We start from the raw sequence: 47,795 nt of genomic DNA on the forward strand, positions 1-47,795 counted from the left end.
AATACCGAAGACTATGCTTACGGCTGGTGCTTGAAAGGCGAACGATTCGCGGCTGAACGTCGGGGCAATCGTACCGAACGAGTGAGCTTTATAGCGGCTTGGCATCACCATCAGCTCGTTGCCCCACTTACCTATCAGGGGTACTGCAATCGCCTGGTGTTTGAAACATGGTTAGAGGAGAAACTTTTGCCCGTACTCGAAGCTGGCAGTGTGATCATCTGTGACAACGCCTCGTTTCACAAAGGTGGACGCATTGAAGCATTGATTCGTCAGGGGGGCTGTCATCTCTTATATCTGCCGCCTTACTCCCCGGATTTGAACCCAATTGAACATCAATGGTTTGTTCTGAAAAACCGGATGCGAAAACAGATTCAATCCGGCCAACCCTTTCGCCAAGTCGTTGACCAAGCCTTCGTTGACTGACCGAATCTATCCACGGATTGCTATATAACAAAGCTACAGATGTTGCATCGGGCGCAAAACCTTGCGCCCCTACCAGTTGCGACTAATTGACTTGCTTGCCGTGGATGCCTACTCCATCCGCTCCGCTAGTTCCATCCAGCGTTCGGTGGAGGAATCGATGGTGGCAGTGAGTTCGCCCAGTCGCTCTGAGAGCTTTGTCACCTCGCTATAGTCGCTGGGCGGGTTGCCGTAGAGCTGCTTTTCTAGCGCCGCTTTTTCGGCCTCCATAGCAGGAATTTGAGTTTCTAGCTGCTCGTATTCTCGCTTTTCTTTGTAGGAGAGCTTTTTGGTCTTGGCATCGGCGCTTGAGTCCACCTTTGCTACAGTCTGAGTAGATGCAGCCTGAGATTTGTTGGCCGCTGCCTGCTTTTCATTCTGTTTATCAGTGTCTGAGGCTGCTTTTTTGTAGTCTAAATAGACTGAGTAGTTGCCCGGATAATTTCGCAGTACACCGTTGCCCTCAAAGGCAAAGATGGTGTTGACGCTGCGGTCTAAGAAGTAGCGATCGTGGGAAACCACAATCACGCAGCCGTTAAACTCCTCCAAGTATTCTTCCAATACGCCGAGGGTTTGCACATCGAGATCGTTAGTGGGCTCGTCGAGAATCAGCAGGTTGGGGGCCGAGAGCAGCACCCGCAGCAAAAACAGTCGCCGCCGCTCGCCACCAGAAAGCTTCTCTAAAGGAGAATACTGCTGGTTAGAAGTGAACAAAAACCGCTCCAGCATTTGGGAGGCGGTGATTACGCTGCCGTCGTTGGTGGTGACCAGCTCGGCGGTTTCTTTCAAGTATTCGATTACCCGCTGACTGGGGTTGGCGAACAGATCTTCGGAGTGCTGGTCGAAGTAGCCGACGTGGATGGTGGTGCCGATATCGACGGTACCGGTGTCGGGCTCTAGGCGTCCGGTGATTACGTTCATCAGGGTTGATTTGCCAACCCCGTTGGGGCCGATGATGCCGATGCGATCGTCGGGGGCGAAATCGTAGGTGAAGTCTTTGAATAAAAGGCGGTCTTCGTAGCTTTTAGAGACATTCTCCAGCTCGATCACTTTTTTGCCAATGCGGCGACCGACGGTTGAGATATCTACCTTGCCGAGGGATTCTTTGAACTCGCGGTTTTGCATATCGCCGATGCGATCGATGCGGGCCTTTTGCTTGGTGCTGCGGGCCTTAGGGCCGCGCTTCAGCCATTCCAGCTCGCGGCGCAGTACGCCAGCGTGCTTCTTTTGGGTGCTCTGGTCAGCCGCTTCAGACAGGGCTTTTTTCTCCAGGTAGTAGGCGTAGTTGCCTGCGTAGCCGTAGAGGTCGCCCCGGTCAATTTCGAGAATGCGGTTGGTGACCTGGTCGAGAAAGTAGCGATCGTGGGTGATGAGCAGCAGCGCACCGCGAAAGCCGCTGAGGTAGCTTTGTAACCACTCCACCGATTCGGCATCGAGGTGGTTGGTGGGCTCGTCCATCAGCAGGGCATCGGGGTCAGCAAGCAGGGCAGCGGCGATCGCTACCCGCTTTCGATATCCCCCCGACAAATCGCCCACTTTGGCGTCAAAGTCATCAATGCCCAGGCGGCTAAGAATTGCCTTGGCGTTGGTCTCTAAATCCCAGCCATCGGCAGCGGCAATTTTTTCGGATACCGTCGAGAGCTTGGCCATTAGGGCATCGGCGTTGCCTGAGCCCTGAGCCATGTGGTGCGAGATGTCTTCGTACTCGCGAATCAGCGCCATCTGCTCGCCCGCGTCGGCAAAGACCTGCTCTAAAACGGTGCGATCGGCCTCAAAGTCGGGCTGCTGGGGCAGGTAGACAATCTTGGCCCCAGGGTTAACCCAAAAGTCGCCACCGTCGAAGGGCTCTAGCCCGGCAATCATTTTCAGCAGGGTTGATTTGCCTGAGCCGTTGGTGCCAATTAGGCCCACCTTGTCGCCCTCATCTAGGCTAAAGCTGGCATCGCGGAGAATTTCCTTAATGCCAAAGTCTTTGGTGGCAGAGCGCAAAGTAAACAGAGTCATGGGCAGCTGGGTCATGAACCCTTAGATCATAGACCCTAGGGTATGCTGGCGGGGCGAAGTCAATTAGTTAGGCATTTCACCAGCGGTGGTTTGAGAACTAGCCGCATAAGTGCCGAAAAGCCGAGGCAGCAGCAACCCCGATCGCGCCTTATAGTCTGCAAACTCAGGATAGCGCGATAGAGACTGGTCTTTTTTGCGCATGTTGGGCACAAACAGCATAGCGGCAACCAAACCCAAAATGGCAAAGGGCAACCAGTGCATCGCCAGCAGGGCAAAGGAGAGATAGATCAAGATCTCGCCTAAGTAGTTGGTATTGCGGCAGCGGGCAAAAAGGCCTTCGGTAATTAGCCCCGGTTGATATTTGAGGGTGAAGTATTTTTGAGCATCGCTGGCATAGTGCAGAAATATGCCGAGGATGTTGAGAGCGATCGCCCCTGCGACCAAAGGCAACGGCGGCTCTACCCCCCGGCTAACCAGCAAAAAGGGAGCCACCCAGTAGAGGCTAATGAACCCAAAGCTAAAAATTCCGGTGGCTGGGGGAATGGTTTGCTCCCACTGCTTGTCGGGATACAGGCGGTCTTTGAGCAGCCACAGCAGGCCGTAGGTGCCGTGGAGAGCCAGGTAAACCCACGGCCCCAGGCCAAAGTTTTGGTAAGCCACCATCAGGGCCACAACGAAAAGAGCTGTAGTGCCTTTGTGGAGGTTAATGACGTGCTTTATTTTCATTGCAGTGTCCCTAGATGGCTTCACTATCGTAGCGATGACGAAAATATATCGCTAGACGGAACAGGGCATACCCCTCGCGCCGATAGGCTAAAGCCACCGCGGGGATGACCCAAAGAGGTCCATTTTCCAGCGAAGATTCTCTCCGCCAAGACTACGAGATTTTCCTATGACGTTATTTTCCTTGTTCCGCTGCGATCGCATGGGACGACGCTTGCTGATGGTTGGGTTGGCCTGTTTCCTCAGCTTGACCAGTTTTTTAACTATTGCTGTACAGCCGAGTTTGGCCCAAATTCCCTTCGATTCAAAAGAGGCCCACGGTCAAACTAAAGACCAACTCACGGGTCGCACCGAGGGCAAACCGCTGAGTGCCGAAGAACGGTTAAACCGGGCCTATGACATGAGCGAAGCGACAGGCATACGGGAAGAAATGCGCCAGGCTGAGGGCAAAGTTGACCCTGAAGAGGACAATGAAAGCTTGGTTGAAAAGGCCACAGATGCCGTTAAGCGAGTTACGGGGGCATCGGGTAAATCGAACTGAAAGTTGGGATCAACTAACCGCTGATGCCCAAGCATCAGCGGTTATAGCCCCTAGCCTGCTTTTGGGTCGGGCATGGCGTTGCTGACGGAATAAGGATTGCAACGAAAATTTGGTGGCACATCCTGGTGCTCTGTCAATGCTGAAATTTAGGATGTGCCTATCTTTTGGCATGGTTTTTTAGTGGTGCATTGCTTCGCATTGGCGGGGGCTCGCCTTAGCGTTATGCACCCTACGGACCTATCGTGGTGATGAAGTTGGTGTAGGGGCTAGAACCAGGCACATCAGCGCATCTCCTGCACCCATCGGGTGAGCACTCGCATGAGTTTGCCTGAGCTGTGGGGCATGACGATGCTCCACTCGCTAACGTGGGCAAAGCCCCGCAGGTGCAACGTTTGCACAATAGTTTCGATGCCCTGAGCACTGCCGATCACCATCAGCTGCACAGGCTCACGACCTTCAACAGGCAAATCGGTGGATTGTGGCATGGCAGCAGCAGCAAGAAAGGCAGAGTGGCGGAGGTGGGAAGTTGCATTGGCAAGCGAACGGTTAGCTTGTGACATGGCAAAAATAATGTTGACATTTTGGCAGCATAAACGAACGCTGACACATTGGCAACATGGACGAGCCTAGCCCCCTCTGCCAAAATTTGGCTATGGGAAGGGCAGGCAGCGCACTACGGCAGGTTTTGGAGACTTACGGCATTAGCCAAAACAAGTTGGCAGTGACAATGGGTACAGACCGCGCCAACGTGAACCGCTGGGTGAAAGAACTCCGCGACCCAGCTGGCGAGGTAATTTTCGAGATTAAGGAAGCCTTGAAGCAGATCAACCAAGATGCTGCTGATGAATTTGTTCGTTTATATTTATGCAACTAGAAAACGCGCTTTAGCAATTCAAGATAAAACGCTTAAAGTTTTGATTTATAAGAGCTGAGAGATGGGTGTGGCCGAGTCTTAGAACTTATCCATCAGCTTCAATTACCTGATTTGCAAGATAGCCAAAAAGCTGAGGTCCTACCTGAGCTTTTTAGCTATCTGTTCATTTAAGCGATCGCTGCGGTAAAAAAATCAGAATCTTTTGCAAATGAGCCAGAGCAAACTTCAGACAACGAGACACAGAAGCAGTAGGAGTTTTTCCGTTACTCTGTAAAATAATCAAAATCTATTTTTTTGAGTTCGTATACTTTTCGGGTGTTTACTCCTACACCAAATTCAATCATGTGTTGGGCTAGAGATTGCCCATCAATAAGAATAATTTTGCTTTCAATTCGGGAAACAAAATCTTTGGCCTCAGCGGTGAAAGAGGAGGATGTTATAAAAATTCCCTTTCTAGCTCTAAAACCTTGTAAAGCACCTGCGAATTTTTGAATCTCAGGTCGACCAACAGGGTTTTCCCAACGCTTAGCTTGAATATAGATAATGTCCAATCCTAACCGATCTTCATTAATGATTCCATCTATTCCACCGTCACCGCTACGACCAACGGTTTTGCCAGCATCTTGACGAGTTCCCCCATAACCCATGCTAACCAGTACATCAACTACAAGTGTCTCAAAGAAACTAGGAGAACAGCTCTTAATGTTATCTAAAAGCTCAGATGCCAGATCTTGAGCTAGCCCCTGAATAATAGACTCCAAGTTTTCTTCTGGAGTCTTTTCCAGAACAGTGGCACCTAAATTTTCTATTTCTGATTGATCTCGCTTGCTTTTCTTAAACTCAAGAAAATCAGGAAATTGCTCTAAAAACTTGACGTCAATGCTAGATGGTTGTTTTTGGAAAACTGACTTACCTCTAGGAGTAATTTGAAAGTACCCTCGACGAGTTGACTGCAAAAGTCCAGCTTTTTTTAGGTAAGTTCTTGCCCACCCAACTCGGTTGTCAAAAGTAGCTTGGCGACCACTCGGCAACATTTCCTGACGTTCTTCATCATTAAGCCTAAAATGCTGAGCAAGCTTCTCAATAGCTTCTCTCAGTGAATACTCCTGCCCATCAGCAGCCATCTGTATAAGCGGAAGCATTACGGATTGATAATCAGGTATAAGCACAAAAAACTACTGAAGTGGAAAGCTTCTGCCTCTATTTGTTCTTTATATTACCTGCTTAGCAAGCTTGTATAACTACTGCCTAAGTGGCAAGTACTTTGGCTGCCCAGCGAGAAATCAGCGTCAGCGCTGAGCACCAGCCCTGAAAATATCGCAGACTTTAGCGCTTCCCCTGACCTAAACAGGTTCGCTTAGTACTCACCCTCTACCAACATGCTGAATTCAAATATTTGCAATGGGGGACGCTTAAGCCTGCCCGTTGGCCACCAGCCACACGTAGGCCAGTACACCTAATGCGGCCACCCCAGCTAGGGCCTCACCCTGCTGATTGACAAAGGTTTGCGCGATCGCCCAAGAGTCGCGCAGCAGCTGTCGCCGGGTTTGGCCCAGCTCAACCATCAGCGCCTTAACTTCGGCGTTGACCTCTTCAATGGTCAACTCGTCGCGCTGGTAGGCGGCTTGGACCTCGTCTAGCTTGCGCCAGTAGTCTCGGGTGGCACCCATCAAATCGGGAAGCATTGGTTAACTTTTGTAACTGCGTTATTGACAGTTTAACGCTGCTCCGATTTGGGAGGGCTCTGTAGAAAGGGGTAGGGTGAGGTTAGGCCTTTGTTGCTTCGATCGTTTTTTCTGCTACCTTCTCTTGTGCTTTCGCGGGTATCTGCTCAGTGACGGCTACAGCCACCTCATCGCCGTGGGCCTGATAGAAGACTAGGGCCGCCTTCACCTGAGCTTCAGAAAGACCATACTCTTCGGCAATCTGCTCCGTTGACCAGTCCCACTCAGTCGCCGCCATCACCACGGTTCGCACATGAATGCTAGTGCCATGCACCACAGGTACCCAGCTATTCTCGGCATCGGAGCGAAAGGCAATATCTGGAAAGGCAGGGTCGGGTTCCATCAGAGCGCAGTGGGTTTCTTTTTGCAGCGAGGCTAAAACCGTATTCACGAGCTGCCAACGGTCCTCGACAGAGAGTTGCAGAACCTGATCTTGTAATTCCTGGAGCGTCATAGATGTGAGCATAGGTGCGGGTTGAACACCTCCTATTAAACTGCAAATGCTGGGCCGGGTCTTGTCTGCGGCAGCCCCAGGGGGCCAAGGCGACTGGTTTATGCTGATAGAAGTGCCTCTCGCCCGCAGGAGAGGTTTGATAAACCCCATTTCTCTCTTGTTGCGCTATGTTTGCCACCACTGCCCCGCCGCTGCCCGTCAACCGCGATCGCATTCGCCCCGCCATTCAATCTTTGCAAGACCAGTTGGTCACTTGGCGACGTGGCCTGCACCAGCGGCCTGAGCTGGGGTTTAAAGAGTGGCTGACCGCCGACTTTATCTGCGAGAAGCTCAGCGAGTGGGGCATTGACTACCAGCGCAACATTGCTCAAACCGGTGTGGCAGCAGTGATTGAGGGCACCCGGCCTGGCCCTGTGCTGGGCATTCGCGCCGATATGGATGCCCTACCCATTCAAGAAGAAAACACCGTGCCCTACTGCTCACAGCACGACGGAGTGATGCACGCCTGCGGACACGATGGCCACGTGGCGATCGCCCTGGGCACCGCCTACTACCTGGCCCACCACCGGGACTTTGCGGGCACTGTCAAAATTATCTTTCAGCCCGCCGAAGAGGGGCCGGGGGGTGCCAAACCCATGATTGAAGCTGGGGTGCTGAAGAACCCCGACGTGGAGGCCATGATTGGCCTGCACCTGTGGAATAACCTGCCCCTAGGTACCGTAGGCGTGCGCACTGGGGCGTTGATGGCGGCGTCAGAATTTTTTACCTGCACCGTGCAGGGCAAAGGGGGCCACGGCGCGCTGCCCCACCAAACAGTCGATTCCATCGTGGTCGGATCGCAGATTGTTAACGCGCTGCAAACTATTGTGGCCCGCAACATCGACCCCACCAAGTCGGCGGTGGTTACCGTGGGTCAGTTTCATGCAGGCAAGGCTCAAAACGTGATCGCCGACACTGCCACTTTTGGCGGCACTGTGCGCTACTTTGACCCTGACTATGCCGACTACTTCGCTCCCCGCATGGAGCAGATTATTGCGGGCGTTTGCCAGGCCCATGGGGCCAGCTATAGCTTCGACTACAGAGCTCTATACCCCCCCGTGATCAACGATGCGGGCATGGCGGATCTGGTGCGATCGGTGGCTTTAGCGGTGGTAGAAACCCCGGCAGGAGTGGTGCCCGACTGCCACACCATGGGCGGCGAAGACATGGCTTTTTTCTTGCAGGAAGTGCCGGGGTGCTACTTCTTTTTAGGCTCGGCCAATGCCGACAAGGCACTGGCCTACCCCCACCATCACCCCCGCTTCGATTTTGATGAAACGGCTCTCGGGTTGGGGGTGGAGATGTTTGTGCGCTGTGTAGAGGCTTACTTTGAGGAGTAGATGGGTGGATGGGTAGGGGGTTAGGTGTTCCCTTTCTCCTCTGGGGACGCTCCGCGTTGACAATGCTTGTCCATTAGGGCAAACGACTTTGCCCAGGGAACGCTCGAAGTTAACTTCTTTAATGGGGAGGGTTCTCAGCCAGCAGAGTTGCTATGCTTGGCGGTTAAATAACGAGGATTCCACCATGGGGCAGCTGTTTCGGCGGTTTAGGGGGCTGGCGATCGCGGCGATCGCCCTAGTCGTGAGTATCTTGTTAACCCAGGGGATGCACCTAAGCGGCGGGATTAGTAATCGGGATGCGATTGCTCAAACCAATGCCCCACCGCCAGCCCTGGCTCCGGCCTTGCCCATGGTCAGCGGCAGTTTTGAAGACCCCCAGGGCCGATTTCAGATTGGCATTTTAGACGGCTACAGCGTTAGTTCGGCGGGTGGCAGTCCTCTATTTCAGGCGGAGGATGGCAGTTTAGCCTACACCGTAGCGGTAGCGCCCTTACCTTCAGCCCAGACACCCGAAGCAGCCCTGGTGGCGGCAGCAGAGAGCACCTTTGGCGCGGGGGAGGGCTTTGCCGCAGGCGACGACGTGCAGCCCATCCCCGGCGGCGGCATCCGCATCAACTGGACGGGTCGCCTCAGCCAGGGAGCCGCCCCGCCCCAGCCCATTACCGGCAAAATCTTTGCCCGCCAGCGCGGCGAAGAAGCGTTTTTGCTGCTGGTAGCCGCTACCAATGCCGCCGAACCCCAGTTGTCTGATGCCATCAACGCCCTGGGGGGGACGCTAACCGTGCCATAGGCTACAGTAGCGTTAATTAAAGGGGCTAAGCAGGCTATGGGTATACGCCGATCGACCTTGTGGGGGCAGCCTCAGACCTATCTACTGCTGGGGGGCACCGCCCTGGGCTATGCCCTGATGATAGTTTTGGCGGGGCCAAAGCCCGTAGCCGTGCTGGCGGGCTCTGGAGTCGCAGCAGCCATGGTGAGCAGCTGGGCGGCGGGCTTTCGCCCCAGCGAAGCGACAGCGAATAGCGGCGACCTGCTCGACGCCCAAACCTTTGCCAGCCAGCTGGGTACTCTGGAGAAACGGGTGCCGCCCAAGGCCCAAAAAACTTGGCGCGAAGTGCAGGATTGGTCTACTGAATCGCAACGCTTTGCAGCCCGCATCTACGATCGCGACCCCCTTCTGCAAGTGGAACTGCTCGAAGCCCTGCACACCGTGCTCGATCTCTCGGGCCAGGTGGCCGATGGCCTAGCCGTGCTTGACCAGATCGAAACCCCTGCTTACCAACAGATGGCCCAGCAGCGCTTGGCCGCTAGCCGCGATCGCCTCCAGGCCACTCACTCCCAGCTGCAACAGCTCCAAGACCAGGTCGCCCTCTCCACCCTCGACACCGTTGGCGACAGCACCCTACCCCACAGCCTCCAATCCCTGATTGAGGCCAACAAAACCATCCTCCAAGACAACCAAGATTCTGCGTAGCCCTTAACCTACTGAAACCTTCGGGAAAACACGCCATTCATCGTGTATCTACTTCCCCATCCCCTCATCTTCCTCATCCCCACCTACCCCCCGACATGCGCCGCCTTCCCCTCATTCCGTTTCTCATCAGCCTCTGCGCCGTGCTGCTGTGGAACTGTACGCCGGACGTTTTTAATAGCGCTCCCCAAGTCGACTCCGTGGAGAGCGCTCAGCAGGCTCTAGAGCAGTCGGTATTGCCCAAGATCACCGTTGGCGAAGACCTGATTGCCGATGCGGTGGCCAGCCGCTACACCACCGACCAGATCGTCGATCCGCTGCCTGATGTCAACACCTTCCCGCTACACGCGGCCCAGCCTGGTGGCAGCAATACCGCATATATAGAGATTTATAGTTCCTCTGAAAAGGCCAACGTCAATCGCCAAAACGAGCGCTGGCTGGTGGAAGTTGCCGAAGCCTTTAACCAACGGCAAGAGACTCTGCCCTCTGGGGAAGTGATTCAGGTGGGGGTGCGCCAGGTGGCCTCGGGCACCGCTGCTCGGTTGCTAGGGGCCGGGGCCGTCAAGCCCCAAGGTTATAGCCCATCTAACGATCTCTGGGTGGCCATTGTACAGAGCCAGGGGGTAAGCACCGTGCCTGTGGCCGCGCGCCTGGTGCCCAACACCGCCGGGTGGGTGCTGCCTAAGCCCGTCTACGACAAATTAGCCGAAAACGGCACTGTCAGCTTTGACCGGCTGCTGAATGCGATCGCCTCGGGCGAAGTCACCGTAGCCTACCCCAACCCCTACAGCAGCGCCACCGCACTCAACCTGCTCTACACGCTCTACTGGCGGGCCGCCGGGCACCAGGAAAATGGCGGGCCGCTCACTGTGGCCGAGCTGCAAACCCCTCAGGTCAACTCGGTCTTTGACCAGTTTCAGCAGCAGGTGCTGATCACCACGCCCACCACCCTCGACTTGCAGGAGCTATTCCTGCGCGACCAGAGCAACCTGCAAGCCTTTCCGCTGGAATACCAAAACTATCTGGCCCTGCGCGAGGTGCCCGGTTTTAACGACACCGAGTTTGTGCCCTTTGGCGTGCCCCACAACAACCCCCTGGTCGGCTTTAACTGGAACACGCCCCAGCAGGCGGCGGCCCTACAGCGGTTTGCCCAGTTTGCTCAGTCGACCGAAATGCAGACCCTGGCCCAGCAGCAGGGCTTTGTCGAAACCGACTACCTGAAGGCCAACCAGGTGCCCCCCTTTCCCAACGGCGAGACCCTGCTGGCCGCCCAGTCAAACTGGAAGCTGCGCAAAGACGGGGGCCGCACCGTCTACATGGCTCTAGTGATCGACACCAGCGGTTCCATGGAAGGGGAGCGCATCCAGGCTCTCAAGGACGGGCTGCGGGTCGCCGCCGGGCAGATTAACTCGGGCAACTACGTCAGCGTCGTCACCTTTGCCGATGCGCCCACCCGCCGCCTGCCCCTGGCCCCCTTTGATCAGCTTCAGTACCAAAAGTTTTTGGCCACCGTTGACAGTTTGCGGGCCGATGGTGCGACGGCCATGTACGACGGAGCTATGGTGGGCCTAGCCGACCTGCTGGCCCAAAAAGAAAAAGACCCCAACGGGCGCTACTACCTGCTGCTGCTCAGCGACGGCGAGGTCAATCGGGGCTACACCTTTGACGCCGTTCAAGACATCCTGACCCACAGCGATGTGCGCTTCTACCCCATCGCCTACGGTGAGGTGAATCAGGGGGAATTGCAGGCGATCGCAGCCCTGCGCGAGTCTACCGTGCAGCAGGGCACCCCCGACAACGTGCAAACCCTGTTCAAGGATCTGTTCCAGGTTAATCTTTAGGGGTTTGAGGTTTAGGGTATAGGGTGCAAGGTGTTGCCTTAAACCCTATACCCCACCCCATTTCCCCTATTCCTAAGGCTTTACGACCTGCCCCCATGCGCAACCCCAACCAACGACTGCTTCTCACCCTCGGCCTGGGCTGGTTGGCCTTTGCCGGCCTAGGGCTGGGGTTGCGCCAACTGCTGGCGGGTCCAGCGGTGACGGTGATTATCGATCGCAGCTACTGCGCCCCGGCCCAGTGGCAGGAACGGGTAGGCGATCGCTACGCCAGCCTCTATGCCGAGAAAGAGCAGCGAGAGCTCACCATCGACCAGGTGATCTACGTTAGCGACTTGGGTCAGGAGGTTGCCGAAGCGATTCCCTCGCCCGAAGACGTGCAGACCCTCAGCACCTACGGCAGACCCAACCCCACTCAAATGCAGCAGGCCACCCAGGAGAATCCCGACGCTACGGTGCTGAGCTGCGGCAATTAGGTGGATGGGGAGAGGGGTGGGTGAGTAGGGAGTATGACTCCGCCACTTACCTCGATTCGGGCCTAAACTGGAGGCTGCGTCAACATTTGCATCGTCCCCATGACCGCTACCCCCACCCTCCCTAGCGACGACACCACTCGCCGTCCTGACAGCGACTGGCGGCTGTTTCTGCGCATGTGGCCCTACATCTACAAGCACCGCAACGCCCTGGTGATGCCGTTGATTTTGCTGGTGCCCCTGGCGCTGGCCAACGCCCTCCAGCCGGTGCTGATTGGCCAGGCTATTTCCCTGATTCGTCAAGAGCCGGTCATGTTTTTTCTGGAAGGTTTCACTCTCCAGAGCGGGCTAAATTTGCTGGTGGGGCTGCTGGTTGTTACCGTCCTCATTCGTCTGCTGCTGGATGGTTTTCAAAGCTACCTGGTGCAGGCCGTGGGCCAAAATATCACCGCCGACATTCGCACCGACCTGTTTATCCACGTCACCTCGCTGGCGGTGCGCTTCTTTGATCGCACCCCCGTGGGTAAGCTGATTACCCGCATCACCAGCGATGTCGATGCCCTAGGCGACGTATTTTCTACCGGGGCGGTGGGCATTGTCACCGACGTGGTTTCGATGCTGGTGCTGATCGTGGTGATGTTTACCATGCAGTGGCAGCTGGCCCTCATGCTGCTGACCCTGCTGGTGCCCGTCACCTGGCTGATTATTTACTTTCAGCAGCAGTTTCGCAAGGCCAACTACAAATCCCGCGAGCACCTTTCAGAACTCAACGCCACTCTGCAAGAAAACGTGGCGGGCATCAACGTGGTGCAGCTGTTTCGGCGCGAGCGCTATAACGCTGAAATGTTTCGCCACACCAACCAGAAATACATCACCGCCGTTGATAAAACCATTTTCTACGATTCAGCAGTGTCGTCTACGCTGGAGTGGATTTCACTGGTGGCGATCGGCGGCGTGCTCTGGCTCGGCGGCTTGCTGGTGATGCAAGAAGCTCTCACCTTTGGCACCCTGGCCACCTTTATTCTCTTTGCCCAACGCCTCTTCGACCCTCTGCGTCAGTTTGCCGACAAGTTTACTGCCATTCAGGCCGGTCTCACTGCCGTGGAGCGCATCACCGACCTGTTTACCGTGCCGGTAGAGATTCGCGACCCGGAGAAGGTGGGCGGAGATGAGGAAGGTAGGGAAGCGGCGATGAGGCTTGGAGGAGACAATGGTAACGGAGTGAAGGAATTAATAGCTAAAGAGAACAATAACTTAACCACCTTCCCCACCACCTATCTATCCATTTCCCCCACCTCCCCATCTCTTCTATCTTCCCCACCTCCTCAGCCCCTCACCCTCTCACTCTCCAAAGCCTCCGAAATCTGCTTCGACCACGTCACCTTCGGATACAAGGCTGACGAGCACGTGCTCAAAGACCTCACCTTCACTATTCGCCCCGGAGAAAAGGTGGCCCTGGTGGGGCCGACGGGGGCCGGAAAGAGTTCGATCATTCGGCTGCTGTGTCGGCTCTACGACATTAACCAGGGGGCCATTTTGCTCGATGGGGTCGATATTCGCAATTTGCCCCAGGCGGAGCTGCGGCGGCGCATGGCGGTAATTTTGCAGGATGGCTTTCTCTTTGCTGGGGATGTGAAGAGCAACATTACCTTGGGGGAGGAGTATCCCCTAGAGGCGGTGGTTGAGGCGGCGAAAAAGACCAATATTCACGGGCTGATTGAAGAGCTGCCCCAGGGCTACAACACCGAGCTGCGGGAGCGGGGCACTAACCTCTCGGGTGGCCAGAAGCAGCTGCTGGCCTTTGCCCGAGCGGCGATTCGCGATCCGGGAATTTTGGTACTGGATGAGGCCACCGCTAACCTGGATGTAGGCACCGAAGCAATGATTCAAGAGGCCCTAGAGCGACTGCTGGAGGGGCGCACGGCGATTATTATTGCCCACCGCCTTTCCACTATTCGCCATGTCGATCGCATTCTCGTGCTCAAGCATGGCGAGCTGGTCGAGCAGGGCAGCCACGACGAGCTGCTGGCGCGGGAGGGGTTGTATTCGAGCCTGTATCGTCTCCAGCGGCTGGGGGTTTAGAGCCTCATACTAAGTCCTTCTTGGTTAACCCCCGATTCAGAAGGGCGAATGTGATAGAGCCTCTGGCTCGGCTATGCCTACGCCCCTATGGATTGGCCGTTTGGGAATCGGGGTTACGTGATTAGGGTTTGGTATAAGGGGGCTGGGGGCCAGCGCGAACGGCAGAAAAATCTGAAGAAATAGATAGATTCAGCGGTTTTCAGCCCGCGGTCGGGGCCTTTGCGATAGAGTTTGCCCAGAGATATTTGCAGCAGGGTAGGGCTATGGCTAAGTGGGGTAAGGGAATGACGCAGCATTGGGGGCCGAAGCCCCGGCTGAAGGCGCTGCTCTGGCTGGGGGGAATTGGCGCTCTGGTGCCCCTGGCCCTGCCGGTGCTGGCCCTTACCGAATCGGTCGGTTCTGAGGGCATTGACGCCCGACGGCTGCACGATGCGCCCTACAATCTGACCGGCGAAAAAATTGCCATTGGCCAGGTCGAAATTGGCCGCCCCAGCCAGTTTGGTCTGGACAAGGTAGCCTCAGAAACTCTGCCTGTGGTGGTGCGGCGCGTGCTGGTGCTCGACGGCTGGGCTGTGGCCGATGAGTATGTTGATGGCCACGCCGCCAATGTAGCTAGCGTCATGATCAGCCAGGACAAGTTGCGGGTGGGAGTTGCCCCCGCCGCCATGCTGTACTCGGGGGCAGTGGGGCCATTGGGCGATCGCAGCGCCCAGCCTGAAGAATGCCTTGCCTCCCAGTCAGTGGCATTGCAGAATGGCGGTGACGTACGGGCCATCAACTTTAGCTTTGGCGAACCTCTAGGCCGCGACCCGCGTCCCAACGCGGTGCTCGACGGCAACGCCCTGCTTACCCAATGCATCGACTGGTCGTCGCGGGTACACGGTGCTCTGTACGTGATTGCGGGCAATCAGGGTGGCGGCGGCATTCCTATTCCCACTGACAACTTTAACGGGCTTAACGTTGCCTACTCGCGCCAGGTCAACGGCCAATTTAACAAAATTGACTACTCTAATTTGGGCAGCGAACCCACGATGCAATCGCGCCGCGCTGCCCCCGAAACCAACGAAGGCCCCCGCCGATCGATTACCCTGGTCGCCCCCGGCAGCGACATTGAGTTGATTGACCCCGACGGGCGGGTGCGGCGCTCTAGCGGCACCAGCTTTGCCTCGCCCCACGTGGCGGGCACCATTGCCCTGATGCAACAGTTTGTCGATCGCCAGTTTCGCACCGGGTCGTCCAACTGGTCTTTAGAGGCCCGTCACCCCATGGTGATGAAAGCTGTGCTGCTCAACTCTGCCGACAAGATTAAAGACAGCGGCGACGGCCTGCGCCTGGGTATGACCCGTACCCTAGTCGATGACGGCAACCGCTCTTGGCTGGAGTCTGATGCTTACCGCGATCGCAAGATTCCGCTCCACAGCGACCTGGGCACAGGTCACCTCAACGCCTACCGCGCTTACCAACAGCTAGCCCCCGGTGCCACTGGCCCCGACCAGGCGATCCCCGCTATCGGCTGGAACTTTGCCGAGCTAGAGGCCCAGCCCGCTACCGTCCACGACTACGAGTTTGCCGATGCCCTGGCGGCGGGCAGCTTTTTATCGGCCACCCTGGCTTGGGAGCGGGTGGTAGACCTGGTCGACGCCAACAGCAACGGCCTCTACGATCTGGGCGAGGGCTTTAACGACAAAGGGCTCAACAACCTCGATGTGTACCTGATGCCCGCTGACGAAGACGACATCACGAAGAGTGTGTGGTCTTCGGTGAGCGAGGTCGACAGCGTTGAACACATTTTTTACCAGATTCCGGAAACGGGTCGGTACAAACTGAGAGTTATCTACAAGCAGCAGGCCCACAGCGAACCCACTCAACCCTATGCCCTGGCCTGGTGGTCGGTGCCTGCGCCCTAGGCAATACAGCAGGAGTTTCAGCCACGATATCTTAAGAAAAACCCAAGCCTTTTTTTGAGGAATGCCCAATGGTCGATTACACCGTTGCGCTTAAATGCGCTCGCCTGTGCCAGGAGGTCTACCGCGATTTTAGCGGCCTGCGGTTTTCGAGCTATCCCGACATTGAGCCGGTGTTTGTGGAAAGCCAGGACAATGGCTTTACCGACACCCAGGTGTCAATTTTGAACGAGATGACCAGCGATCGCCTCTACATTGTCTTTCGTGGCTCCGAAAAATCTATTGACTGGATGAACAACGTTCAGTTTCGCCAGCAGGTCTACCCCTACGGCGACGGCAACACCGAAGTCAAGTTTCACCAGGGGTTTATGTCGGCCTACTTTGCTGTTCGCCAGCAACTGCTCGATGTCATGGACAAATGTATGGCCCAGAAAGTCATTGTCACTGGCCACAGCCTGGGCGGGGCGCTTGCCACCATCGCCGCCCTCGACATTCAGTACAACCTGGGAGCCAAGCGTGAGCTCAGCTTTGAGGTCTATACCTTCGGCGCGCCCCGAGTGGGCAACCGTGCCATGGTGGAGTCATACAACGACCGCATTCCCAACAGCTATCGCTTTGTCTATGGCTGGGATATCGTTACCCGCATTCCCCGCACCTGGCAGGGCTATGACCATGTGGAAAAAGGCATTCAGCTAGGCTCTCGCTGGACTTTGCAGCCGCTCCGCCGCCGCTTTAGCGACCACTCGATTGATGGCTACATTGCCGGACTAGAGGACGAGGCCAAGGCTAGCTGACGGAATACGGGAGAGAATTGAAGGCGATCGCGCCATGCAATCTGCTTATAAGCTCTGCCGCTGTCCTAACCTAGATGACCACAGCTTTCTAAAAGCAGTCTGGCTCAGCAGGTGCTGGCGGTGCGTTAAACAAAGCAAACACTTGACGACAGCAGCGTCTCAACCGTTCGCGACAGGTGGGATCAGGGGTAACCTCGCCTGAAAATGCCCATTCATCGATGGTAGATAGGCTCCAACGCTTGCCGCGATGGTCAAATCCGGCCAGGTCAAGCCCGATCACCCGACATTGCTCCATCTGCGACAATTTGTGGTTGCTGTCGTCTTCAAGCTCACTATATAGGCGAATTTGCACTAGCAAACTGCGGCATTGAAACAGCCGACTTACCCCAGGGAAATGAAACCCCACATCAATGGAGTCAGGATCAACCAAGTCGCGGGTGTCAGGGTCATTGGCCCAGGGTTTGAGGTCGGCCCGCAGATCGGGAAACTCGGTCTTAAAAAGACCCACTACGGCGGCAATTTTGCTGGCAAACTCAATGCTGCTGGCCTGTTCTGCTGCGTTCACGCGACCTACAACGATAATGGGGGAGCCTTAAGCATAAACTAGAGCTCCCCTTTCAACAGTTAACTGGGTAACGGCTGAACCAACTTCTGACAACTTCGCCCAACCTACGTTTACTGAGCTGAGCTAACCACACCACTGCACATTTCGAGCATGCGGTGATCGTTTTCGCTCAGGTCGCCAATGGCGTGAAAACCATCGAGACCAAAAGGAATTAGCTCACCAGAGGCATCGCTAGACGCTACCGCCGAGTCCTCAACCATGGCCAGGCTGTAGGGGTAGGTGTCGGCTTGGTCGTAGCTGTTGATGACTGTCATGGAAATCTCGGTGCCCTGCACCTGGCCCTCAAAGCAGTCGAAGGATGAACTGGGGTAATAGAGCGCGCCATAGACGCGATCGCCCGTACGCTCCAGCACCACATAGCCTTGACCAATCTGATCGGGCTGAGGAACTTGGCCAAACAGATAGCGCTCACCCACGGTTTCAGCGGCAGTCTGAGCAACCGCTAACGCCTCTGGGGAAGTTTGATGATCTATAGTTTGAGCTTGAGCAGCAGTACCCAATGCCGCAGCCGTAACTGCACCTAAAAATACGTATGATAGAGCGCGGCGATCGCAACTCCGGCCCTGGCTTGAAACACGGTTTACCAGGGAAGAAAATAGGGTTGATTGAAACGTTTTGATACCCATTTTATTGCCCCCTTTCGTTTAATCTTTACATATCGCTAATCGGTCATTGAGAAGACTCAGTTCTCGCTCTAGCTCAATGCTCCAATGCGGCGCTCCATGCCCCTTTCAAGGTCTGTGGCTTGAACTCAATGTAGTAGACCTCAGCAACCAGATTTACACCCTAACGGCGAACCGTAACAACTCTTGTTAGTGGTGGTCATTTGTTTGCAATCGGCTTGAGTTAGCTATGAATTTCACTATCCGCCGAGGGGCGATCGCGCTCTACACAACTTGTCTTGCCACTGGGTATAGTTTCGGGCCAATACCTCAATTAAACATCTGTCGATGGGCCAGCTTCGCAACTGGTTAAAATTGGCCGAGGCCATCAGTTGGGCTGTAGAGACCTAAGAGTCAGGGTAAAATCGTAGGTAGAAACCGGTTTCCAAACTTGTAGGAGACAGCAATGGAGGGTTCCTCCACTTCCTTTGACGACGTTCGGGTGCCCCTCAAACTGCTGTTGTTTATTGACAAGCGGCCCAGCTTGGCCCAGCAAATGCGCCAGATCAAGCAGTATCTGAAAACCCTAGAGACCCATTTCGAACTCAACCTTGATGTCGTTGACATCGGTGAACAGCCCTACCTCGCTGAGCATTACAAGTTGGTAGCCAGCCCGGCGCTGATCAAAATTTCCCCCGCTCCCCAGCAGATGCTGGCGGGCAGCGACATTGTTAACCAGCTAGAGCGCTGGTGGCCCAAGTGGCAGCAAGAGCACCTCGATACCCTCAGTTTGCTAGGGGCAGAGGCCGACCCAAACCCAACGGTCGACTCTCTAGCGCAGCAAACTGACCTCTTGACCAATTCCGCCGAGCTGATGAAGCTCTCCGACGAGATCTTTCGGCTCAACCAAACCCGTGAAGAACTAGAGGCCCAGCTGCGTTTCAAGGATCGGATCATCGCCATGATGGCTCACGACCTGCGCAACCCACTCACGGCCGCCTCCATTGCGGTTGAAACCCTGGAGTTGGGCTATGCCCCTAACCAAACCCGCAACATTACCCTCAGCCCTGAACTCACAGGCCAGTTGCTAAAGCATGCCAAGACCCAAATTCGAGCCATCAATCGGATGATTACCGATATTCTTAAGGCGGCTCGGGGAGCATCCATGGAGCTTCAGATTGTGCCCCAAGAGCTGAATCTGCCTGCACTGTGTATGGAGGTGGTCGATGCTTTTCAAAATCGGCTTCAGGAAAAACAGCAGAGTCTAACCACCGAAATTCCCCAAGATCTGCCGACTGTCTATGCCGACGGCACCCAGGTCAAGCGCGTCGTCACCAACCTGCTCGACAACGCTATTAAATATACGCCCCAGGGGGGACAGGTCTCGATCATTGCGCTGCATCGCACCACTCAAAAAGTCCAGGTGTCTGTGGTAGATACTGGTCCTGGCATTCCGCCCGAAAACCGCGACAAAATTTTTGAAGAGAGCTATCGGCTTCAGCGCGACGTTACTCAGGATGGCTATGGGCTGGGGCTGGCTCTCTGCCAGCGCATTGTGCGCGCTCACTATGGTCAAATCTGGGTTGACTCAGTCCCTGGGGCAGGTAGCTCGTTTTTCTTTACCCTGCCGGTTTATCGGGCTTAGCTGTAATGGGCCGATCGCCCGCCGCTGACTGCTGAACAGCCCGCTCCAAACGCTGAGGCCTATGGCAAGATAGGGGCCATGGTGAAGCGGTTTTTGAATTATTTAAGCCCTGCCCTCTGGAGCAGCACGCTGTCTGTATACGGCAGTGGGAAACTCTGGCGTGAGGTTAGGCAACAGGCTGCCCGATCGCGCTGGGCAGAAGTCACCGCTGCGATCGCCTTTCTTTGGCTGCTGGGTCTACTGGGACTCAGTTTTGTGCTACTTCACGGCGAGCGAAACGCGCTGCTGCCCCCTGGAGCCCTGGCGCTGGCTCGCGGGCTCCAAACTATGCTACGAATGGCCGCTACCCCATCAACCGCCGCTCCTGGACGTTGGGGGCTAGGCCTGGTTGGCCTAGGGGCTTGGTTTTGCCTAGTTGCTGGCACTCGAAAGCTGGTGCAGCTGATAACAGGGGTCGCAGGCAGTAATCCGACCTCTCTGGCGATCTGGCGCGACCGACTGCTGCCTTGGGGAATCACGCTGCTAGGCCTGGGAGTAATAGGGCTGGTATTTAGCCTTGTAGGCAGTGCGCCCGATGCGGGGGCGATCGCTAGTCGTTGGGGCGTCTTCATTCGGCTAGGGCGCTGGGTGTTGGCGATCGGGATTGGGGCCGCAGGTCTGGCCTTGGTATATCGACTCACCCCGCAGCGCTGGCTACCCGGTTTAGGGCTGTGGCCTGGCGTCAGAGTCGTATTAGTATTGGGCCTAGGAATTTTGGGGCTGCGGCACTGGGGGCTAAGCTGGCTGACCCGTCAGGCGATCGCCTACGACCTCTTGCTGGCGCTTTGCCTTAACTTAATGACGCTGTATGGGCTAGTTTTGCTGGTGCCGGTGGGGGCTCAGATCAACCTCAGCCTTCTGCGCTATCGGGGGTCAGTTCATCGCTCTTGGGGGCGGCCGATACCAACGCCGCCGCCATCTTTCGATTCTTTCAAAATCAAGCGCCGAGATTAGGCTATGCCAATGGCTACAGAAGGTGTGCCAGTTCGTTAGGAGATCTGGACGTAAATTTTCGCCTCCAAAGCCTTTCGTTTACACAATATCTTGACGCTAATGCACTTGACGCTGCGGTTGCAAGGGCGAAGCGTCTCCGATCTAGTAGGGGCTATGCGATCGCCACAACCCTCTACCTGCTCCTAGCGAATGCGCTGCAGGCTGCTGACAATGCCTAGACCAAAACACAACAAAACCAGTAACCAGATCACCAGACCCGGTAGAAAGGCCAGCAGCGACAGACCCCGTAAAACCCACACGATGGCGGTCAGCCCCAGAGCCGCTAAAAAGAGTTTGGTTAGGGGTTGCAGCGGATAGCGACGACGGCCCATGGCAGCAATGTCTCCGTTTGTAAAGCTTTTACTAGGCTACGGGGGAATACTGAGGCCATTGGTAAAAGCCCCGTAATGATACTACCGTCCCCCCTACGCTTCGAAACTGTCTCACCTTTAATAGGAAAGCAAGCGACACAGCGCTAGTATGGCCCAGATACCGCAGCCCTTACCAGGGTAGCGACCAGGACTGGGGTTTGCGATCGCTCTAGGGCCAGACAGCCCCTGATAGCTTAACCAGGCAACTGTCGGCTACTGGCACCAATACCAGCTCGCATTGTTAGGAGGAATAAATCGATGGTTACTAGCGAAGTTCAAGGTATCCACGAGGTCAAGCAGCATGGCTTTCTCGCCCAGTTTTCTCCCACCGACCAGGTGGCGCTACTCCGCGGAGACGTATTGCTCCAGTCGCAGACCGGCAACGCCAGCGGCGCTGTCACGGCTCACATGTATGTGCCCCTAGCCCGCCCTCAGATTTGGCCCCAGGTGACTAACTACAGCTGCTGGACTCAGTATTTTCCCAATATCGTACACAGCGAAGTGCTAGAGACTGTAAAAACCGCGACTCAGCGCTATCGCCGTCTCTACCAGGTGGGGCGCAAGGGGTTTATGCTGCTAAGCGCCCAGGTCGAAATTTACCTCAAGGTGGTTGAAACAGCCTGTGAGGCCATTCAATTTCGCTTAGAGCAGGGCACCTTCTCCCACTTTGCAGCGGATCTGCACCTGCAAGATTTCAACCAGGGCACTCTGCTGACCTACTCAGTACAGGCCGCACCGACCATTCCAGTACCCTCATTTCTAATAGAACAGGCGATTAAGACCGATCTGCCGGGCAACATGCGGCAGATGAGACGAGTGCTGTGCGCCCGCTATGGTGTGGCGCAAGCAGCGGCATAGGTCATTGCGCTATTTCACAATCCTGCGTCTGCCCAACGACTTAGAGCTTGTTTAGACTGCTAACGGTAGCGCTCCACAAAAGCGCGCCCTGCCGACATGGCTGCACTGCTGGTGGTGTAGAAAGTGCCGTCACTGAGCACATCCAGGTCAGGCTTCACAATCCAGCACTGGTAGCCCCGGTCTTTATTGTGGCTAACGCCAATAATCCAGCCGGTCATGGCTGAAACTTGCACGACCGAATCCGCGTCCATCGCAGTATCCTCCCGTGGGCCTACGACCCATCCCAAACCAAGGTCGAGGGCCAGAGCTGTGCGGTGCTATGGTAAGTCAAATTGTGACCTGGGTCGGCAAAACCCCTGACTTTCTTCTCAATTCCCTAGGTCGATGCTGTATTCCTGCGCCCCTACCCTGTTGCTATGAGCAATCAAACCCTGCCCCTCGACGATCGCCTCTACCGCTACCTGGTCGACCACTCGGTGCATGAACCCGAAGTGCTCGTTGCTCTGCGCCACGAAACCGCCCAGCACCCCATGGCCGAAATGCAGATTGCCCCCGAGCAGGGGCAGTTTATGGCGCTGCTGGTACAGCTATTGGGAGTAACCAAAGCGCTAGAGATCGGCGTTTTTACGGGCTACAGTGCACTGCGGGTGGCGTTAGCTATGCCCCCAGAAGGCAAATTGGTGGCCTGTGATGTGAGTGAGGAGTACACGGCGATCGCCCGCCGCTACTGGGAAGAAGCTAAGGTCGCCCACAAAATTGACTTGCGCATTGCTCCTGCCACCGAAACCTTAGATCAGCTTATTCAGGCGGGCGAAACCAACAGCTTCGACTTTGCTTTTATCGACGCCGACAAAAGCGGCTACCCCACCTACTACGAACAGGCGCTACAACTGGTGCGCCCTAGCGGCCTCATTGCCCTAGACAATGTGCTGTGGTCGGGCCAGGTAGCCGACCCTGCCGTGCAGGACAGCCGCACCAACACCCTTCGCCGCCTCAATGAAGCGATTCATAACGACGATCGCGTCGTTGCCAGCCTGGTTCCTATCGCCGACGGTCTGACCTTGGCAATGAAAAAGCGGTAGGGATAATTTTACAGGGTTCGCTCGGGAGTCATAACCAACAGACTCAGTTAAGAGTAGCTGAACCCAGGGACAACTATGACGGCTGTAATGGAGCAATTCCTCAAGATCCCAGGATTACTTGCCAATACAGAACCGGCTGAAGATTTCATCGAGCATAGATTCGGTGATTTCGTCGCCGGTAATGCTGCCCAAGGCCGCGATCGTACTCCTTAAATCAATTGTCCAGAAATCCAGTGGCAGCTGATTTTCAATGGTTTGCTGCACCTGGTAGAGCGCATTGCGGGCCACTGTCAGGGCGGCTCCCTGACGCTGGTTAACGGTGAACTCTAAATTGGCCGTGGTGAGCCGATCGGCATGGATGGCACTAAGAATTGCCTGTTCTAGGGCGTCTATGCCCTGCTGCTGAGCGGCGGCGGTGTGAACTGTAGGCAGGTTACAGGGGACCACGAGCTGATTCACGGCATCAGCGGCCACCAGATCCACTTTATTAATGACCAGAATTAGAGAAGTCTTCTGTACCGACTCATAGAGCTGCTGGTCGGCTTCAGTCCACCCAGCGACGGCGTCGATGGTGAGCAGCACCAGATCTGCGCCCTGGGCCACCTGGCGCGATCGCGCAATCCCCATCTGCTCCACCGGGTCGCTGGCCTCGCGAATGCCCGCTGTATCTAGCACCTGAATGGGGATACCGCCCACCACTAGCTGCGATTCCACCACATCACGGGTGGTGCCGGGCAGATCGGTGACAATGGCGCGATCGCAGCGGCTCCAGGCGTTGAGCAGGCTCGACTTGCCCACGTTGGGGCGGCCCACAATCGCTACCTTCAGCCCCGTGCGCAGCAGTTCCCCCGACTCTGCCGTGGTCAGCATGCGCTCGACCTCGGTCAGCACGGCGGCTACTTGCGATCGCACCGTCTTCTCATCCAGGGGCGGCAGGTCGTCTTCGAAGTCAATGCGGGCCTCCACCTCGGCCAGCACGTCGAGGCAGGTCGAACGCAGCTGGCGAATAGGCTGGGTGAGCTTACCCTGCACTCCAGCTAGGGCTGTCTTCGCCGCCAGGCTTGACTGGGCCGCCACTAGATCGGCCACCCCTTCAGCCTGGGTGAGGTCGAGCCGCCCGTTCAAAAACGCTCGCAGAGTAAATTCGCCCGGTTCCGCTAGCCGTGCCCCCTGACTCAGACAGAGCTGAAGCACCTGCTGCACAGCCATCAGCCCGCCGTGACAGTGAAATTCCACCACATCTTCGCGGGTATAGGAGCGGGGAGCCAGCATGAGCAGCAGCAGCGCTTCATCCACAGGCTGCCCAGTGCGGGGATCGCGCACCTGGCCATAGAGAATGCGGTGGCTTTCCCAGGGTTGTTTGCCAGGCGCGTGAAATAGCTTGCGGGCGATCGCCACGGCCTCAGCTCCGGACAGTCGCACAATGCCTACGCTGCCCTGCTGGGGGGCAATGGCGGTGGCGATCGCCGCAATGGTTTCCCCTTGGGATGGCTTGTCTTCGGGGGACTCGCCCTGAATTGTTGAGAGTAACGCCCTTTGCTGAGCGGCAGCGCCATCCATAGCATCTATCCTGCACGGTGAAGTGATGTTGAAGCCCAGGGCAAGTCTGATAAAGCGCCGATCTGCTGGGTAGAATAGAAAAGAATCTTTACGTGTCTCTAAGATTCTACCGCTGAGTTTTTCTGCCTATCCAGGGTAGTCTACCAAGCCATCGGGAATGGCTGCCCTTCAACAGTTGAGCTGTCTCTAATTTTCACTTCCCCTTGGATTTTGGGGGAACTTAGCCTCTGGTATACCCTCGTCTATGACCACTACGCCCGTAACTGAACCGACCCCTAGCCCCAAGTCCGTGATGCGCAAAACGACTCAACCCCAGTGGCGGCGGCAGCTTCGCTATCTGTACCTGCGTTTTTTGCGGCTTCAGGGCACTCCTGAACAGTTAGCTCGGGGTATGGCCGCAGGCATATTTTCTGGCTGCTTTCCCCTGTTTGGCTTTCAGATGCTTATTGGGGTGGCCGTGGCTACGGTGCTGCGGGGCAACCGCATCATGGCGGCAGCGGCCACCTGGATCAGCAACCCCTTTACCTACGTGCCTATTTTCGCCTTTAACTATCAAGTGGGGCTGTGGCTGTTAGGGGGCAGTGCGACCCAGGCCTTTGACGACCTCGACAGTCTCAAAAGCTGGATGGATATGGGCACCGAAGTGTCGGTGCGGCTGATGTTGGGCAGCACGGTAGTGGGCTTAGTGGCGGGAGTGGCCAGCTACTTTGTGGGTCTACCGCTGATTCGACGGGTGCGATCGCGCCAGATCGCCCGGCAGCAGAGCCAGCTAGAGCAACCTTAGCCGTGGTTAGAGAACCTTATCCAGCCCATAGATGAGCGATTTTAGGGCCATCACCCGGCGAATGCAGAGCAGCACACCGGGCATAAAGCTGGCGCGATCGCTGGTGTCGTGGCGCAGGGTGTAGAGCTGCCCCGGTGAGCCAAACAAAATTTCCTGGTGGGCAATCAGCCCTGGCAGCCGCACACTGTGGATATTGATTCCTTCTGGGGTTGCACCACCCCGCGCTCCAGGAATCGTCTCGGTTTCCTTAACCAAAGGCGTATTAAAAGTTTGCTGAACCTCCGCCAGCATTTGAGCGGTCTGCACGGCGGTACCGCTGGGGGCATCAGCCTTTTGGTTGTGGTGCAGCTCGATAATCTCAACGTGGTCGAAGTACTGAGCGGCCTGTTGAGCGGCCTGCTGCATCAGCACCACCCCAATAGAAAAGTTGGGCACAATCAGGCAGCCGACGCTGGCTTTGTCGGCAAACTCCGCTAGGTCGCGAATTTGCGCATTGCTCAGGCCGGTGGTGCCGACGACAGGGCGCACACCGTAGGCGATCGCCGCCCGCACCGACTCATACACGCTATCGGGATGGGAGAGGTCAACCATCACCGCCAACCCTTCGCTCTGGGCGGCCACTAGGGTTGCCTCCAAGTCGTTCATCATCGGCACTTCCAGGGGCTTGTAGCCAATCACCTCGCCAATGTCTTGGCCCATCAGCTCAGGATTTCTGCCGATTGCCCCCACTAGCGTGATGTCTGCGGCTTGATCGATAGCTTTGATGACCTCGCGGCCCATTTTGCCGTAGGCCCCGTTGACTACGACGGGAATAGTCGATTGTGTAGACATAGAAAAACTTGGTTTAGCGGACTGAGGGAATTAGCCGGTCGGCAAGTCTGACGGTCAAAAGCTACCAGCCCTGAAGTTTCTCACGTTTCAACCCGCCAGCGCTGCAACCTTCAGGCTCGCCTTACTTCACTACTGAAACTTTCGTTCCAATGACTTGAGATACTCGGTGTTGACTCCCGACTCGCGGGGCAGAGAGATTTTGCCGGTGCGGGCAATTTCGCGAATGCCAAAGCGGTTGAGCACCTGCACGATCGCCACCATCTTGCCGGGGTCACCCACCACCTCCAGGGTGAGAGAATCCTCAGACACATCTACCACCCGCGCCCGAAAGATTTGGGCGAACTCAATAATCTCAGAGCGGCTGGTGCTGGTGGCGTTGACCTTGAGCAGCATCAGCTCTCGCTCAACGCAGGGCGTGTCGGTGACGTCGTTGACCTTGAGCACATTGATCAACTTGTAGAGCTGCTTGGTGAGCTGCTCGATCACCGCATCGTCGCCGGGCACCACCATGGTGATGCGAGAAATGCCTGAGGTTTCTGCCGGCCCCACCGCCAGGCTCTCAATGTTGAACCCGCGCCGGGCAAACAAACCGGCAATGCGGCTCAGCACCCCGGCCTCGTCTTCAACCAGTACAGAAAGGGTGTGTTTGATGGCCTGCTGGGGAGCCACAGCCGAACTGGGGAGAATAGAAGGGTTAACCATAGGGCCTGGGGATGTAGAAGGTCTCAGCACCAGCGCTGATGCGCGAGAGTTGCAAAACTAACAAACCTCAATACTATCCCGAAAGTCTCTGCCTTAAAACCATCCCTTCTGTACCCATTCACCATTTCTCCTGACAAAACACTGAACTTCCTTACCCTTTCTCCTCTAAGGACTTTTGTGTGGGCGATCGCCTGGCTGAAAGACCAACAATGCCGTTGCTCCTTTGACGTCGCTAATACAAACAGGCACTAGCTCCCTCCCCCGCCCATCTCATCCTCACATCTTCATTTAGCTTGGCTTCACAAACCCCCAAAGCCTGCCCACATCCCCCAGATTGGGTATCCTTGAGGCACTAGCCTACCGTCACTGCATTTGGCATGAGCTTATCTGGCCCCGCTAAAGAGATTCAGTCCCTCAAGGGGCGCTTTCTCGACCTGATTAACTTGCGCCCTGGGGAAGAAGAGCGCACGCTGCTCATGTTTGCCTCTTACACTGCCACTTCCATGGGCATTTTGTGGCTGGAGGTGAGTTCGGCAGCACTATTTTTGGGAGAGTACGGGGCGGCCAGCCTGCCGTTGATCTATATCTTTAGTGCTGGGGTAGGGCTGGGGCTGAGCGTGGTCTATTCCTGGCTACAGCGGCTGTTTCCGCTGCGCCGGGTGATTGTGATCATCGCCATGCTGATGGCTGTGCCAATTTTGGGATTTCGCTGGGGGCTAACGATACCGTGGCTAGCGGCTCCCATGGTCTTTTCGATGCGGCTGTGGATTGAGGCTATCTATGGGCTCAACGACCTCAACCTGTCGGTGACCGCCAACCAGTTGTTTAACATTCGCGAGATCAAGCGGGCGTATCCGATTATTAGCAGTGGCAATTTAGTCGCCGACGTGATCAGCGGCTTTTCGGTGTATCTGCTGCTCAAGCTGATTGGGCTGCAAAACGTGCTGCTGCTGTCCTTTGTGGTGATGGTAGTGGGGGCGGTCATTTTGTATCACCTCAGCCGCAACTATGAGCACGCCTTCCCCGACTCGCCTCGACGCCAGGCGGAAGATGCTGAGTCAGTGGAGAGCTTCAAGTCGCGCCAACGGCTTCAGGGGCCAATCCAGCAGTACGTGGTGCTGCTGTTTTCGTTCTTTGTGCTGGCCCAGATGCTGCTGTTCTCCATTGAGTTTCAGTTCTTTAACCAGCTAGAAACTAGCTTAGATGTCGCCGCGATCGCGGCTTTTTTGGGCTTTTTTAGCGGTCTGCTGGGGCTAATTGAGCTATTTACCCAGTGGTTTACCTCCAGCCGACTGATTGAGCGGGAGGGGGTGTTTAAGGTAGCCCTAGTGCTGCCCTCGGTGATTGTGGTGATTGGGGTAATTACGCTAGTGGCCAGCTACCCGGTGCGCATGGGGTTGATGGCCATGTTCGTCGGATTGATCGTGCTGAAGTTTTTTGATGAATGGCTGCGCTATACGTTGGTGGCCACCACGCGCCCGATTTTGTTTCAGCCGATTCCTGACCAGGTGCGCAGCACGGTGCAGTCGTGGGTGGGGGGTATTGCCGAGCCGCTGTCGATGGGGGGCACGGGGGTGGCTATTTTGGTCACCATCGCCGTTTGCAACCGCATTGGGCTGGTTGATACTCTGGTGCAGGCGCGGCTGTTTTTGCTGGGCACAGTGGTGGCGGCACTGGTGTGGTTTGCGATTATGGTAATGCTGCGATCGCGCTATCTCAACCTGCTGGTGCGGGGGGCCGAGCGCGGCCTGCTGACCTTTTCTGACGCCAACTTGCGGGTGCTCAAGCGCGCCTTTATTGAGCAGCTCGAAAAGCCTGGGTTAGACGCCAACAAGCGATCGTGTATTGAACTGCTGAGCCACATTGACCCTCAAAACGTGGGTGAGATCTTGGCTCCCCGCCTGACCGCCCTGCCCCCTGCCCTCCAGCGTCAAAGCCTGGAGGCGATGCTAGAGTATCCCAACCCGGCCTACACCGCCCAGGTGCAGGAGCTACTAGAGGTGCCCAACCAGGCTCCTGAAATTTTGGCCCAGGCGCTGCGCTACGTGTGGCTGGCCCAGGAACGCTTTGACATCAACGATCTACGCCCCTACCTGCCGCCGGAGGTGGATGCGGTGGTGCGGGGCACGGCAGCCTCGCTGATGCTGCGGCGGGGCAACTTGCAGGAGCGGGCCGAGGCCACCGCCACCCTGCGCAAAATGCTGGTGCATGACGAAGAACGGGAGCGGGTGATGGGCTGCCGCGCCCTGGGTGAGGCCGACTATATGGAATCGCTCAGCATTTATATTGACGACCTGCTGCAAGACTCCTCGCTGCGGGTGCGACGGGCAATATTGGAGGCGATCGCCGCCACCCAGTACAAAAAATATTACCCCTCGCTGCTCAAAGCGCTCCAGTACAAGTCAACCCGCGAGGCCGCCATAGCCGCCCTTACCCGCCTGGGCAACGAGGCCCTGCCCATGCTTCAAGAACTGGCCCTCGACAGCTACCGTCCCGAAATTCTGCGCAACCAGGCCTGGCAGGTGATTGGCAACATTGGCACCATACCCGCCCTAGAGTTTTTGCTTCAAAACCTGGTCACTACCTGGGGTAACACCCGCCGCCACATTTTGCGAATTTTGCTCAGCCTGTATCAGGAATCGGGGGTGAAGCGATCGTCCTTGATTGACGGGGTGTTGGATCGCGGCTTAGGCCGCAGCGGCATCGAAGATCTGATCAATACTGAGCTGGCTTTTGCTGGGCAAATGCTGGCCGCTAAGGTCGATCTGGCCGCTAACCGAGTGGATGGCATTGAGGCCGACCTGCTGCGCAAAGCCCTCGACGGGTTACAGGCCGATGCCACTGAGCGGCTGTTTATGCTGCTGCGGTTTGTGTCGCCCGCCACGGCCATTCAAGCGGCCCAGGTGAGCCTCAGCGGGTCAGCGGCCCAGTGGGCCAGGGGCATTGAAATTCTCGATAACGTGGTGGATGTGGCCAACAAACGGTCAATTTTGATCTTGCTCGATCGCCGCGCAGATGCCGACAAACTTAAGCTGCTGGCCCTCTCTACGCCGCTGATTGCCTACCGCCCACTGCTACCCCGCGATCGCCTGCGTCAGCTGCTCGATCTGCGCAACTTTTTGTCAGACTGGACCATTGCCTGCTGCTTTCACCTGGCCCGCGTGCAGCGGTGGAATCTCACCGCCGAGCACACCCTAGCCTCGCTACAGCACTCTACCGGCTTTGTGCGCGAGGCTGTGCTGACCTACCTAGCCGTGGCCTCGCCCCGCGCCCTGCGGGAGCTGCTGCCCCTGATGCAGCAAGACGCCGACCCGCTGGTGCTGGCCCAGGTTAAACAGCTGATCAACACCTATAATCTGGAGCCGAGCCCCTCCGCTAGCTGACGCATTCTGGCCCCGTTCACCCGCCGTTGCCCCGTAGGTCAAATCGCCCCTCATGCTAAACAGCGTCGAACGACTCTTATTTATTCGCAACGTCCCCATGTTCAAAGAGCTGCGGGATGACTTTTTGGTGCGCCTGGCCTCGGTGATGGATGAAGTGTTCTACGACAGCAACTACACCATCATCACCGAAGGCCAGGAGGGGCGATCGATGTACATTGTGGTGTCGGGCCGCGTCAGTGTGCACATTGGCGGGCAAGAAGTGGCCCAGCTCAAGGAAGACGAATGCTTTGGCGAAATGTCGGTGTTTGATGCCGAGCCGCGATCGGCCTCGGTCACTACCCTAGATCCCTGCGCTTGCCTGGTGCTCACCCAGCAGCAGCTCTACGACGCCATTGACGAAACCCCTGGCATTGCGGTCAACGTCATTCGCCTGCTCTCGCGCCGCATTCGCGAGCTTAACCAGGATCTCAACCAGGTCAAACAGCAGCTGACGCAGCCTTCACCGTTTCCCCAAACCCGGCCCCAGTGGTATCGGCCTCTGCCTTTTCCGCCGTCGGAACCCCTGGCGCGATCGGGCAGCTAGGGATGAAGGCATTGGGGTGCAAGGTTTAAGCAAGGCTAGAACAGCGACCTCAAAACATTCTCAAAAAGGGGGGTGTAAGCCCAAACCCCGGAGAATTCCGTCAACTTGCACGCTGCTCAACCGTGCCAGAAATGCTTGAAGCGATCTGAAACCAGTTCGGTATTCGCGATCCCACAGGCTCAACGGTCGATGGGGCAAGCGCTGGCACACTTGTTTGAGCTGAAAGGCAGCAAGGTAGCTTGGCTTCTGGGCTTTCCCAACTCGCAATGCGCTCATGGTGCAAGGGCAGCGCCCAACTGCCCTCAGCTCCAGGGATCTAGGTCAGAGTGCTATACCCTTGACCGAGACTCACTGATCCCAACCTCCCGCCGCTAGTGGCCTGGGTCTCATGGGTGCGTTTCCGTAATCGCTTTGCCTCGGGGCGGAGCCGTCCGGTATGATTGCCCGCCAGTACCATTGTTTGAAATCTGTTCAAGCTAAAGTCGCATCATCCGTTTAGTCTAGACTGCAGATTCCTCCAAGGTTTTGCCCGAATGCCTGTCCACTCGCTTAACTCATTGCAGAGCCATCCAATTTCCTGACGATCGCCGTCGACAACAATTATTTGATCATCAGCTGGGAAGTTCAAGTTGAGTCGATAGCGGGTCGGGACATCTTCGCCAGCAGAAATGCTCATTAGTCTTCCTTGAAAAATTTCAGTCGGTTCAACACTTTTTAGCAGGTTTAGAGTAACAATAACTACCTTATCCTTTTTTTGAAATGTAACATTGGCACTAGCAATGGGTAAACTTCTAGCACTTTCAAAGGACATATCAACCGCTTCCCCTCCATCTGTATCTTGAAGTATAGGCAGGAACCTAGAAAAACTCAAAATTAGCATCGGCAAGAGAAGCAAGGCAAGGAACCAATCAATGAAAATTAATGCACAAACTGTTATTGAGATTACTGCTAGACACGCCCACATAATCAAGGAACGTTCCCTATCTGAATACTTATTTAAAAACTTATTTAAAATCTTGCCTGAAAAGGTGTATTGAATTTGCTTTAATGGCAATTCTAGTTGAAGAGTGGTTTGAGTTGCCTTCAGGAAAATAGAAGAGGATGGACGTGTTGTTATACCTAGGTGTTTTTTGGGTAGGGTCAATGCCGCTTTTGGCTCTTGGGGAGGCTTGAGAAAGTGTAGCCTTGCGTCTTGTGCTGTTGCCGGTCTTTGGGTTAGGCTTGGGTCTGTTAGCCATTCGATCCAACTGATGAAAGACCCGCTGAGGGACGTCAAGTGCTTAAATTCGACGTGCAGATCGTTTTGAGGCAAATCGGCAGGATGTTGACCTGTCGCTAAATAAATTAAGGTCATACCGACACCATACAAATCGGATGCCGGTAACGATCGTCCACCAAATTGCTCGGGTGGCATATAGCCATAGGTGCCAACCACGGTTACCGTACCACTATGAGCGGCTGTTTGTACCGAGCCAAAATCAATTAGATAAACCTCACCCGGACTATTGCCACTGCGGTTTTTTAGCAACACATTGCTCGGTTTAATATCGCGATGAATGACAGGTGGTTGAAGGCGATAAAGGTACTCCAAAATATCTAGCAAGTCTTTAGCGATTGCCGTTAGTTCTGCTTCGCTAAACCTGCATCCATCCTGTATTAATTGTTGTAGCGAGCGTGCCTCAATGTAGCCTTGCACCAGTGCAAAACCCTTGCCAAACTCGATTTCTACCTCAAAAAAATCGAGGTATTGAGGTATTGCTGGATGATTAAGAGCTTTAAGAGTTTCTGCCTCGCGCTCAAATAATTTCAAATCCTCCCAGGTAAAATCTGGGCTAAATAGTAAGAGTTTAATGACAACAGGCAATTGGTTTTTTAAATCGAGGGCCAAAAACGTTTGCCGTCCGGGTTTGCGACCCAGCAGTGCTTGAATTTGATAGCGATCGTGCAAGATTTGATTTACGAATGGACTGCCAGCACTGCCATCGAAATTGGCCATTGGTAAACCTTTTTGATCTGAACAAACACTACGGATGTCTTTGGCATCTTTGCATCAAAGGTACCCAACTTTATGGGGGCTCACCCCCGAGATCAGCAATCAATGGGCCCGGTTGATCGGGAATGCTGTCATCTACTACAACTCCGCCATTCCGTTGCGTCTACTCACCAAGTACGAGGTCAGTGGGAATGCGAAAGCCCTGCCCATCATCACGCAGATCTCACCGGCGACTTGGCGACACATCTATCGAATGGGCACGTAGGCTTTGCTACGAGGGTGTGTTCTTCATCCAAAAATCCCCTTTACCCTTAAGCCTAAAACTTTCAGCTCATCTCTCTTCAACATAATTTTTCTTAACTCTGCGACACGTCTTTAGGGCCTGGGCAAGCTAACGGTACGATGCCGTTTTTGAGGATTTGCCCATGGGGGTACTGATACTGTTGGTGGCCGTACTGCTGATTGCGGTGGTCTTTTTTGTCAATCTCTACAACCGGTTAGTGACCGGTCGCAATCGTTATCAAAATGCCTACGCTCAGATCGATGTGCAGTTGCGCCGCCGTTACGACCTGATTCCTAACCTGGTAGAGAGCGTCAAGGGCTACATGGCCCACGAGAAAGAAACCTTGGCAGCAGTAATCAACGCCCGCAACAGCGCCATGAGCGCCAGCCGTCAAGCGGCTCAAGCTCCCGGCGATCCGCGAGCGATGACGCAACTGGCCGCAGCCGAGGGCATGCTCGACAACACCTTGGGGCGGTTGTTCGCACTATCGGAGGCTTACCCCGACCTCAAGGCCAATCAAAATATGGCCCAACTGATCGAAGAACTGCGCTCCACCGAAAACCGCATTGCCTTTGCTCGCCAGGCATTTAATGACTCTGTCACCCTCTATAACACCCAGCGGGAAATGTTCCCCGGCAACCTGATCGCGGGCAGCTTTAATTTCAACTCGGCTCAGCTGCTCGAAGAAAGCACCCCTGAGGTCAAAGAAGTTCCCCGCGTATCCTTTAGCTAGCCATGAATTTCTTTGAGCATCAAGACCAGGCCCGCCGCAACACCACCAAGCTACTGCTGCTGTTTGGGCTGTCGATCGCGGTGATGATCGCAGCATTTTATGGAGTTGCGATCGCGGTTCTATCCACCCAGGTCACCCCGGAGCTTGGCGGTTTAGTGCTCTGGCGGCCCGGCGTCTTGTTTTGGGTAGCCAGCGGTACCCTCGCTTTTATGGTGGTAGGCAGCTCGACCAAAATGGCTCAGCTCAGCCAGGGGGGCCACAGCTTGGCCAAAGGGCTGGGCGGGCGAGAGTTAAACCCCCTCACCGACGACCCCGATGAGCAACGGCTGATCAACGTGGTCAGCGAGATGGCCCTGGCGTCGGGAACCCCCATCCCCGCTGTGTATCTGCTGGATGACGAACCGGGCATCAACGCCTTTGCGGCGGGCCATACCGCTGATAAAGCGGTGATTGGAGTGACCCGTGGCTGTCTTGACCAGCTCAGCCGCGACGAGTTGCAAGGGGTGATTGGCCACGAGTTTAGCCACATTCTCAACGGCGACATGGGCCTCAACCTCAAGCTGATTGGGGTCATCCACGGTCTGCTGCTGATCTACATCGCCGGGCGGGTGGTGCTGCGCTGGAACTACTACCCTAGCGGGTCGCTGCGCCGGTCTAAGGATGACAACGGCGGTCGGGCCATACTGGCGGCGGCCTTGGCTATGGTCGTGATTGGCTACCTGGGGGTGCTGTGCGGCCGGCTGATCAAAAGTGCCGTCTCGCGGGAGCGAGAGTTTCTAGCCGATGCCTCGGCGGTGCAGTTTACTCGCAACCCCGAGGGTTTGACCGGGGCGCTGCGCAAAATTGGTCAGATTTCGGCGGGGTCGACGATGGTTTCCCCCATGGCTGAAACCGCCAGCCACCTGCTGTTTGGCGAGGCCAACGGCAACCTGTCATTTTTGGGCGGTTGGTTTGCCACCCATCCACCTCTAGGTGAGCGGCTGCGACGTCTGGGCCAGGTGCCCATTCCCCAGGGAGTTTTTCCCTTAAGAGCCGGAGGATCGGTTAGTTCCTCTAATTCTTCAGGCGAATCGCTGGTGATGGGGCTGCACGGGGGCACAATCACCGCCGTGCAACAGGAAACTGTTGCGATCGCCTCCCCCGCCCCCAGCCAGTTTGTGACCGCCATCGGTACCACCGACGCTCGGCGGCTAGATCAGGTGCGATCGCTGCTGAGTGAGTTGCCCGCCGAGGTTAAGTCGGCCCTGCAAGACCCCACTGCTGCTGCCGAGGTCGTGTATGCTCTGCTAGTGCGAACCAAGCCCGCCCTACAAACTCAGCAGATCGAGTACCTATCCAACACCTATGGTCCAGATTGTAGAGAGCGCGTAGGACAGATTTACAATCGAGTTCGCGCCCTTAAGCCAGGGCAAGATCTGCTGTTGCTAGAGGCGCTAGTTCCTGCCCTCCAACAGCTCGACTCCGAGTCGGGGCAAAAGTTTATCCAAACGGCCCAGGCCCTGAGTCAGCCGGGGGGCCGCCTGCTGCTCTCAAACTATCCGCTACAGCTGATTCTGCGCAAACGATTGTCGAGTCATTCGGGTCAATCGGCGATCATCACCGACATAAACGATCTCTGGGGCGATGCCCTGGTGGTGCTGGCCCTGCTGGCGCGAGTTGGCCACACCCGCCCAGAGGACGCCATCTACGCCTTTAAGCTGGGTATTTCGCAACTGCCGGGAGCCAAAACCCAAACCTCTCCCAACCAGCTACCGCCGGTCAACAGCGCCGATATCAACGCCAGCCTCAGCCGCCTAGAGCAGGCTGCCCCTAAACTTAAACAGACTATTGTCGATGCCTGCGCCCATACGGTGCTGGCCGACAACGATGTTACCCCCGCTGAGATGGGGCTACTGCGGGCGGTGGTGATCACCCTTGACTGCCCAGCCCCACCCTTTCTTACCTAGCGCCGTTCTAATACCAAGTCCAAATTAGATCACCCCGATTCCCAAAAGACCAAGCCGTAGGGGCGTAGGCACGACCTGAGGCTCTATCGCATTCGCCCTTTTGAATCGGGGGTTAGCCAAGAAGGATTTAATATAAAGATCCCGCAGAGTTAGTAGCTTGTTGAATTTATTGATTCACTAAGCACAAAAGACGCTTTGCTAACCTAGATCAGGAAAGACTTCCGGCATCCTAAGGGTTGTTTACCCTAGGAACTCTGCTACAATCTGAAACTGCGCTATTGTGCCGTTTGATTACCGTCGGAGAATATTATGGCTCGTCATTGTCAACTCACCGGGAAGAAGGCCAACAACGCCTTCTCGATCTCTCACTCTCACCGCCGCACCAAGCGCCTGCAAGAGGCCAACCTGCAAGAAAAGCGCGTGTGGTGGCCCCAGGGCAAGCGCTGGGTCAAGCTGCGCCTGTCGACTAAAGCGATTAAAACCCTTCAAACCAAGGGGCTTGAAGCCATGGCCAAAGAAGTCGGTCTCAACTTGAACAAGTGCTAGTTTGGCCGCTAGCCAGCTAACTTCGGCGGCGCAGTAGCGCCAGCCCCGCCGCTACAATACCGATCGCAAAGGCCGTGCCTGGTTCAGGGACGGCCTTTGCCGTGTTCTGGCGCTGCACTTCCATCACAAACTTAAATGCTACCGATTCGCCGGGGGCCAGAGAGCGGTCAAACTGCACGGCGGCGGTGGTATCAGCATCGACTAGGGGGCCGGGAGTATTTTGCAATCCCGTAGCCGGGATGTTGTAAAGCTGAGCCAGTAGTGGGCCATAGGGACTAATCTGCACCGCCGTCGGCGTCTGGTCGACAGAAAGGGTAGCCTGGGCACCGCTGGGGGCGGTTTGGGTGAGAGTGTTGTTTGCGAAAAAGGCGGTGTTGTTGGTGATCGCGCCGTCAAACTGAAGATCGTAATCGATGTATTTAAACAAACTGACATCAAGCCAGTCGCTGCCCGTGTTGGTCAGGGTCACGGTTTCGTGGCGAGCGGCGCGATAGCTGCCGGGGGCACCCCCCAACAGCACCGAGTCGAGAGAAAAGGCCAGGTTGGCCCCAAAGAAACTAGCGCTGAGGCGATCGGGACTGGGCTGGCTAAATGCGGTGGGCTGGAAATTTTCGAGCCGCAGCTCCTGGGGGGCCGCAAGACTGCTGAGGTTGAGAAAGTATAGATCCGTGAATAGCGTTTCGACGCCGTCAACCAGCCAGGACTGATCCTCGCTAAAGCGCAGCAGATCGGTGCGGTAGGTTGAGTTGCCCTGGGTAAGTTCTAGCAGCCCAGGGGGCAGGGGGTCTGCGGCCGCAGCCAACCCAGGGCTGGCCAGCGCCAGGGCTAAACCCAGAGACGGGATGGTAATGGCAGACCAATAGTTCATGAACTACTGTGGAAATGGGGCAAACGGATCTAGAGAATTGATTGAGGTTGGAAGCAGTAGGGAAGTTGATAGGGCGATGGCCCTTCGGGCTGGTCTTTGACCATTGCACCATTAGCTAATCTCACCCAGGTTAGCTGGGCCACCTGTCACCAAAATCAGCCCTCTAGGGGTATTTACTGAATCCTTAAGCGAACTTTACGGACTTCGCAGAACCGCCGCTGCTCTTAAGGAACCGAATTCCCAACTTGCTAAGCGATGACTGCCCTGGCGAAGACAAACGGGCCGCAGACCATCCCCAGGGCAGTAACGTAGACCTAGGAACACTCTGTCAGGTTCCGTGCTGTGTTTTGGATTCCGCCAGGCAGGCGGGTTAGCTATGAGCGATCGCCCCCTCACCTCTGTTGCTGATAACCGCCAGGCGGTACAGCGAGTGCTGTTGATTACCCTCGCCTTAAATTTGGCGGTGGTAGTCCTCAAGGCCACGGTGGGCTCGATGACGGGGTCGCTGAGCCTACTGGCCGATGCTCTGCACAGCGTCACCGACAGCGCCAACAACGTGCTGGGGCTGGCCACCAACCGCCTAGCCAATCCCCGGCCCGATCGCGACCATCCCTACGGCCACCAAAAGTTTGAGGCCATCGGTGCCTTGGGCATTGCGGCATTTTTGGGCATTGCCTGTTTTGAAATTCTCAAGAGTGCCGTGGAGCGCATGATCTCGGGCGGCAACCCGGTTACCATGAGCGCTACCGCCCTGTGGATTATGCTACTGGTGCTGGGGATCAACATTTTTGTCGCCACCTACGAGCGGCGAGTGGGGCTAGCCCTCAACAGTAAGATTTTGGTGGCCGACGCCTACCACACCATGAGCGACATCTGGACCACCATTGTGGTGATCGCCGGACTGATTGGGGTGTGGCAGGGGTTCACCTGGCTGGATGTGGCCCTGGCCTTTCCGGTGGCGTTGCTGGTGTTTAAGAGCGGCTGGACGGTGCTACGCGACAACCTGCCCTGGCTGGTGGATGAGATGGCGATCGCTCCCGAGGCCATTCATAAGCAGGTGATGCAGGTGCCGGGGGTGATCAACTGCCACAGCATTGCTTCGCGCGGGCTGCTGGGGCGGCAGGTGTTCATCGACATGCACCTGGTGGTGCAGCCCACCGACCTGCGCGCCGCTCACACCGTGACCGAGGCGGTTGAAGCGCGGCTGGAAGAGCTATATGGCCCCACCCGCGCCACCATTCACCTGGAGCCGAGGGAATATACCGAGGAGGCGATTACCTATTGAAGCCAGGGGGGCGTTGGGGACGCCAAAAGCGCTAGCTTCCCCATTACACTGGATAAGAGGCTGAGGCCTTTAAATCCCGTCACACGTCACCTATGAACTTTTTGGCGAATCTGATTCCCGGTCGAGCTGATCAGGCTACCTTGCCCAAACGCAGCCGTCGGGTGCGGGGGGTAGAGCTGAAAACCGAGGCCGAGCTAGAGATCATGCGCGGGGCAGCCCGCATTGTGGCCACGGTGCTCAAAGAAATTGAAGCTCTAGTGCAGCCGGGAATGACCACTGCCGATCTAGACGCCCACGCCGAGCAGCGGATTCGTGAGCTGGGTGCCACGCCGAGCTTTAAGGGTTATCACGGCTTTCCAGCCTCGATCTGCGCCTGTGTCAACGACCAGGTAGTGCACGGCATTCCCCACAAGCGCCAGGTGATTCGCCGGGGCGACCTGCTCAAGGTCGATACGGGGGCTTACTACAACGGTTTCCACGGCGACTCCTGCATCACCGTTGCGGTGGGCGAGGTATCGGCCCAGGCTCAGCAGCTAATGACGGCGGCAGAAGCGGCTCTTTATGCCGGCATTGCCCAAGTGAAGCCAGGGAATACGCTGCTAGACATTGCGGGTGCGATCGAAGACTGTGTCACCGGCTATGGCTTTACGGTGGTTGAAGATTTTACCGGCCACGGGGTGGGGCGCAATCTGCATGAGGCTCCGTCGGTGTTTAACTTTCGCACCCGCCAGCTGCCCAACATGAAACTACTACCGGGAATGACGCTGGCGATCGAGCCCATTCTCAACGCTGGGTCTAAGCAGACCCGCACGCTTAAGGATCAGTGGACGGTGGTGACAGTGGACCGATCGCTGTCGGCCCAGTTTGAGCACACGGTGCTAGTGAGCGAGACCGGCTACGAGATTTTGACCGATCGCAGCTCGATCCCGGTGGCTCTGGCCTCCTAGGGGGCTGAATTGGGGTCTAGGCAGGGGCGATCGCCGTAGTCAACGCGGGTGTCGATGGTGAGCACGTAGGCTTTGATGCCCTCGGCCGCAGCAAAGCGGTGACGCCGAATTTCTTGCAGGGCTTTGCGATCGAGCACACCGTAGCCCGAGCTGCGCAACAAAGTGGGATCGCCTCGCCAGGATCCGTCAGGGTTCACCAAAGCTCCGACATTAATCTCGCCTGGTGAGTCCGCCAGGCACACTCGCTGGGGATATACCGTAGAAAAATCGGAGCGATCGATTTCGGGAGATAGATCGGCCAGGCCGGTCTCCTGTCGCAGGGAGCTGACCCACTGGCTTTGGTTGGTGTTAAAGGTGTCGCGGGTGACGGCAGCGGCATTAAAGACAAACCGGTTTTGAATAGACTCTGCCGCCCGGTCAACTTTGGCCTGGGGTAGGTTAAGGGTGGCTACGTAGGCCAACAGCTGTGGGCCTAGATCGGCATCAAACAGGGGTTGAGTGGCTGACGGAGCAGAAGGGGGTGGGGGCGTGGGAGTAACTGCCCCCGCAGCCGGTGGATTGGCGGGGGCAGTTGGGGGCTGAGCTGGCTGGGTGCTGGCGGGTGAGGCCACCTGGGGGCGGGGTTGCGACGCTGGACGGCTCGTTCTAGGGGGCGATTGAGGCGGGGCCGACCGGACAGCGGGAGCATTCGTTCCAGCACCAGCGGCAGCTGATGCTATAGGAGGCCTTTGCAGTGGTGTAGAGGGGACTGCGGCAGCGATCGCGTTCACCTCGGACTGGCCTGCGGGGGGCACGCGGGTAATGGCCACGCTGTCTTGCTCCGGGTCGGGGGGTGGAACCGGGACATCATCGGTGCCCGTTGGCAGCAGCAGCAGTAGCCCGTGCAGGCCTAGGGATGCCAGCAGCATGGGGGCTAACAACCTCTGCCACAGGGGCCGAGAACGCTCAGGGGAGCCAAAACGAGTCGTCATACCAAATCTACGAGGGGAACTACGCCAACGGCTTACACTATTTAGCTAACCTACCATTCAGCCACAGAACTGGGTCGCCGTGGGCCAGTTTCTCTGACTGGGTGGCTAGCTTGAGCGGGGGTCACTGGCCCAGATAATCACCAGCCCCGAGGCCTGCTGGCCAGGGGCTCCCACGCCAATGCCTACCAGGGAGATAAACAGGTAGGGCTGCCCCTCTCGAAAGACCTGAAACAGCGGGCGATCGCAGTAGCCGTCGGCCACGCGATTCACCGCATACTGCGGCGCTGGAAAAGTGCGGGGAATATCTTGCTGTTCGATAAATTGAACGTTGCGGGTCAGGTAGCGCAGCGACACTACGCTGGGTTGGGGACTGTAGGTGTCGGCATTGATCTGCGTAAAGAAGCAGGCCTGCTCTTGGGGCGACCAGGCCGCAATGCCCTGGGGAATCAGGTAGGCGATCGCTGGGAACGAGGTTTCTGTAGAGTCAAAATCGCTATCCCCTGAGCCCCGGGTCAGGCGGGTAAAGATCTCAGCCACGGCCTCATCTGCGACCACGGCTGTAGCCGGTGGCGGCTCGGCAGCAACGGGCTCTGGCTGGGATGGGGTATTGGTCGAGACCGGGTCGGCCGGCGCAGGGATAGGGGCTGGGGGTGGCGCGATCGCCTGAGTCGGTAGGGCGGCCGGGGCCAGGGGTGGTGGGGCAGATGCTGCTGGGGCTGGGGCAACCTCGGGTTCGGGAGGAGCGAGAGTACCAATGCTAAGCAAATCGACAAACTCATCTTCGGCGATCGCATCTTCAGCCTCCGGAACCGGTTCCGGAGCGGGGGCTGGGGCCAGCAGCAACAGCCCATGCAGCACCAGCGATAGGCCGAACAGTGGCGCTAGCAGCAGCTTGGCTCGATGCCGCTGTGGTGTTGGTAGCTTCGGAGGCGATACTAACCGAGGCGATGTTACAGAGTCCTTAGTGGTCATAGGTGCTAAGGATAATGACAGCGGTAAAACGCTGGTGCGAGGTGAATTAGCTTAGGCGGCTATCCGCCAGCCAGCCCTTGGGAAAAGACAATTTTCCCAAGGGCTGGCTGAAGGTCAGGTTTTGCCCAGGAGGGCGATCGCGCTAGGGTGAGCGCAACCTACAGACCTGATAGCTCGGTCAGAATGTCGGCGTAGCGCTGCTCGGACAGCGGCACATAGCCCACTTCAGGCACAAGCTCAGGTCCGTTTTCGAGCATAAACTCGACAAAGGCACGTACCTCGGGACGCTCCTCTAGGCTGCTTTTCTTGACGTAGACAAAGATAGGCCGAGACAGCGGCGCATAGGTGCCGTTCTCAACGTTCTCGGGGGTAGGCTCAACGCCGTTGACGGAGACAGCCTTGAGGGTGTCTTGGTTTTCGAGGTAGTAGGCCAGACCAAAGTAGCCGATGGCGTTGGGGTCGCGGCTGACGCCGATCACCAGAATGTTGTCATCTTCGCTAGCGGTGTAGTCGGCGCGGCTAGAGCCCGCCTCACCCATAATCGTTTCAGTGAAGTAGTCAAAGGTGCCCGAATCGGTACCGGGGCCAAACAGTTCGATGGGTTCGTCCGGCCAGCTAGGGTCGATCTGATTCCAGTTGGTGATGGTGTCCTGAGCTTCGGGGCTCCACAGCGTTTGCAGCTGCTCTACGGTCATTTCATCGGCCCAGTCGTTTTCGGGGTTGATGACCACCGTCAAGGCGTCGGTGGCAACGGGCACTTCAATGTATTCAATGCCAGCGGCGGCACAGGCTTCGACCTCAGAGTCTTTGATCGGGCGCGAGGCACCGGTGATGTCGAGTTCCCCCGCACAAAACTTGCTAAAGCCACCGCCGGTGCCCGACACCCCTACGGTTACCTGGGTGCCACGGTTGGCGGCCATAAATTCTTCGGCCATGGCTTCAGAAATGGGGTAAACGGTGCTAGACCCATCGATCTGAATGATGGAATTTTGAGAAACCGCACTGGGGACACCAATTCCTAGCGCTACTGCGGTGGTTATCGCCCCAGCCAGGGCATAGCGATTAAATTTCTGTCTGCTCGTCATATAACACTCTCCGTAGCGTCCTAAACATGGTCAAATCCGCCATGATAAACGCTACAGACTCAATCCTAAGAAAGCCTGATGGCAACAATAAAACTAGGGGGGCAATAAATTAAGAGCGTTTTAATTAAGAGTCCTTTAATAAGCCGCTACAGCTATTTTTCAAAGAATAGTCTAATCACCGTGAACCAGGGAGCAAAATTTATTTTCCTCAAGATGTGCGATCGCCCCTAGTACTGAGGAGCGAGAGAGTGAGGAAGTGGGCAAATTAGCCGTCATCTTGAACCAAACTCAGAAATTCCTTAGAGGCATCATCTAGCACAAACCCTTCAGGCTGGATGACGCTCTTGACAGGGTTAGACCGTGGCGATTAGCTGCTTTTTGACCCAAATGTCTTCTCTTGAGTGGATGTAGACAGGGTCGGCGTGGAGGGCGATCGCGCGGTTGTACGACTCCACCGCATTGCCATAGGCACCCATTTCGGCTAGCAGTTTACCTCGGTTAAACCAGGCCTGGTGATACTGGGGGTCGAGGGCTACGGCTTTGTCGTAGGCGGCTAGGGCCTCAGCTTGTCGATTGAGGCCGCAGAGGGCATTGGCGCGATTGTTCCAACCGGTGCAGTAAGTGCTGTCTAGGGCTAACGCCTGATCAAAGGTCGCTAGAGCCTGAGCAAATTGGCTCTGTTCGCAGAGGGTGCAGCCTTGGGCGTTGAGGGCGGCGGCGCTGTGATCGTGGGTGTGAATGGGGTTCATGGGCGATTTTCTGGGCGACAGTTCCCATTGTGGGGTTGACGAAGGTGGGCGATCAGGGGGGGTGTCACCCGCTGGGGGTACGGGTTTACAATTCGTTAGGGAAAAGTTGATTTGTCTACAGTGCAGCCTATGCCACAGGTAGCGTTACGAGAACTGGTTGCGGCGGTGCAAGCGGGGGAGTTGGTGAGCTTTCCTACTGATACGGTGCCAGCCCTGGCGGCACGGCCCGAGTCGGGCGATCGCATCTACACGGCCAAAGAGCGCAGTCCCGACAAGCCGCTGATTCTCATGGGGGCCAGCCTTGACGATCTGCGACCCTACATCAACGGCACTGAGGCTGAGCTAGCCCAATGGAGCGCGATCGCAACTCAGTACTGGCCCGGTGCGCTGACCCTGGTGCTGCCCGCCAGCGATCGCCTGGCCCCCGCTATCAATCCCCAGCAGACGGGCACCGTGGGGCTAAGAGTTCCCAACCATCCCCTGGCGCGGCACCTGCTGGGTCATACCGGGCCGCTAGCTACCACCAGCGCCAACCGTTCGGGGCAGCCACCCCTAAAGACCATGACGGCGATCGAGACCAGCTTTCCTCAGGTGTTTACCCTCGATCAGGCGACCCAGGCTGAGTTCTACGCCCTTCTCCAGGCCGAAGTTCCCTCCCCTGACCAGCCCCAGGGTTCAGGGTTACCCTCGACCGTGGTGTGCTGGCAGGAGGGGGGCTGGACGGTGCTGCGATCGGGCGCGGTAGCCCTGCCCAAGGTTGAAACCGTTTAGTTGAAACCGTTAAAAGCGGTTTTGCCCCGCCGCCTAGGGTTAGGCTAGCAGGGGCGAACTCATCTATCGCATGGACAGCTGTCGCAATGGACTATCCTCAGGGCCAAGACTTTACCGATCTCAAAACGCTACAGCTGGCCTACGATCGCCTACAGCACCAAGCCCAGCACCAGGCTGCCTTTTTGGGTACGGCCTCCCACGAGCTCAGGTCGCCCATTACCCAAATTATCAGCCTGCACCAGCTGATTCTTGAAGACCTGTGCGAAAGCCCCGCCGAAGAGCGAGAGTTTATTGCCCAGGCCAACCAGGCCATTCAAACCGTGCTCAAGAACCTCGATCTGTTGGTTACCCTCTCCAAGCTGGATATTGGTGCTCTGCACCCCCGGCTTATCCCCACCCTGCTCCAGCCGCTGATCACCCGCGTACAGCGCATGATTGAAATGCAGTGCATCAACCGTCACTGCCGGTTGATTGTGGGGCCGGTGGAGGCCAATCTACAGGTGCAAACTGACCCAGCATGGCTAGAGCAAGCCCTAGTCATGCTGATCGAAGCCGCCTTGGCCCAAGGCAGCCCGCAGATTAGCCTAACCGTCTCAGAAGACTCTGCTACCGGCAACATTGCCCTGCACTTGGGGGCAAACCCTGGCGAGGCTCCACCGTCCGCCATAGCCACCCTATCGCCTGAGTTTCGCTACCAGCTAGCCGCCCGTCTAGCGCCCCACCTGGGGGCTACCTTAGAGTTTTTAGGTGCTGCAGAAAATCCCAAAGGTCTTCTCTGTCTACAGCTGCCGCGCCCTACCAATTAACTCCCAATTACCGCCATTTCATTGAACATTTGAATTAGCCGTTCCATTTCAGGCTCTTTCGATATAGTTTGGGCAAATTGCTTCCGGAATTAAGCGCTGCTTCCCTGTAGCTACTAACTTGAACCTCCACCCTGTAGATGTTGAAATGCAGCCTACCGGATCGGATCCCTGAAACTAAGTCACCAAAACAATTATGGAATTTGCCATCGTGCTCATTCTGGTTTTCATTGTGTGGACCAATGAGGCCTTATTGGGTAAACCACTAGTCAAAGAAATTAAACCCAAAACCGCAGAAGACGAGTTTACCGCTGCTCTAAAAAAGTATTTGGATAATGGTATTCCCGTCCGCATTGTCGAGAAAAAAGATGGGGGAAAAAAGTAAGATGCTCTTATATAGACGTTACCGACCCCAACAATGATCCAAGACTCGAATCCTGCTGTCTCTACCCCTGAGGCCGCTGCTGAACCTACCCCTGCCTTCGGTTGGAACCGCTATGCCGAGCGCATCAACGGCCGATTTGCCATGGTGGGCTTTGTGGCCCTGCTGTTGCTAGAGTTGGTCACTGGCCAGACGTTTTTTAGCTGGCTGGGTCTGCGCTAAACGCAGGCCTAGCCTCAGGCCTGCCGTGCGGTCTAGCCCTTAGTAATGGTAGGCTTAGGGGTGATTTTCGGGATGGTGGGACTGTGGTTAACCCCAATGCAGAGATTGGTCGGCTGCGGGAGCTGATGCCCGCCACCGCCCGCATGAAAACTAAGCTGATGCTTAGCGATCGCCAGCTGAACGTCATCAAAGCTGAATTTCCTCGCCCCTGGCAGTCGACTCACACGGTCTCGATCAACCTCGACCTGTGGCATCAGCTGGCCGTGGCCGAGCGCGATCTGCTGTTTTTGCGCACCGTGAGTTGGGTCACCCTGGCTAACGTGCTCAAGCCCAATTGGTACCAAGCTATGGCCGGAGCTGGGCTAGCTGGCAGCGTGGTAGAGCTGCTCCAGGGCGACGCGGTGGGCGTGGTGGCTGCCGCTGGGGTTACGGCCCTAGCCAGCTGGCAAATTTGGCGCGGTGTCACCGGCCCCCAGATTGAGATGGCTGCTGACGATAAAGCGGTGCAGGTGTCGCTGCGGCGCGGCTATGACCAGGCCGACGCCGCAGCGGCCCTGATTCGCGCTATTGAGACAGTTCCCCCCCTGGAGGGTCGCCAGGTGCTCACCGTTAACGAGCTGCTGCGCTGTCAAAACCTGCGGCGGCAAACTGGGTATTCAGAATTTTCGGTGCCCGAGAGCTATCTGCGTTAGAAATCTATGGTTCAGTCATCGGCTCAGGCCCCTAAGGCTCATCCAGGCTGGCGAGGGTTAGCTCGCCTCAGCTATGCCATGGAGTCGGGTCGGTGCGTGCCGACCCAGACCTATACCCGTGCCCCTTTGCGAGTGCAGCGCCCCCTATATCCCGAAGGAGAAGGGCTGTGCCATACGGTGCTTGTACATACCGCTGGGGGCTTGGTGGGGGGCGACAGCCTGGTGATAGCGCTGACAGCCGCCCCTCGCGCTCAAGCGCTCGTCACCACCGCCGCCGCCAGCAAGGTCTACGGCAGCGCAGACATCGCCAGCAGCCAGCAGGTAGACATCACCCTCGCCCCAGAGAGCTGTCTGGAATGGTTCCCCCATGAAACTATTGTGTTTAACCAGGCCCATTACAACCAGGCGCTGCGGGTTGACCTAGCCCCAGGAGCCATCTGGGCCGGTTGGGAGATCACTCGCTTTGGTCGCAGCGCCCGAGGAGAAACCTTTGAGCAGGGCCAGTGGCGATCGCGCCTCGAAGTCTGGCAAGTCGATCAGCCCCTATGGCTCGATCGCCAGCACTTGACCGGAGGCAGCGCTACCCTCCACAGCCCCAACGGCCTGGCGGGGCACCCGGTGGTGGGCAGCTTTGCCGTGGTCGGGCACCGGTTTGAAAGTGACTCGGTGGCTGCTCTACGCCAGCTGTGGCCCACAGACCAACCCGGCGACATTGGCGTTACCCGGCTGCAATCGGGATTATTGTGCCGCTACCGAGGCCCGTCCAGCCAGGCGGCGCGGCGATGGTTTGTGGCGGCCTGGCAGCACCTGCGCCCTCTTTATCTGGGGCGATCGGCTGCCGTGTCGCGGCTGTGGCCCAGATAGAGCATCGACGGAATGGGATCATCCTCTAGTTGTCTTCCTCTCAAGCAATAATGCCGACCGCAGGACTTTAGCGCTCCTTCCGGATGAGGGGCTGACGCCAGCGAAAGTATAAAAACCATGAGACTTCTCAAAAGGTGCTATGAAGACTCCTCACTTTTCTGGCTCTAAACTACCCCCCGCATCAGAATATGCGCTGATTATTGGGGCAGGGGCGACAGCGGCCATGTCGATGGCGGCGCAGCAGGTGGCGGTGGCAACGCTACCCGTAACCACCCTGGTGGCCCTGGGCCTGCTGAATCGCTATCGGCTCGACCAGCGACTGCAAGACAGCGAGACCAGCGGGCCTACCCCAGAGGAAGCCACGCATAAACGGGCCCCAGCCGCTCCCCAGCGAGTCACCGCTCAACCTCAGCCCGACGCGATTTCGGCTCGGCCCCAGGTGGCAACCACGCCTACCTCAGCCCAATTTTCTGACCACCGTGCCTACATCCATGAAACTTTGGCCAAAAAGATTCAGGCTAAGGCCGACTTTGCGTCGGTGCAGCAAGCCAGTTTGAAAAAGGTGGGGGCCTATCTCCAGCAGACTCGGCAAGAGAAGTCGCTGTCGCTGGAGGATATCTACCAACAAACGTTCATTCAAACCTATACCCTGAGAGCGCTCGAAACCGGTAACTTAAAGCAGCTGCCAGAACCGTTTTATATTCGCGCCTTCATTCAGAAATATGCCTCAGCTTTGGGGCTGGAGGGGGCTGCTCTGGCGGCAGATTTCCCAATGCCCTAGTTCTCAGTCGACCTAGGGTGTGTCATCAATTAAGCCAAATGACAGTAGCTACCATGTAAATCGCACTGAGGAATGTCTCGGCTAACTTGTCATAGCGTGTCGCAATCGCTCGATACTGCTTGAG

The 47,795-nt window shown here is 56.6% G+C and carries 50 protein-coding genes and 2 pseudogenes; 31 read left to right on the top strand and 21 right to left on the bottom strand.

The window, feature by feature from the left end:
* The coding region (locus H6F57_RS22395) for an IS630 family transposase (protein ID WP_190625376.1) at nucleotides 1-423 on the top strand (423 nt) is incomplete at its 5' end.
* A gap of 108 nt (nucleotides 424-531) precedes the next feature.
* Here the strand turns inward: H6F57_RS22395 and H6F57_RS22400 are convergent.
* Entirely contained in the window at nucleotides 532-2,463 is a 1,932-nt protein-coding gene (locus H6F57_RS22400) for an ABC-F family ATP-binding cassette domain-containing protein (RefSeq protein WP_190628912.1), read from the bottom strand.
* Nucleotides 2,464-2,526: 63 nt separating this feature from the next.
* Complete coding sequence (locus H6F57_RS22405; RefSeq protein ID WP_190628852.1) at nucleotides 2,527-3,189, bottom strand: DUF1295 domain-containing protein; 663 nt, start codon at nucleotides 3,187-3,189, stop codon at nucleotides 2,527-2,529.
* A 166-nt stretch (nucleotides 3,190-3,355) separates the two neighbouring features.
* Here H6F57_RS22405 and H6F57_RS22410 point away from each other — a divergent pair, with 166 nt between their 5' ends.
* Nucleotides 3,356-3,727: a hypothetical protein gene (locus H6F57_RS22410; protein ID WP_190628853.1), complete on the top strand. Its 372-nt coding sequence runs from the start codon at nucleotides 3,356-3,358 to the stop codon at nucleotides 3,725-3,727.
* Between the two features lie 281 nt (nucleotides 3,728-4,008).
* On the opposite strand, the gene H6F57_RS22415 is transcribed toward H6F57_RS22410, so the two are convergent.
* Nucleotides 4,009-4,212, bottom strand: a complete 204-nt coding sequence (locus H6F57_RS22415) for a hypothetical protein (RefSeq protein ID WP_190628854.1) — start codon at nucleotides 4,210-4,212, stop codon at nucleotides 4,009-4,011.
* Nucleotides 4,213-4,379: 167 nt separating this feature from the next.
* Between H6F57_RS22415 and H6F57_RS22420 the strand changes: the two genes are divergently transcribed.
* A complete protein-coding gene (locus H6F57_RS22420) occupies nucleotides 4,380-4,601 on the top strand; it encodes a helix-turn-helix transcriptional regulator (RefSeq protein WP_190628913.1) in 222 nt (73 codons plus the stop codon).
* 263 nt (nucleotides 4,602-4,864) lie between these two features.
* Here H6F57_RS22420 and H6F57_RS22425 read toward each other — a convergent pair whose 3' ends face one another.
* From H6F57_RS22425 to H6F57_RS22435, 3 genes are all read right to left on the bottom strand, one after another.
* Nucleotides 4,865-5,770 (bottom strand): restriction endonuclease, encoded by a 906-nt coding sequence (locus tag H6F57_RS22425; RefSeq protein WP_190628855.1) that lies wholly within the window; start codon nucleotides 5,768-5,770, stop codon nucleotides 4,865-4,867.
* Nucleotides 5,771-6,013: 243 nt separating this feature from the next.
* Nucleotides 6,014-6,286: a hypothetical protein gene (locus H6F57_RS22430; protein WP_190628856.1), complete on the bottom strand. Its 273-nt coding sequence runs from the start codon at nucleotides 6,284-6,286 to the stop codon at nucleotides 6,014-6,016.
* A gap of 82 nt (nucleotides 6,287-6,368) precedes the next feature.
* The gene (locus tag H6F57_RS22435) at nucleotides 6,369-6,791 is read right to left on the bottom strand and encodes a DUF433 domain-containing protein (protein WP_199294874.1); all 423 of its coding nucleotides are present in this window, start codon (nucleotides 6,789-6,791) and stop codon (nucleotides 6,369-6,371) included.
* Between the two features lie 155 nt (nucleotides 6,792-6,946).
* Here H6F57_RS22435 and H6F57_RS22440 point away from each other — a divergent pair, with 155 nt between their 5' ends.
* From H6F57_RS22440 to H6F57_RS22475, 8 genes are all read left to right on the top strand, one after another.
* Nucleotides 6,947-8,158 (top strand): M20 family metallopeptidase, encoded by a 1,212-nt coding sequence (locus tag H6F57_RS22440; RefSeq protein WP_190628857.1) that lies wholly within the window; start codon nucleotides 6,947-6,949, stop codon nucleotides 8,156-8,158.
* Nucleotides 8,159-8,342: 184 nt separating this feature from the next.
* A complete protein-coding gene (locus H6F57_RS22445; protein ID WP_190628858.1) occupies nucleotides 8,343-8,948 on the top strand; it encodes a hypothetical protein in 606 nt (201 codons plus the stop codon).
* A 36-nt stretch (nucleotides 8,949-8,984) separates the two neighbouring features.
* Nucleotides 8,985-9,632: a hypothetical protein gene (locus tag H6F57_RS22450; RefSeq protein WP_190628859.1), complete on the top strand. Its 648-nt coding sequence runs from the start codon at nucleotides 8,985-8,987 to the stop codon at nucleotides 9,630-9,632.
* Nucleotides 9,633-9,727: 95 nt separating this feature from the next.
* A complete protein-coding gene (locus H6F57_RS22455; protein WP_190628860.1) occupies nucleotides 9,728-11,470 on the top strand; it encodes a VWA domain-containing protein in 1,743 nt (580 codons plus the stop codon).
* Nucleotides 11,471-11,565: 95 nt separating this feature from the next.
* The gene (locus H6F57_RS22460; RefSeq protein WP_190628861.1) at nucleotides 11,566-11,943 is read left to right on the top strand and encodes a hypothetical protein; all 378 of its coding nucleotides are present in this window, start codon (nucleotides 11,566-11,568) and stop codon (nucleotides 11,941-11,943) included.
* Between the two features lie 99 nt (nucleotides 11,944-12,042).
* Nucleotides 12,043-14,022, top strand: coding sequence for an ABC transporter ATP-binding protein (locus H6F57_RS22465; protein WP_190628862.1), 1,980 nt, complete (start codon nucleotides 12,043-12,045; stop codon nucleotides 14,020-14,022).
* A gap of 263 nt (nucleotides 14,023-14,285) precedes the next feature.
* A complete protein-coding gene (locus H6F57_RS22470; protein ID WP_190628863.1) occupies nucleotides 14,286-15,929 on the top strand; it encodes a S8 family serine peptidase in 1,644 nt (547 codons plus the stop codon).
* A gap of 68 nt (nucleotides 15,930-15,997) precedes the next feature.
* Entirely contained in the window at nucleotides 15,998-16,720 is a 723-nt protein-coding gene (locus H6F57_RS22475; protein ID WP_190628864.1) for a lipase family protein, read from the top strand.
* Between the two features lie 88 nt (nucleotides 16,721-16,808).
* On the opposite strand, the gene H6F57_RS22480 is transcribed toward H6F57_RS22475, so the two are convergent.
* A complete protein-coding gene (locus H6F57_RS22480; RefSeq protein WP_190628865.1) occupies nucleotides 16,809-17,285 on the bottom strand; it encodes a hypothetical protein in 477 nt (158 codons plus the stop codon).
* 110 nt (nucleotides 17,286-17,395) lie between these two features.
* A complete protein-coding gene (locus tag H6F57_RS22485) occupies nucleotides 17,396-17,971 on the bottom strand; it encodes a hypothetical protein (RefSeq protein ID WP_190628866.1) in 576 nt (191 codons plus the stop codon).
* A 442-nt stretch (nucleotides 17,972-18,413) separates the two neighbouring features.
* Here H6F57_RS22485 and H6F57_RS22490 point away from each other — a divergent pair, with 442 nt between their 5' ends.
* Together H6F57_RS22490 and H6F57_RS22495 are read left to right on the top strand one after the other, a co-directional pair.
* The gene (locus H6F57_RS22490; RefSeq protein WP_190628867.1) at nucleotides 18,414-19,592 is read left to right on the top strand and encodes a histidine kinase; all 1,179 of its coding nucleotides are present in this window, start codon (nucleotides 18,414-18,416) and stop codon (nucleotides 19,590-19,592) included.
* 78 nt (nucleotides 19,593-19,670) lie between these two features.
* Entirely contained in the window at nucleotides 19,671-20,585 is a 915-nt protein-coding gene (locus H6F57_RS22495; RefSeq protein WP_190628868.1) for a hypothetical protein, read from the top strand.
* Nucleotides 20,586-20,767: 182 nt separating this feature from the next.
* Here H6F57_RS22495 and H6F57_RS22500 read toward each other — a convergent pair whose 3' ends face one another.
* On the bottom strand, nucleotides 20,768-20,956 hold the full coding sequence (locus H6F57_RS22500; protein ID WP_190628870.1) for a hypothetical protein: 189 nt from the start codon (nucleotides 20,954-20,956) through the stop codon (nucleotides 20,768-20,770).
* Nucleotides 20,957-21,253: 297 nt separating this feature from the next.
* On the opposite strand from H6F57_RS22500, the gene H6F57_RS22505 reads away from it, so the two are divergent.
* The gene (locus tag H6F57_RS22505; protein ID WP_190628872.1) at nucleotides 21,254-21,853 is read left to right on the top strand and encodes an SRPBCC family protein; all 600 of its coding nucleotides are present in this window, start codon (nucleotides 21,254-21,256) and stop codon (nucleotides 21,851-21,853) included.
* Nucleotides 21,854-21,912: 59 nt separating this feature from the next.
* Here the strand turns inward: H6F57_RS22505 and H6F57_RS22510 are convergent, their stop codons facing one another.
* Nucleotides 21,913-22,104, bottom strand: a complete 192-nt coding sequence (locus H6F57_RS22510; protein ID WP_190628873.1) for a hypothetical protein — start codon at nucleotides 22,102-22,104, stop codon at nucleotides 21,913-21,915.
* Between the two features lie 165 nt (nucleotides 22,105-22,269).
* On the opposite strand from H6F57_RS22510, the gene H6F57_RS22515 reads away from it, so the two are divergent.
* Complete coding sequence (locus H6F57_RS22515; protein ID WP_190628875.1) at nucleotides 22,270-22,935, top strand: class I SAM-dependent methyltransferase; 666 nt, start codon at nucleotides 22,270-22,272, stop codon at nucleotides 22,933-22,935.
* A gap of 114 nt (nucleotides 22,936-23,049) precedes the next feature.
* On the opposite strand, the gene mnmE is transcribed toward H6F57_RS22515, so the two are convergent.
* Nucleotides 23,050-24,495: a tRNA uridine-5-carboxymethylaminomethyl(34) synthesis GTPase MnmE gene (gene mnmE, locus H6F57_RS22520; protein WP_190628876.1), complete on the bottom strand. Its 1,446-nt coding sequence runs from the start codon at nucleotides 24,493-24,495 to the stop codon at nucleotides 23,050-23,052.
* A 244-nt stretch (nucleotides 24,496-24,739) separates the two neighbouring features.
* On the opposite strand from mnmE, the gene H6F57_RS22525 reads away from it, so the two are divergent.
* A complete protein-coding gene (locus tag H6F57_RS22525) occupies nucleotides 24,740-25,279 on the top strand; it encodes a DUF2062 domain-containing protein (protein WP_242024956.1) in 540 nt (179 codons plus the stop codon).
* Nucleotides 25,280-25,285: 6 nt separating this feature from the next.
* Here the strand turns inward: H6F57_RS22525 and dapB are convergent, their stop codons facing one another.
* Nucleotides 25,286-26,110, bottom strand: coding sequence for a 4-hydroxy-tetrahydrodipicolinate reductase (gene dapB / locus H6F57_RS22530; protein WP_190628878.1), 825 nt, complete (start codon nucleotides 26,108-26,110; stop codon nucleotides 25,286-25,288).
* A gap of 129 nt (nucleotides 26,111-26,239) precedes the next feature.
* A complete protein-coding gene (gene ilvN, locus H6F57_RS22535; protein ID WP_190520920.1) occupies nucleotides 26,240-26,761 on the bottom strand; it encodes an acetolactate synthase small subunit in 522 nt (173 codons plus the stop codon).
* A 428-nt stretch (nucleotides 26,762-27,189) separates the two neighbouring features.
* Here ilvN and H6F57_RS22540 point away from each other — a divergent pair, with 428 nt between their 5' ends.
* Entirely contained in the window at nucleotides 27,190-30,195 is a 3,006-nt protein-coding gene (locus tag H6F57_RS22540; protein WP_190628880.1) for a HEAT repeat domain-containing protein, read from the top strand.
* 52 nt (nucleotides 30,196-30,247) lie between these two features.
* A complete protein-coding gene (locus H6F57_RS22545) occupies nucleotides 30,248-30,778 on the top strand; it encodes a cyclic nucleotide-binding domain-containing protein (protein ID WP_199289821.1) in 531 nt (176 codons plus the stop codon).
* A gap of 159 nt (nucleotides 30,779-30,937) precedes the next feature.
* On the opposite strand, the pseudogene H6F57_RS28455 reads toward H6F57_RS22545, so the two are convergent.
* Both H6F57_RS28455 and H6F57_RS22550 read right to left on the bottom strand, forming a co-directional pair.
* Nucleotides 30,938-31,275: pseudogene (locus tag H6F57_RS28455) on the bottom strand (transposase); the annotation flags it as partial.
* On the bottom strand, nucleotides 31,266-32,774 hold the full coding sequence (locus H6F57_RS22550; RefSeq protein ID WP_190628883.1) for a serine/threonine-protein kinase: 1,509 nt from the start codon (nucleotides 32,772-32,774) through the stop codon (nucleotides 31,266-31,268). The gene H6F57_RS22550 and the pseudogene H6F57_RS28455, both read right to left, overlap by 10 nt.
* 88 nt (nucleotides 32,775-32,862) lie before the next feature.
* Here H6F57_RS22550 and H6F57_RS22555 point away from each other — a divergent pair.
* The 4 genes and pseudogenes from H6F57_RS22555 to rpmB all read left to right on the top strand — a co-directional run.
* Nucleotides 32,863-33,036, top strand: a pseudogene (locus tag H6F57_RS22555) (Tn3 family transposase); the annotation flags it as partial.
* Nucleotides 33,037-33,196: 160 nt separating this feature from the next.
* Nucleotides 33,197-33,787, top strand: coding sequence for a LemA family protein (locus tag H6F57_RS22560; protein WP_190628885.1), 591 nt, complete (start codon nucleotides 33,197-33,199; stop codon nucleotides 33,785-33,787).
* A 2-nt stretch (nucleotides 33,788-33,789) separates the two neighbouring features.
* Nucleotides 33,790-35,733: a M48 family metallopeptidase gene (locus H6F57_RS22565; RefSeq protein ID WP_190628887.1), complete on the top strand. Its 1,944-nt coding sequence runs from the start codon at nucleotides 33,790-33,792 to the stop codon at nucleotides 35,731-35,733.
* A gap of 309 nt (nucleotides 35,734-36,042) precedes the next feature.
* Entirely contained in the window at nucleotides 36,043-36,279 is a 237-nt protein-coding gene (rpmB, locus tag H6F57_RS22570) for a 50S ribosomal protein L28 (protein WP_190520641.1), read from the top strand.
* Nucleotides 36,280-36,295: 16 nt separating this feature from the next.
* Here the strand turns inward: rpmB and H6F57_RS22575 are convergent, their stop codons facing one another.
* Entirely contained in the window at nucleotides 36,296-37,147 is an 852-nt protein-coding gene (locus tag H6F57_RS22575) for a PEP-CTERM sorting domain-containing protein (protein ID WP_190628888.1), read from the bottom strand.
* A 376-nt stretch (nucleotides 37,148-37,523) separates the two neighbouring features.
* Between H6F57_RS22575 and H6F57_RS22580 the strand changes: the two genes are divergently transcribed.
* Together H6F57_RS22580 and map are read left to right on the top strand one after the other, a co-directional pair.
* Entirely contained in the window at nucleotides 37,524-38,432 is a 909-nt protein-coding gene (locus H6F57_RS22580; RefSeq protein ID WP_190628890.1) for a cation diffusion facilitator family transporter, read from the top strand.
* Nucleotides 38,433-38,524: 92 nt separating this feature from the next.
* Nucleotides 38,525-39,379: a type I methionyl aminopeptidase gene (map, locus tag H6F57_RS22585; protein ID WP_190628892.1), complete on the top strand. Its 855-nt coding sequence runs from the start codon at nucleotides 38,525-38,527 to the stop codon at nucleotides 39,377-39,379.
* Here map and H6F57_RS22590 read toward each other — a convergent pair.
* From H6F57_RS22590 to H6F57_RS22605, 4 genes are all read right to left on the bottom strand, one after another.
* Complete coding sequence (locus tag H6F57_RS22590; protein WP_190628893.1) at nucleotides 39,376-40,350, bottom strand: energy transducer TonB; 975 nt, start codon at nucleotides 40,348-40,350, stop codon at nucleotides 39,376-39,378. The two genes, map and H6F57_RS22590, sit on opposite strands and share 4 nt — an antisense overlap.
* A gap of 105 nt (nucleotides 40,351-40,455) precedes the next feature.
* On the bottom strand, nucleotides 40,456-41,322 hold the full coding sequence (locus H6F57_RS22595; protein WP_190628895.1) for a hypothetical protein: 867 nt from the start codon (nucleotides 41,320-41,322) through the stop codon (nucleotides 40,456-40,458).
* A gap of 158 nt (nucleotides 41,323-41,480) precedes the next feature.
* Nucleotides 41,481-42,407 carry a PstS family phosphate ABC transporter substrate-binding protein gene (locus H6F57_RS22600; protein ID WP_190628897.1) on the bottom strand — a complete coding sequence of 309 codons (927 nt, stop codon included), beginning with the start codon at nucleotides 42,405-42,407 and terminating at the stop codon, nucleotides 41,481-41,483.
* Nucleotides 42,408-42,760: 353 nt separating this feature from the next.
* Nucleotides 42,761-43,156, bottom strand: a complete 396-nt coding sequence (locus H6F57_RS22605) for a tetratricopeptide repeat protein (RefSeq protein WP_190628899.1) — start codon at nucleotides 43,154-43,156, stop codon at nucleotides 42,761-42,763.
* Nucleotides 43,157-43,285: 129 nt separating this feature from the next.
* Between H6F57_RS22605 and H6F57_RS22610 the strand changes: the two genes are divergently transcribed.
* The 7 genes from H6F57_RS22610 to H6F57_RS22640 all read left to right on the top strand — a co-directional run bounded on the left by H6F57_RS22610 (nucleotide 43,286) and on the right by H6F57_RS22640 (nucleotide 47,671).
* Nucleotides 43,286-43,927 (top strand): L-threonylcarbamoyladenylate synthase, encoded by a 642-nt coding sequence (locus H6F57_RS22610; RefSeq protein WP_190628900.1) that lies wholly within the window; start codon nucleotides 43,286-43,288, stop codon nucleotides 43,925-43,927.
* Between the two features lie 86 nt (nucleotides 43,928-44,013).
* Nucleotides 44,014-44,733, top strand: coding sequence for a HAMP domain-containing histidine kinase (locus H6F57_RS22615; protein WP_190628902.1), 720 nt, complete (start codon nucleotides 44,014-44,016; stop codon nucleotides 44,731-44,733).
* 193 nt (nucleotides 44,734-44,926) lie between these two features.
* Nucleotides 44,927-45,115, top strand: coding sequence for a hypothetical protein (locus H6F57_RS22620; RefSeq protein WP_190628904.1), 189 nt, complete (start codon nucleotides 44,927-44,929; stop codon nucleotides 45,113-45,115).
* A 33-nt stretch (nucleotides 45,116-45,148) separates the two neighbouring features.
* On the top strand, nucleotides 45,149-45,334 hold the full coding sequence (locus H6F57_RS22625; RefSeq protein ID WP_190628906.1) for a chlorophyll a/b-binding protein: 186 nt from the start codon (nucleotides 45,149-45,151) through the stop codon (nucleotides 45,332-45,334).
* Between the two features lie 83 nt (nucleotides 45,335-45,417).
* Nucleotides 45,418-46,026 (top strand): DUF3318 domain-containing protein, encoded by a 609-nt coding sequence (locus H6F57_RS22630; RefSeq protein ID WP_313933621.1) that lies wholly within the window; start codon nucleotides 45,418-45,420, stop codon nucleotides 46,024-46,026.
* A gap of 6 nt (nucleotides 46,027-46,032) precedes the next feature.
* On the top strand, nucleotides 46,033-46,890 hold the full coding sequence (locus H6F57_RS22635) for an urease accessory protein UreD (protein ID WP_190628908.1): 858 nt from the start codon (nucleotides 46,033-46,035) through the stop codon (nucleotides 46,888-46,890).
* 139 nt (nucleotides 46,891-47,029) lie between these two features.
* Nucleotides 47,030-47,671 (top strand): helix-turn-helix domain-containing protein, encoded by a 642-nt coding sequence (locus H6F57_RS22640; protein ID WP_190628910.1) that lies wholly within the window; start codon nucleotides 47,030-47,032, stop codon nucleotides 47,669-47,671.
* A gap of 25 nt (nucleotides 47,672-47,696) precedes the next feature.
* On the opposite strand, the gene H6F57_RS22645 is transcribed toward H6F57_RS22640, so the two are convergent.
* Nucleotides 47,697-47,795: transposase (locus H6F57_RS22645; protein WP_190624912.1), on the bottom strand; the 99-nt coding region annotated here is incomplete at its 5' end.

Source organism: Leptolyngbya sp. FACHB-60 (genome assembly GCF_014695775.1).
Lineage (GTDB): Bacteria > Cyanobacteriota > Cyanobacteriia > Phormidesmidales > Phormidesmidaceae > Nodosilinea.

Coding starts and splice junctions, on each gene's coding strand:
- H6F57_RS22610 (WP_190628900.1), top strand. CDS start 43,286: ATGCCACAGGTAGCGTTACGAGAACTGGTTGCGGCGGTGCAAGCGGGG.
- H6F57_RS22640 (WP_190628910.1), top strand. CDS start 47,030: ATGAAGACTCCTCACTTTTCTGGCTCTAAACTACCCCCCGCATCAGAA.
- H6F57_RS22525 (WP_242024956.1), top strand. CDS start 24,740: ATGACCACTACGCCCGTAACTGAACCGACCCCTAGCCCCAAGTCCGTG.
- H6F57_RS22545 (WP_199289821.1), top strand. CDS start 30,248: ATGCTAAACAGCGTCGAACGACTCTTATTTATTCGCAACGTCCCCATG.
- map (WP_190628892.1), top strand. CDS start 38,525: ATGAACTTTTTGGCGAATCTGATTCCCGGTCGAGCTGATCAGGCTACC.
- H6F57_RS22405 (WP_190628852.1), bottom strand. CDS start 3,189: ATGAAAATAAAGCACGTCATTAACCTCCACAAAGGCACTACAGCTCTT.
- H6F57_RS22580 (WP_190628890.1), top strand. CDS start 37,524: ATGAGCGATCGCCCCCTCACCTCTGTTGCTGATAACCGCCAGGCGGTA.
- H6F57_RS22400 (WP_190628912.1), bottom strand. CDS start 2,463: ATGACTCTGTTTACTTTGCGCTCTGCCACCAAAGACTTTGGCATTAAG.
- H6F57_RS22550 (WP_190628883.1), bottom strand. CDS start 32,774: ATGGCCAATTTCGATGGCAGTGCTGGCAGTCCATTCGTAAATCAAATC.
- H6F57_RS22560 (WP_190628885.1), top strand. CDS start 33,197: ATGGGGGTACTGATACTGTTGGTGGCCGTACTGCTGATTGCGGTGGTC.
- H6F57_RS22495 (WP_190628868.1), top strand. CDS start 19,671: ATGGTGAAGCGGTTTTTGAATTATTTAAGCCCTGCCCTCTGGAGCAGC.
- H6F57_RS22605 (WP_190628899.1), bottom strand. CDS start 43,156: ATGAACCCCATTCACACCCACGATCACAGCGCCGCCGCCCTCAACGCC.
- H6F57_RS22510 (WP_190628873.1), bottom strand. CDS start 22,104: ATGGACGCGGATTCGGTCGTGCAAGTTTCAGCCATGACCGGCTGGATT.
- H6F57_RS22460 (WP_190628861.1), top strand. CDS start 11,566: ATGCGCAACCCCAACCAACGACTGCTTCTCACCCTCGGCCTGGGCTGG.
- H6F57_RS22590 (WP_190628893.1), bottom strand. CDS start 40,350: ATGACGACTCGTTTTGGCTCCCCTGAGCGTTCTCGGCCCCTGTGGCAG.
- H6F57_RS22430 (WP_190628856.1), bottom strand. CDS start 6,286: ATGCTTCCCGATTTGATGGGTGCCACCCGAGACTACTGGCGCAAGCTA.
- dapB (WP_190628878.1), bottom strand. CDS start 26,110: ATGTCTACACAATCGACTATTCCCGTCGTAGTCAACGGGGCCTACGGC.
- H6F57_RS22485 (WP_190628866.1), bottom strand. CDS start 17,971: ATGGGTATCAAAACGTTTCAATCAACCCTATTTTCTTCCCTGGTAAAC.
- H6F57_RS22475 (WP_190628864.1), top strand. CDS start 15,998: ATGGTCGATTACACCGTTGCGCTTAAATGCGCTCGCCTGTGCCAGGAG.
- H6F57_RS22540 (WP_190628880.1), top strand. CDS start 27,190: ATGAGCTTATCTGGCCCCGCTAAAGAGATTCAGTCCCTCAAGGGGCGC.
- H6F57_RS22470 (WP_190628863.1), top strand. CDS start 14,286: ATGGCTAAGTGGGGTAAGGGAATGACGCAGCATTGGGGGCCGAAGCCC.
- H6F57_RS22440 (WP_190628857.1), top strand. CDS start 6,947: ATGTTTGCCACCACTGCCCCGCCGCTGCCCGTCAACCGCGATCGCATT.
- mnmE (WP_190628876.1), bottom strand. CDS start 24,495: ATGGATGGCGCTGCCGCTCAGCAAAGGGCGTTACTCTCAACAATTCAG.
- H6F57_RS22435 (WP_199294874.1), bottom strand. CDS start 6,791: ATGCTCACATCTATGACGCTCCAGGAATTACAAGATCAGGTTCTGCAA.
- H6F57_RS22420 (WP_190628913.1), top strand. CDS start 4,380: ATGGGAAGGGCAGGCAGCGCACTACGGCAGGTTTTGGAGACTTACGGC.
- H6F57_RS22410 (WP_190628853.1), top strand. CDS start 3,356: ATGACGTTATTTTCCTTGTTCCGCTGCGATCGCATGGGACGACGCTTG.
- H6F57_RS22565 (WP_190628887.1), top strand. CDS start 33,790: ATGAATTTCTTTGAGCATCAAGACCAGGCCCGCCGCAACACCACCAAG.
- H6F57_RS22415 (WP_190628854.1), bottom strand. CDS start 4,212: ATGCCACAATCCACCGATTTGCCTGTTGAAGGTCGTGAGCCTGTGCAG.
- H6F57_RS22445 (WP_190628858.1), top strand. CDS start 8,343: ATGGGGCAGCTGTTTCGGCGGTTTAGGGGGCTGGCGATCGCGGCGATC.
- H6F57_RS22490 (WP_190628867.1), top strand. CDS start 18,414: ATGGAGGGTTCCTCCACTTCCTTTGACGACGTTCGGGTGCCCCTCAAA.
- H6F57_RS22615 (WP_190628902.1), top strand. CDS start 44,014: ATGGACTATCCTCAGGGCCAAGACTTTACCGATCTCAAAACGCTACAG.
- rpmB (WP_190520641.1), top strand. CDS start 36,043: ATGGCTCGTCATTGTCAACTCACCGGGAAGAAGGCCAACAACGCCTTC.
- H6F57_RS22450 (WP_190628859.1), top strand. CDS start 8,985: ATGGGTATACGCCGATCGACCTTGTGGGGGCAGCCTCAGACCTATCTA.
- H6F57_RS22465 (WP_190628862.1), top strand. CDS start 12,043: ATGACCGCTACCCCCACCCTCCCTAGCGACGACACCACTCGCCGTCCT.
- H6F57_RS22505 (WP_190628872.1), top strand. CDS start 21,254: ATGGTTACTAGCGAAGTTCAAGGTATCCACGAGGTCAAGCAGCATGGC.
- H6F57_RS22595 (WP_190628895.1), bottom strand. CDS start 41,322: ATGACCACTAAGGACTCTGTAACATCGCCTCGGTTAGTATCGCCTCCG.
- H6F57_RS22625 (WP_190628906.1), top strand. CDS start 45,149: ATGATCCAAGACTCGAATCCTGCTGTCTCTACCCCTGAGGCCGCTGCT.
- H6F57_RS22635 (WP_190628908.1), top strand. CDS start 46,033: ATGGTTCAGTCATCGGCTCAGGCCCCTAAGGCTCATCCAGGCTGGCGA.
- H6F57_RS22600 (WP_190628897.1), bottom strand. CDS start 42,407: ATGACGAGCAGACAGAAATTTAATCGCTATGCCCTGGCTGGGGCGATA.
- H6F57_RS22575 (WP_190628888.1), bottom strand. CDS start 37,147: ATGAACTATTGGTCTGCCATTACCATCCCGTCTCTGGGTTTAGCCCTG.
- H6F57_RS22620 (WP_190628904.1), top strand. CDS start 44,927: ATGGAATTTGCCATCGTGCTCATTCTGGTTTTCATTGTGTGGACCAAT.
- H6F57_RS22515 (WP_190628875.1), top strand. CDS start 22,270: ATGAGCAATCAAACCCTGCCCCTCGACGATCGCCTCTACCGCTACCTG.
- H6F57_RS22455 (WP_190628860.1), top strand. CDS start 9,728: ATGCGCCGCCTTCCCCTCATTCCGTTTCTCATCAGCCTCTGCGCCGTG.
- H6F57_RS22500 (WP_190628870.1), bottom strand. CDS start 20,956: ATGGGCCGTCGTCGCTATCCGCTGCAACCCCTAACCAAACTCTTTTTA.